This is a genomic window from Mesorhizobium sp. LNHC232B00, from assembly GCF_000502435.1.
Taxonomy (GTDB): domain Bacteria; phylum Pseudomonadota; class Alphaproteobacteria; order Rhizobiales; family Rhizobiaceae; genus Mesorhizobium; species Mesorhizobium opportunistum.
In genome coordinates this window covers 1-56,461 of record NZ_AYWP01000021.1, presented here as the reverse complement: position 1 = coordinate 56,461, position 56,461 = coordinate 1, and the positions used below count along the sequence as shown (strand labels likewise).

The 56,461-nt window shown below is 63.6% G+C and carries 52 protein-coding genes and 3 pseudogenes (1 of these 55 cut by a window edge); 29 read left to right on the top strand and 26 right to left on the bottom strand.

All coding sequences use genetic code 11. The annotated features are described in order from the left end of the window. Positions 1-1,101 carry the 3' portion of a pyridoxal phosphate-dependent aminotransferase gene (locus X743_RS146505; RefSeq protein WP_023767603.1) on the top strand. The gene continues 102 nt to the left of window position 1, outside the view, so only the last 1,101 of its 1,203 coding nucleotides appear in the window; the start codon falls outside the window, past its left edge; its stop codon occupies positions 1,099-1,101. Between the two features lie 68 nt (positions 1,102-1,169). On the opposite strand, the gene X743_RS146510 is transcribed toward X743_RS146505, so the two are convergent. Beyond that, positions 1,170-1,565 carry a cupin domain-containing protein gene (locus tag X743_RS146510; protein WP_023767602.1) on the bottom strand — a complete coding sequence of 132 codons (396 nt, stop codon included), beginning with the start codon at positions 1,563-1,565 and terminating at the stop codon, positions 1,170-1,172. Positions 1,566-1,823: 258 nt separating this feature from the next. On the opposite strand from X743_RS146510, the gene X743_RS146515 reads away from it, so the two are divergent. From X743_RS146515 to X743_RS08920, 3 genes and pseudogenes are all read left to right on the top strand, one after another. Continuing rightward, on the top strand, positions 1,824-3,353 hold the full coding sequence (locus X743_RS146515; protein WP_023767601.1) for an EAL domain-containing protein: 1,530 nt from the start codon (positions 1,824-1,826) through the stop codon (positions 3,351-3,353). Between the two features lie 192 nt (positions 3,354-3,545). Next, positions 3,546-5,597 carry an elongation factor G gene (locus X743_RS146520; RefSeq protein ID WP_031258128.1) on the top strand — a complete coding sequence of 684 codons (2,052 nt, stop codon included), beginning with the start codon at positions 3,546-3,548 and terminating at the stop codon, positions 5,595-5,597. Between the two features lie 723 nt (positions 5,598-6,320). Next, positions 6,321-6,832: pseudogene (locus X743_RS08920) on the top strand (isoprenylcysteine carboxylmethyltransferase family protein). 260 nt (positions 6,833-7,092) lie between these two features. Here X743_RS08920 and X743_RS146525 read toward each other — a convergent pair. Beyond that, complete coding sequence (locus tag X743_RS146525; RefSeq protein WP_013893578.1) at positions 7,093-7,989, bottom strand: LysR family transcriptional regulator; 897 nt, start codon at positions 7,987-7,989, stop codon at positions 7,093-7,095. 91 nt (positions 7,990-8,080) lie between these two features. Next, a complete protein-coding gene (trxB, locus tag X743_RS146530) occupies positions 8,081-9,055 on the bottom strand; it encodes a thioredoxin-disulfide reductase (RefSeq protein WP_023767598.1) in 975 nt (324 codons plus the stop codon). 265 nt (positions 9,056-9,320) lie between these two features. Between trxB and X743_RS146535 the strand changes: the two genes are divergently transcribed. After that, positions 9,321-9,800, top strand: coding sequence for an Lrp/AsnC family transcriptional regulator (locus tag X743_RS146535; RefSeq protein ID WP_023767597.1), 480 nt, complete (start codon positions 9,321-9,323; stop codon positions 9,798-9,800). A 160-nt stretch (positions 9,801-9,960) separates the two neighbouring features. After that, positions 9,961-10,755 carry a glycosyltransferase family 2 protein gene (locus X743_RS146540; RefSeq protein ID WP_023767596.1) on the top strand — a complete coding sequence of 265 codons (795 nt, stop codon included), beginning with the start codon at positions 9,961-9,963 and terminating at the stop codon, positions 10,753-10,755. Here X743_RS146540 and gmhB read toward each other — a convergent pair. The 4 genes from gmhB to X743_RS146560 all read right to left on the bottom strand — a co-directional run bounded on the left by gmhB (position 10,746) and on the right by X743_RS146560 (position 14,379). Then, positions 10,746-11,417 carry a D-glycero-beta-D-manno-heptose 1,7-bisphosphate 7-phosphatase gene (gene gmhB, locus X743_RS146545; protein ID WP_023767595.1) on the bottom strand — a complete coding sequence of 224 codons (672 nt, stop codon included), beginning with the start codon at positions 11,415-11,417 and terminating at the stop codon, positions 10,746-10,748. The genes X743_RS146540 and gmhB overlap by 10 nt on opposite strands. Further along, positions 11,410-11,982 (bottom strand): SIS domain-containing protein, encoded by a 573-nt coding sequence (locus X743_RS146550; protein ID WP_023767594.1) that lies wholly within the window; start codon positions 11,980-11,982, stop codon positions 11,410-11,412. The genes gmhB and X743_RS146550 overlap by 8 nt, the downstream gene beginning before the upstream one ends. Positions 11,983-11,989: 7 nt before the next feature. Continuing rightward, entirely contained in the window at positions 11,990-13,498 is a 1,509-nt protein-coding gene (gene rfaE1 / locus X743_RS146555; protein WP_023767593.1) for a D-glycero-beta-D-manno-heptose-7-phosphate kinase, read from the bottom strand. A gap of 140 nt (positions 13,499-13,638) precedes the next feature. Beyond that, on the bottom strand, positions 13,639-14,379 hold the full coding sequence (locus X743_RS146560; RefSeq protein WP_023767592.1) for a LysE family translocator: 741 nt from the start codon (positions 14,377-14,379) through the stop codon (positions 13,639-13,641). A gap of 169 nt (positions 14,380-14,548) precedes the next feature. Here X743_RS146560 and rfaD point away from each other — a divergent pair, with 169 nt between their 5' ends. The 3 genes from rfaD to waaC are packed head-to-tail and all read left to right on the top strand — an operon-like array spanning position 14,549 to position 17,459. Further along, positions 14,549-15,499 (top strand): ADP-glyceromanno-heptose 6-epimerase, encoded by a 951-nt coding sequence (rfaD, locus tag X743_RS146565; RefSeq protein WP_023767591.1) that lies wholly within the window; start codon positions 14,549-14,551, stop codon positions 15,497-15,499. Beyond that, on the top strand, positions 15,472-16,479 hold the full coding sequence (gene waaF / locus X743_RS146570; protein WP_031258125.1) for a lipopolysaccharide heptosyltransferase II: 1,008 nt from the start codon (positions 15,472-15,474) through the stop codon (positions 16,477-16,479). Before rfaD ends, waaF begins: the two co-directional genes overlap by 28 nt. Beyond that, positions 16,476-17,459 (top strand): lipopolysaccharide heptosyltransferase I, encoded by a 984-nt coding sequence (waaC, locus tag X743_RS146575; RefSeq protein WP_023767589.1) that lies wholly within the window; start codon positions 16,476-16,478, stop codon positions 17,457-17,459. Before waaF ends, waaC begins: the two co-directional genes overlap by 4 nt. A gap of 251 nt (positions 17,460-17,710) precedes the next feature. On the opposite strand, the gene greA is transcribed toward waaC, so the two are convergent. Both greA and X743_RS146585 read right to left on the bottom strand, forming a co-directional pair. After that, entirely contained in the window at positions 17,711-18,184 is a 474-nt protein-coding gene (greA, locus tag X743_RS146580) for a transcription elongation factor GreA (protein ID WP_023767588.1), read from the bottom strand. A 296-nt stretch (positions 18,185-18,480) separates the two neighbouring features. After that, positions 18,481-19,014, bottom strand: a complete 534-nt coding sequence (locus X743_RS146585; protein ID WP_031258124.1) for a tetratricopeptide repeat protein — start codon at positions 19,012-19,014, stop codon at positions 18,481-18,483. Between the two features lie 142 nt (positions 19,015-19,156). Here X743_RS146585 and X743_RS146590 point away from each other — a divergent pair, with 142 nt between their 5' ends. The 3 genes from X743_RS146590 (at position 19,157) to X743_RS146600 (ending at position 21,774) form a co-directional block, all read left to right on the top strand. Further along, complete coding sequence (locus X743_RS146590) at positions 19,157-19,582, top strand: DUF3775 domain-containing protein (protein WP_023767586.1); 426 nt, start codon at positions 19,157-19,159, stop codon at positions 19,580-19,582. A gap of 198 nt (positions 19,583-19,780) precedes the next feature. Continuing rightward, positions 19,781-20,851, top strand: a complete 1,071-nt coding sequence (locus X743_RS146595; RefSeq protein ID WP_023767584.1) for an extensin family protein — start codon at positions 19,781-19,783, stop codon at positions 20,849-20,851. 116 nt (positions 20,852-20,967) lie between these two features. Next, on the top strand, positions 20,968-21,774 hold the full coding sequence (locus tag X743_RS146600) for an extensin family protein (protein ID WP_023767583.1): 807 nt from the start codon (positions 20,968-20,970) through the stop codon (positions 21,772-21,774). A gap of 107 nt (positions 21,775-21,881) precedes the next feature. Here the strand turns inward: X743_RS146600 and X743_RS146605 are convergent, their stop codons facing one another. Continuing rightward, complete coding sequence (locus X743_RS146605) at positions 21,882-22,592, bottom strand: gamma-glutamylcyclotransferase (RefSeq protein ID WP_023767582.1); 711 nt, start codon at positions 22,590-22,592, stop codon at positions 21,882-21,884. A gap of 111 nt (positions 22,593-22,703) precedes the next feature. On the opposite strand from X743_RS146605, the gene X743_RS146610 reads away from it, so the two are divergent. Further along, positions 22,704-23,411, top strand: coding sequence for an LssY C-terminal domain-containing protein (locus tag X743_RS146610; RefSeq protein ID WP_023767581.1), 708 nt, complete (start codon positions 22,704-22,706; stop codon positions 23,409-23,411). 160 nt (positions 23,412-23,571) lie between these two features. After that, positions 23,572-24,882 carry a hemolysin family protein gene (locus X743_RS146615; protein ID WP_023767580.1) on the top strand — a complete coding sequence of 437 codons (1,311 nt, stop codon included), beginning with the start codon at positions 23,572-23,574 and terminating at the stop codon, positions 24,880-24,882. Positions 24,883-24,955: 73 nt separating this feature from the next. On the opposite strand, the gene X743_RS146620 is transcribed toward X743_RS146615, so the two are convergent. The 4 genes from X743_RS146620 to X743_RS146635 form a co-directional block, all read right to left on the bottom strand. Beyond that, on the bottom strand, positions 24,956-26,275 hold the full coding sequence (locus X743_RS146620) for an HlyD family type I secretion periplasmic adaptor subunit (RefSeq protein ID WP_031258123.1): 1,320 nt from the start codon (positions 26,273-26,275) through the stop codon (positions 24,956-24,958). A gap of 3 nt (positions 26,276-26,278) precedes the next feature. Beyond that, entirely contained in the window at positions 26,279-28,033 is a 1,755-nt protein-coding gene (locus X743_RS146625) for a type I secretion system permease/ATPase (protein ID WP_023767578.1), read from the bottom strand. A gap of 35 nt (positions 28,034-28,068) precedes the next feature. Next, positions 28,069-29,544: a family 16 glycosylhydrolase gene (locus X743_RS146630; RefSeq protein ID WP_023767577.1), complete on the bottom strand. Its 1,476-nt coding sequence runs from the start codon at positions 29,542-29,544 to the stop codon at positions 28,069-28,071. Between the two features lie 421 nt (positions 29,545-29,965). Beyond that, a complete protein-coding gene (locus tag X743_RS146635) occupies positions 29,966-30,892 on the bottom strand; it encodes a DMT family transporter (protein WP_031258121.1) in 927 nt (308 codons plus the stop codon). Between the two features lie 196 nt (positions 30,893-31,088). Here X743_RS146635 and X743_RS146640 point away from each other — a divergent pair, with 196 nt between their 5' ends. Both X743_RS146640 and X743_RS146645 read left to right on the top strand, forming a co-directional pair. Then, positions 31,089-31,496, top strand: a complete 408-nt coding sequence (locus tag X743_RS146640) for a helix-turn-helix domain-containing protein (protein WP_031258120.1) — start codon at positions 31,089-31,091, stop codon at positions 31,494-31,496. A 79-nt stretch (positions 31,497-31,575) separates the two neighbouring features. Beyond that, positions 31,576-32,385 (top strand): MBL fold metallo-hydrolase, encoded by an 810-nt coding sequence (locus tag X743_RS146645; RefSeq protein WP_023767574.1) that lies wholly within the window; start codon positions 31,576-31,578, stop codon positions 32,383-32,385. Positions 32,386-32,442: 57 nt separating this feature from the next. Here X743_RS146645 and X743_RS146650 read toward each other — a convergent pair whose 3' ends face one another. Beyond that, positions 32,443-33,048: an NADPH-dependent FMN reductase gene (locus X743_RS146650; protein WP_023767573.1), complete on the bottom strand. Its 606-nt coding sequence runs from the start codon at positions 33,046-33,048 to the stop codon at positions 32,443-32,445. A 90-nt stretch (positions 33,049-33,138) separates the two neighbouring features. Between X743_RS146650 and X743_RS146655 the strand changes: the two genes are divergently transcribed. After that, the gene (locus X743_RS146655) at positions 33,139-33,507 is read left to right on the top strand and encodes a helix-turn-helix domain-containing protein (RefSeq protein ID WP_023767572.1); all 369 of its coding nucleotides are present in this window, start codon (positions 33,139-33,141) and stop codon (positions 33,505-33,507) included. A gap of 169 nt (positions 33,508-33,676) precedes the next feature. Here the strand turns inward: X743_RS146655 and X743_RS146660 are convergent, their stop codons facing one another. The 3 genes from X743_RS146660 to X743_RS146675 all read right to left on the bottom strand — a co-directional run bounded on the left by X743_RS146660 (position 33,677) and on the right by X743_RS146675 (position 35,758). Continuing rightward, entirely contained in the window at positions 33,677-33,880 is a 204-nt protein-coding gene (locus X743_RS146660) for a hypothetical protein (RefSeq protein WP_031258119.1), read from the bottom strand. Positions 33,881-33,994: 114 nt separating this feature from the next. Continuing rightward, complete coding sequence (locus tag X743_RS146665) at positions 33,995-34,390, bottom strand: acyl-CoA thioesterase (RefSeq protein ID WP_013893544.1); 396 nt, start codon at positions 34,388-34,390, stop codon at positions 33,995-33,997. A 426-nt stretch (positions 34,391-34,816) separates the two neighbouring features. After that, positions 34,817-35,758 carry a phosphoribosylaminoimidazolesuccinocarboxamide synthase gene (locus X743_RS146675; RefSeq protein ID WP_023767569.1) on the bottom strand — a complete coding sequence of 314 codons (942 nt, stop codon included), beginning with the start codon at positions 35,756-35,758 and terminating at the stop codon, positions 34,817-34,819. A gap of 205 nt (positions 35,759-35,963) precedes the next feature. On the opposite strand from X743_RS146675, the gene X743_RS146680 reads away from it, so the two are divergent. From X743_RS146680 to X743_RS146690, 3 genes are read left to right on the top strand one after another with little or no spacing between them, the layout of a single operon-like run. Continuing rightward, positions 35,964-37,580 carry a GMC family oxidoreductase N-terminal domain-containing protein gene (locus tag X743_RS146680; RefSeq protein ID WP_023767568.1) on the top strand — a complete coding sequence of 539 codons (1,617 nt, stop codon included), beginning with the start codon at positions 35,964-35,966 and terminating at the stop codon, positions 37,578-37,580. Further along, positions 37,577-38,791: a mandelate racemase/muconate lactonizing enzyme family protein gene (locus X743_RS146685; RefSeq protein ID WP_023767567.1), complete on the top strand. Its 1,215-nt coding sequence runs from the start codon at positions 37,577-37,579 to the stop codon at positions 38,789-38,791. The genes X743_RS146680 and X743_RS146685 overlap by 4 nt, the downstream gene beginning before the upstream one ends. Next, a complete protein-coding gene (locus tag X743_RS146690; RefSeq protein ID WP_023767566.1) occupies positions 38,788-39,705 on the top strand; it encodes an NAD(P)-dependent oxidoreductase in 918 nt (305 codons plus the stop codon). Before X743_RS146685 ends, X743_RS146690 begins: the two co-directional genes overlap by 4 nt. Before the next feature lie 93 nt (positions 39,706-39,798). Here X743_RS146690 and X743_RS146695 read toward each other — a convergent pair whose 3' ends face one another. Next, complete coding sequence (locus tag X743_RS146695; RefSeq protein WP_031258118.1) at positions 39,799-40,737, bottom strand: diacylglycerol kinase family protein; 939 nt, start codon at positions 40,735-40,737, stop codon at positions 39,799-39,801. 443 nt (positions 40,738-41,180) lie between these two features. Here X743_RS146695 and X743_RS1000000172295 point away from each other — a divergent pair, with 443 nt between their 5' ends. The 4 genes from X743_RS1000000172295 (at position 41,181) to X743_RS146710 (ending at position 43,878) form a co-directional block, all read left to right on the top strand. Then, complete coding sequence (locus X743_RS1000000172295) at positions 41,181-41,333, top strand: hypothetical protein (RefSeq protein ID WP_156934485.1); 153 nt, start codon at positions 41,181-41,183, stop codon at positions 41,331-41,333. Between the two features lie 228 nt (positions 41,334-41,561). Continuing rightward, on the top strand, positions 41,562-41,996 hold the full coding sequence (locus X743_RS146700) for a hypothetical protein (protein ID WP_023767563.1): 435 nt from the start codon (positions 41,562-41,564) through the stop codon (positions 41,994-41,996). A 6-nt stretch (positions 41,997-42,002) separates the two neighbouring features. After that, positions 42,003-43,133 carry a hypothetical protein gene (locus X743_RS146705; protein ID WP_023767562.1) on the top strand — a complete coding sequence of 377 codons (1,131 nt, stop codon included), beginning with the start codon at positions 42,003-42,005 and terminating at the stop codon, positions 43,131-43,133. Positions 43,134-43,356: 223 nt separating this feature from the next. Then, positions 43,357-43,878: a hypothetical protein gene (locus tag X743_RS146710; RefSeq protein WP_023767561.1), complete on the top strand. Its 522-nt coding sequence runs from the start codon at positions 43,357-43,359 to the stop codon at positions 43,876-43,878. A gap of 51 nt (positions 43,879-43,929) precedes the next feature. Here the strand turns inward: X743_RS146710 and X743_RS146715 are convergent, their stop codons facing one another. Beyond that, entirely contained in the window at positions 43,930-45,552 is a 1,623-nt protein-coding gene (locus X743_RS146715; RefSeq protein ID WP_023767560.1) for an FAD-binding oxidoreductase, read from the bottom strand. Between the two features lie 134 nt (positions 45,553-45,686). Beyond that, positions 45,687-45,929: a DUF1344 domain-containing protein gene (locus X743_RS146720; protein WP_023767559.1), complete on the bottom strand. Its 243-nt coding sequence runs from the start codon at positions 45,927-45,929 to the stop codon at positions 45,687-45,689. Positions 45,930-46,362: 433 nt separating this feature from the next. On the opposite strand from X743_RS146720, the gene X743_RS146725 reads away from it, so the two are divergent. Further along, positions 46,363-46,857, top strand: a complete 495-nt coding sequence (locus X743_RS146725; protein WP_023767557.1) for a DUF2314 domain-containing protein — start codon at positions 46,363-46,365, stop codon at positions 46,855-46,857. Between the two features lie 13 nt (positions 46,858-46,870). Here the strand turns inward: X743_RS146725 and X743_RS0136655 are convergent, their stop codons facing one another. Then, complete coding sequence (locus X743_RS0136655; protein ID WP_031258139.1) at positions 46,871-47,839, bottom strand: DUF3137 domain-containing protein; 969 nt, start codon at positions 47,837-47,839, stop codon at positions 46,871-46,873. A gap of 213 nt (positions 47,840-48,052) precedes the next feature. Further along, positions 48,053-49,078, bottom strand: a pseudogene (locus X743_RS0136650) (CapA family protein); the annotation flags it as partial. A gap of 106 nt (positions 49,079-49,184) precedes the next feature. On the opposite strand from X743_RS0136650, the gene X743_RS146730 reads away from it, so the two are divergent. Continuing rightward, a complete protein-coding gene (locus tag X743_RS146730) occupies positions 49,185-50,444 on the top strand; it encodes a hypothetical protein (protein WP_031258116.1) in 1,260 nt (419 codons plus the stop codon). 33 nt (positions 50,445-50,477) lie between these two features. Here X743_RS146730 and X743_RS146735 read toward each other — a convergent pair whose 3' ends face one another. The 3 genes from X743_RS146735 to X743_RS146745 all read right to left on the bottom strand — a co-directional run bounded on the left by X743_RS146735 (position 50,478) and on the right by X743_RS146745 (position 52,766). Next, the gene (locus X743_RS146735) at positions 50,478-50,840 is read right to left on the bottom strand and encodes a hypothetical protein (RefSeq protein ID WP_023767554.1); all 363 of its coding nucleotides are present in this window, start codon (positions 50,838-50,840) and stop codon (positions 50,478-50,480) included. Position 50,841: 1 nt separating this feature from the next. Beyond that, the gene (locus X743_RS146740; protein ID WP_156934484.1) at positions 50,842-51,339 is read right to left on the bottom strand and encodes a hypothetical protein; all 498 of its coding nucleotides are present in this window, start codon (positions 51,337-51,339) and stop codon (positions 50,842-50,844) included. A gap of 212 nt (positions 51,340-51,551) precedes the next feature. After that, positions 51,552-52,766 carry a TauD/TfdA family dioxygenase gene (locus X743_RS146745; protein WP_023767552.1) on the bottom strand — a complete coding sequence of 405 codons (1,215 nt, stop codon included), beginning with the start codon at positions 52,764-52,766 and terminating at the stop codon, positions 51,552-51,554. A 101-nt stretch (positions 52,767-52,867) separates the two neighbouring features. Between X743_RS146745 and X743_RS146750 the strand changes: the two genes are divergently transcribed. From X743_RS146750 to X743_RS01000000169300, 3 genes and pseudogenes are all read left to right on the top strand, one after another. Then, on the top strand, positions 52,868-53,809 hold the full coding sequence (locus X743_RS146750; protein ID WP_023767551.1) for a LysR substrate-binding domain-containing protein: 942 nt from the start codon (positions 52,868-52,870) through the stop codon (positions 53,807-53,809). Between the two features lie 589 nt (positions 53,810-54,398). Then, positions 54,399-56,000: a DUF2778 domain-containing protein gene (locus X743_RS146755; RefSeq protein WP_032923317.1), complete on the top strand. Its 1,602-nt coding sequence runs from the start codon at positions 54,399-54,401 to the stop codon at positions 55,998-56,000. A 128-nt stretch (positions 56,001-56,128) separates the two neighbouring features. Further along, positions 56,129-56,461: pseudogene (locus tag X743_RS01000000169300) on the top strand (excinuclease ABC subunit B); the annotation flags it as partial.

The window sequence follows — 56,461 nt, the reverse complement described above, 5'->3', positions numbered from 1 at the left end:
GGCCTCGGCGCAGGCGAACCGGATTTCGACACGCCCGACAACATCAAGAATGCGGCGATCGAGGCGATCCGTCGCGGCGAGACCAAGTATCCGCCGGTTTCGGGCATCGTGCCGCTGCGCGAGGCGATCGCGAAAAAGTTCAAGCGGGAGAACAATCTCGACTACAAGCCCGAGCAGACCATCGTCGGCACCGGCGGCAAGCAGATCCTGTTCAACGCGTTCATGGCGACGCTGAACCCCGGCGACGAAGTCATCATCCCGCGCCCCTACTGGGTCAGCTACCCGGAAATGGTGGCGATCTGCGGCGGCACGTCGGTGTTTGCCGACACCTCAATCGAAAACGGCTTCAAGCTGACCCCGCAGGTGCTGGACAAAGCGATCACGCCGAAGACCAAGTGGCTGCTGATGAACTCGCCGTCGAACCCGTCGGGCGCGGCCTATACCGAAGCTGAACTGCGCGCGCTGGCCGACGTGCTGCTCGAGCATCCGCATGTCTGGACGCTGACCGACGACATGTACGAGCACCTGACCTATGGCGACTTCGTCTTCAAGACCCTCGCCGAGGTCGAGCCGAAGCTCTATGAGCGCACGCTGACCATGAACGGCGTATCGAAAGCCTATGCCATGACCGGTTGGCGCATCGGCTACGCGGCCGGTCCGGTCCAGCTGATCAAGGCTATGGACATGATCCAGGGCCAGCAGACATCGGGCGCCTGCACCATCGCGCAATGGGCCTCGGTCGAGGCGCTCAACGGCCCGCAGGACTTCATCGCCAAGAACAAGGCGATCTTCCAGGGCAGGCGCGACCTTGTCGTCTCGATGCTCAACCAGGCGCGCGGCATTTCTTGCCCGTCGCCGGAAGGCGCTTTCTACGTCTATCCGTCCTGCGCCCAGCTGATCGGCAAGAAGACCAAGGCCGGTAAGGTGATCGACACCGACGAAGCCTTCTGCTCGGAACTGCTCGAGGCCGAGGGCGTGGCGGTGGTGTTCGGCTCGGCCTTCGGCCTCGGCCCGAACTTCCGCATCTCCTACGCCACCTCGGATGCCCTTCTGGAGGAAGCCTGCACGCGCATCCAGCGCTTCACCGCATCGCTGACCTGATCGGACGCATCATCGCCGCCAACGGAAACCCGGCTCCACGCCGGGTTTTTTATGAGCCCGGCTCGGCCTCAGCCGCCATACTGCTCTACGGTCACCGCTTCCAGCCAGTCGGCGTGGACGCCATCGAGCGCTTCCTGCATGGCGATATGCGTCATTGCCGATTTCGGCGCCGCGCCATGCCAGTGCTTCTCGCCGGGCGCGAACGAGATGACGTCGCCTGCCCTGAACTCCTGGACCGGCCCGCCCCAAGTCTGGGCAAGGCCGGCACCCGAGGTGACGTAGAGCGTCTGGCCGAGCGGATGTGTGTGCCAGTATGTGCGAGCACCCGGCTCGAAACTGACCAGTGTCGCCCTCAGCCGCGCCGGTTCCTCCTTCTCGATGATCGGCGTCTGCAGAACGCGGCCCGTGAAGTATTTTTCCGGTGCGATGATGGTGGGTACGCTGCCGCAAGCAATGATCTTCATTGTCTAATCCCAAGACCGGTCAGGACCGGTGGTGAAGCGACCAACGGCAAACGCCGTCTCTCATTCGAGGCGGCTGCATTCTCGACCGATATCTTCCGAGGCGCAACAGGCCGTTTGCCGCGCCGCCGCAATATCCGGTTCTCTCTCCTTAACCATGACCGTTTCCGACATCGCATCGCGGGACGAAAAGACGGTGAATTCAATGTCTTCTTAACGGCTGCCCTCTAGCCCTGAGCCTGCATTTCAGGGGGCGGTGAGATGAGCATACTGGCTACGATCAAGGACCAAAGCGGCCGCATCTACCGCGGCATCCAGTCATTGCTTTTGATCAGCATCGGCGCCGCGTTGCTTGGCACCGTCGAGATGTCGGAAAACCTCCCCTCCAGCGGCGCTTTCGTGGTCTCGATCCTCGCCACCGGGCTGGCCTTGATGGCGCTGATGTACATGCGCAGCAGCGTCGTTCATAGCCTGAGATCCGCAGCCGCCGCCGAGGCGGAAAAGCATCATTTCCTGACCAGGGACGCGATGACCGGGGCGATGACCCGCCGCTATTTCCTCGAAGCGCTGGGTAACAGCCTGGGCACCATGCGCGACCGGCGCGATGCGGCCTTGCTGCTGATCGACCTCGACCATTTCAAACAGCTCAACGACACGTTCGGGCATCAGTTCGGCGACCGCACCCTGGCGCATCTGGTGAAGACGGCCGAGCGCATTTTCGCCGGCTGCATGGTCGGTCGGCTCGGCGGCGATGAATTCGGTGTCATCATTCCGCATGGCGATCTCGCCGCCATCAACAAGCATGCCAGGCAATTGCTGGATGCCATGCGGGCCGGCAAGTCACACGAAGGCAAGACCATTCCGCTTTCCATTTCGGTCGGCGTGGCGCTGGCGCCCGCCCATGCCTCGAACACGACGGAATTGATGCTGGTTGCCGACCTCGCGCTCTACGAAAGCAAGGCGGCGGGCCGTGGCCGCGTCACCGTGTTCGACGAGGAGATGCTGTCCGACAAGCGCTATCGGCGCCTGGTCGAAAGGGAACTGCGCGCGGCCGTCTATCTCGGCGAGCTCGAACTGCATTACCAGCCGATCGTCAATCCGGATGGCTCCACCCATGCGTTCGAGGGGCTGATCCGCTGGCGCCATCCGGTTCGCGGCCTGATCCCGCCGGTCGAGTTCATCGCCATCGCCGAGCGCTCGACCCTGATCGACATGCTCGGCGAATGGGTGTTCAAGCGCGCTTGCGCCGACATCGGCCATTTCGCCGGCCGCCGCATCTCGATCAACGTCTCCGGCGAGCAACTCAACCGCGACGAGATCGTCACCATGTGCGACCGCGTGCTGAAGGAAACCGGCCGCTCGGCGGCGCAATTCATTATCGAGATCACCGAAACCGTGGCTACCGCCGCCACGCCGGAAGTCCTGCGGCGTCTCGAAGCGTTGCGCGGCCTCGGCTTCCATATCGCGCTCGACGATTTCGGCACCGGCCATTGCGGCTTCAACTATCTGAAGACGTTGCCGATCGACACCATCAAGATTGATCGCTCCTATATCCGCAGCCTTGCCCATGACCAGGTGGCGCAGATCTTCGTTTCGGCGCTGGCGCAGATTGCGCGCATCCAGGACGTCACCATCGTGGCCGAGGGCGTCGAGACGCAGGAAGAGTTCGCACTGGCCAGGGCGGCCGGCTGCAACCGCTTCCAGGGTTATTTCTTCGGCAGGCCGGCGCCACGCGACAAGGCTCTACCGTCACGCCTGGCAAATATCGAGCCGCTGGCGCTGAGCGCCTGACGCAGCGGCGGATTCCTATTTTTCTTGCCCTGCCGGCAAACAAGTGGGACGATGCTTTCGGGCAGGTGGTGAAACCAAAAGAACCCCGCCCGCGACGGTCGAACAGGCCGGCCGCCGCTCAGGACCGATTGACCACGCCTGAACCATGCATGCCAGTCGGTCCTACGGGAAACGCCTGAGTGGAGGTCAGTCATGGGTACTCGCGCCGGAGGACGACGCACGGGACCGAAATGCATTGCCATAGTCGGTCCCTTCGCAAGCGGTAAGACGACACTTCTCGAAGCCATATTGGCCCGTACGGGCGCCATTCCCCGACAAAATCCCGTTTCTTCCGGCAACACCGTTTCCGACCATTCGCCGGAGGCGCGTGCCCACGCCATGAGCGTCGAGGCGACGATCGCCACCACCGAATTCATGGGCGAGCAGATCACCTTTATCGACTGCCCCGGCTCGATCGAATTCTCCTTCGAGGCCGAACCGGTGTTGGCCGCCTGCGACCTCGCCGTGGTCGTGGCCGAGGCCGATGAAAAGAAGATCCCCGCCCTGCAATTGATCATGCGCAAGCTCGACGATCTCGGCGTGCCGCGCCTCCTGTTCCTCAACAAGGTCGACAAGGCGATATCGGGCGTGCGCGACACGCTGAAGATGTTGCAGCCGGCCAGTTCGGTACCGCTCCTGCTGCGCCAGATTCCACTGCGCAAGGACGGCGTCGTCATCGGCTCGATCGACCTGGCGCTGGAGCGCGCCTACATCTACCGCGAATATGCCGAGAGCGAGGTGGCCGAGATACCAGGCGACGACAAGGCGCGCGAATTGGAAGCGCGCTTCTCCATGCTGGAGACGCTCGCCGACCATGACGACCAGTTGATGGAACAGCTGCTCGAGGAGATCGAGCCGCCGAAGGATGCGATCTTCGACGACCTCTCGGCCGATCTGCGCGACGGCGCGGTGACGCCGGTGCTGATCGGCACCGCCGAGAAGGGCAATGGCGTGCTGCGCCTGCTGAAGACGATCCGCCACGATGCGCCCGACATCGAGGCGACCCGCAAGCGGCTCGGCGCACCGGATGGCAACGCCATCGTGGCCCAGGTGATGAAGACCATTCACACGCCGCACGGCGGCAAGCTGTCGGTGTCGCGCATCCTGTCAGGCCAGGTTGCCGACGGCTCCGAACTCTGGCTGCCCGGCGGCGGCACCGCCAAGGTCTCCGGTATCTACCGGATGCTCGGCAAGGACCAGTTCAAGCTCACCGCCGCCAGGGCCGGCGACACGGTCGCGCTCGGCAAGCTGGACGAGGTCAAGACCGGCCAGACGCTGACCTCGGCCAAGGGCGGCATCAAACAGCTGTTCGATGTCGAACCGCCGCAACCGGTCTTCGCCTTCGCGCTGCGCCCCAAGGAGCGCAAGGACGAGGTGAAGATGTCGGCGGCCATCCAGCGCCTGGCCGAGGAGGATCCCTCGCTCAACCTGCGCCACAACCAGGACTCGGCCGAGACCGTGCTGTCGGGCCATGGCGAGATGCATCTGCGCGTCGTGCGCGAGCGGCTCGAGGGCAAGAACCAGATTCCGGTGGAAGGCCACGCGCCGGCGGTGCCCTATCGCGAGACCATCCGCAAATCGGTGCAGCAGCGCGGCCGCCACAAGAAGCAGTCGGGCGGCCACGGCCAGTTCGGCGATGTAGTGATCGAGATCAAGCCGCTGCCGCGCGGCTCCGGCTTCCAGTTCACCGACACCATCACCGGCGGCGTGGTGCCGAAGACCTACATCCAATCGGTGGAGACCGGTGTGCGCGACTACCTGAAGTCCGGCCCGCTCGGCTTCCCCGTGGTCGATGTCGCCGTCAACCTCTCGGACGGCTCCTACCATGCGGTCGATTCCTCCGACATGGCCTTCCAGATGGCGGCGAAGCTGGCAATGAAGGAAGGCATGGCCGCCTGCTCGCCGGTGCTTCTGGAACCGGTGATGAAGGTCGAGATCGTCACGCCGTCCGACGCGACGTCGAAGATCATCGCGCTGATCCCGCAACGCCGCGGCCAGATCCTCGGTTATGACGCGCGGCCCGACTGGCCGGGATGGGATGTCGTCGAGGCGACCATGCCGCAGGCCGAGATCGGCGACCTGATCATCGAGTTGCGCTCGGCAACCGCGGGCGTTGCCAGCTATCGCGCCGTCTTCGACCACATGGCCGACCTCACCGGCCGCCTCGCGGACGAGGCGATGAATGCCAACGGCAAGGCCGCGTGATTTCCATCCTGATATAACGCCCCCTCGAAATTCGAGGGGGCGGAAATAAAAACGACGCCCGGGGAGCCGGACGCCGTTTTGTTCTGCGGACCGTTTTCTTGGGAGGAGAAACGGCAGGTCCGCCGCATGAGCAGTCGCCGAGCTTCGGCAAAAAGGTTCGGACGCGGTAGCCGCCTGAGCCCGGGTCGTTCGAGTGATGCCCCCATCTCCCGTCGGAACCACACCGCGTCCTATGATCTACATAGCAGATGGAGGATGCCCTTGTCATGTTACCAGAGGTTACATGACACTGTTACGCGGCAATTCAGGTGAAATTCTCAGCCGCCCTGGGGGGCATGCGGGCAACAAAAAAGCCGGATCAATGAAGATCCGGCTGAGTTTGATGGAAGTGCCTGTTAAGGCTAACCTCCAGAGGGGAACACTCGAGGGCGCTAATGGGAGGAGAACGCGCCCAGGAGATGATCTATATATGTGCTCATCATGCCCAAGAAACAAGCATCTATTTTGCAACACACGCATGCAAAAAGACGCAGGCTGTGGTCTAACCCGCTCCCGACGCCAATAGGACCAGTGGAATCGTCGAATTGCAGCGCGCGATCGGGCCATTGTCACACCGGAATCGCGAATAGCGATCGGTTTTCGCCGCGAAATGCCAAAACCGCGCAATGACGTGGAAGTGAGCAGCAGGCGTTCATTTCTAAGGCAATCGGAAGGAGCCAGCCAATGCGTACGTTCACGGCGATTGCCGGCAGCGCTATTTTCCTGATTGCGGCACCTGGCGTGGTCGCCGGTCTGATCCCGTGGCTGCTCAGCGATCGCTGGGGCCTGCCTTGGTCAGCGATGCCGGGCTTTGTGCTTGCCGGCTGGGTCCTGATCCTCGCCGCGGCCGCCGTGCTGCTGCATGCCTTCGGGCGCTTTGCGCTGGAGGGGCTGGGGACACCAGCACCGATCGCGCCGACCGAAAAGCTGGTGATCGGCGGCATCTACCGTCACGTCCGCAACCCGATGTATGTCGCGGTGCTGTCAATCATCCTCGGCCAGGCGCTGCTGTTCTCGAGCTGGACGCTTGTCGCCTCGCCTATGCCGCCGTCGGCGCGGTCGCCATGGGAGCCTTCGTCAGGCTCTACGAGGAGCCGACGCTCAGCCGTCGTTATGGCGAAGAATACGAGACCTACCGCCGCAATGTGCCCGGCTGGGTGCCGCGCCTGACGCCCTGGCGGGGATCCCGGCCATAAGCGAGCGCGGACATGCCCGAGTGTGAGGAAATCGCTCCGGTGGGCCCGCACCACTGGCGGGGCGATGCGGGCCCGGCCAAGGCTTGGTAGCCTCGACCGGCAGCGAGGGGTCGCCGCCGTAACTGAAACCAGCGGTGAAATATCAGGTTCCGCTAATGTTAAAAAAAGCCGCCACCGGCAGCCTGTTTCACTGGAAGAGAGCAACGCCCGGTTTCCTTGGCCGAAGCACCATTTGCTGACCGGCGTCAGCGACATGGCTCTCAGAACGACCAGCTGCGGGCCTTGGCGATGATGAAATCCCGGAACACATGCAGCTTGGCCTGGTTCTTCATCGCGTCGGGATAGGCGAAATAGGTGTCGAAGGACGGCACCTCGGTCTCCGGCAGCAATTGCACCAGGCCCGAATCCTTGGAGATCACATAGTCCGGCAGCATGGCGATGCCAGCACCGCCCTGCACGGCCCGCTTGATCGACAGGATGTCGTTGATCTGCAGCGAGGGTACACGCTGGCCGCCCTCGAAATCGCCGACCGTCTCCAGCCAGTTCAGCTCCGACAGATGCGAAGGCACCGGCAGGCCGAAGGTGACGATGCGATGGGTCCGGAGCTCCGCGACCGAGGCCGGCTTGCCATGCTTGGCGACATAGGAAGGCGCGGCGTAGAGGTGGAAATGCACGGTGAACAGGCGGCGCTGGATCAGGTCCGGCTGCTGCGGCTGGCGCAGCCGGATGGCGCAATCGGCCTGGCGCATGGTGAGGTCGAGCTCCTCGTTGGCGAGGATCAGCTGCAGGCTGATTTCGGGATAGAGCTCGATGAATTCCTGCACCCGCTCGGTCAGCCAGCCGGCGCCGAGACCAACGGTCGTCGTCACCCTGAGCACGCCGGAGGGTCGGTCCTTGGTCTCGGTCAGCCGCGACTTGATGGTCTCGAGCTTCATCAGCACGTCATGCGCCGTGCGGAACAGCATTTCGCCTTGCTCGGTCAGCACCAGGCCGCGTGCATGGCGGTTGAACAGCGGCACGCCGACATCATGCTCGAGCGCGCTGACCTGCCGCGAGATCGCCGATTGCGACAGATGCAATGTCTCGGCCGCGTGCGTAAACGACCCCGCTTCCGCCGCTGCGTGAAACACGCGTAGCTTGTCCCAGTCCAACGCCATGATACCCCTCGTTCTGTTTGGCGTCTGAATGAAAAATCAGGCTTTTGCACGGCGTTTCCAAGCCGCTTTTTTAACAGTTTTACAGCGACCCCTATTCCGCTGCTTCGCGATGCACCTCGATACCGGCCAGATACTTTTCCGCCTCGAGCGCCGCCATGCAACCGAGGCCCGCCGCCGTCACCGCCTGGCGATAGACATCGTCGGTCACGTCGCCGGCCGCGAACACGCCGGGCACGTCGGTGCGGGTCGAATCCGGCGCGGTCCACAGATAACCGTTCGGCTTCTGCTTCAGCTTGCCGGCGAACAGTTCGACCGCCGGTGCGTGGCCGATCGCCACGAACACGCCATCGACCTTGAGGTGCGTTTCGGCACCGGTCACCGCATGCTTGAGCTTCAGCCCTTCGACCGACGGCGGCAGCGGCGTCTTGCCCGGGCGGCCGGTGATCTCGTCGACGATCGTGTCCCAGATGACGCGGACATTGTCCTTCTTCAGCAGCCGCTCGCGCAGGATGCGTTCGGCGCGGAAGTCGCTGCGCCTGTGGATGACCGTCACGCTCTTGGCGAGGTTCGACAGATAGAGCGCCTCCTCCACCGCCGAATTGCCGCCGCCGACCACGGCGACATCCTTGCCGCGATAGAAGAAGCCGTCGCAGGTGGCGCAGGCCGAGACGCCGAAGCCCATGAAATCCTGCTCGCTCGGAATGCCCAGCCACTTGGCTTGCGCACCGGTGGCGATGATCAGCGCGTCGGCCGTGTAGGTCGTGCCGGAATCGCCCTTGGCGCGGAACGGCCGCACGTTGAGGTCGACCTCGGTGATGATGTCGTTGATGATGTCGGTGCCGACATGCTCTGCCTGCTTGAGCATCTGTTCCATCAGCCACGGCCCCTGGATGGGGTCGGCAAAGCCGGGATAGTTCTCGACATCGGTGGTGATCATCAGCTGGCCGCCCTGCTGCAGGCCGGCGACAAGCATCGGCTTCAGCATGGCGCGTGCGGCATAGACCGCCGCCGTATAGCCGGCCGGGCCGGAACCGATGATGAGAACGGGCGCATGCTTGGTGGTCATTTGAAGCCTCTGCGGGGCAGACAATGGAGTGTTGCCTTGGAAAAAGACGTGGAATGTCGCGCTTAATGTAAGGGTTGCCAACCACGCCAGCAAGGCGAACGGGCCGTCGTCCCCGGAAAGCTTCGGCCTATGTGGATATTCGCGCGATGACCGCTTTTCGTTGCCGTTCCAAAATCGCGTTGATGAGGGCTGGCGTCGACACAAAAGTCGTTTAATTACAAAATCGCGAAAGATTCTTGCGCCACTCTGATCATCGAGACCTCCAATGCCGCTCAAGGCCGACCTCGACGCCATCGACTGGAAGATCCTGCGCGAATTGCAGGGCGACGGCCGCATGACCAACGTCGAACTGTCGAACCGGGTCGGCATTTCGGCGCCGCCCTGCCTGCGCCGGGTCAAGCGGCTGGAGGAAGCCGGCATCATCCGAGGCTACCGCGCTCTGCTCAACGCCCCGGCGCTCGGCCTCGACGTGGTCGCCTTCTGCCTGGTCGGGCTGCATCACCAGGCCGATGCCGAACTGCGCATCTTTGCCGAGCGCACGCGCGGCTGGCCGATCGTGCGCGACGCCTGGATGGTCTCGGGCGAATCCGACTTCCTGCTGCATTGCGTGGCAAGCGACCTCGGCGCCTTCCAGACTTTCGTCATCGAGGATCTGACCTCGACGCCGAATGTCGACACGGTGCGCACCGCCCTCACCATCCGCCGGGTCAAGGATGAGGGCTTGGTCTCGTTCGAGCGCCCCTGAGGCCGGGCGAAGGCCTGTCCGCCGGCAAATTCCTTGCCTTCGCCACACCGGCGCCCCGTTGGTATCAGACAGACGCTGATGTACAAGGCTGGACGGCCTGCCGGAACAGATTGCGTAGGCAACGTGAATTCCGGGGACGGCCCGCCATGGGAAGGGGACCATGACTCGATTTGCAAGCCCGGTCTCGGCGCTTATCATCTGCGTGAACGAGGCCGATATGATCGGCCCGTGCCTGGAAAGCATCGACTTCTGCGCCGAGATCATCGTCGTCGATTCCGGTTCGACCGATGGCACCGTCGAATGCGTGGAAGGCTATATCGCCAAAGGTTACCCGATAACGCTGTTGCACAACGACTGGCCGGGCTTTCCCCGTCAGCGGCAATTCGCGCTCGACCATGCCAACCAGCCTTGGTGTCTTTCGATCGACCCGGACGAACGCGTCGACGACCGGCTGCGACAGTCGATCGTGGCCGCTACGCAGGCTGCCGACACCAAGATCGGCGGCTGGTTCATCCGCCGCCGCGATTGGCTGAAGGGCTACGGTTATGCGCATCGCTGGGTGCTGCACAACAGGCTGCTGCGGCTCTTCCGGCGCGAGGGCGCCACCATGGACCTCACCGCGCGCGTGCATGAATCCTTCCGTGTGCCCGGCGAAACCGGCACCATCGAAAACGGCGTGCTGCTGCATCGCCGCGAGATCTCGGTCGAGGAAGATCTTGCCCGGGCCAACAGCTACTCCGGCCTCAAGGCCAAGACGCTGGTCGAGAAGGGCAAGAAGCCCGGCCTGGTGCGGCTGGTGCTGTCGCCGTTCGGCAACTTCCTGAAATTCTATCTCGCCAAGCGCTACTTCCTGTGCGGCCGGCACGGCTTCGTCTACTCGATGTCGGTGATGATCTATTCCTTCGCCACCGAGGCCAAGCTCTACGAAGCCTCTGAGCGCAACGATCAGGCGTGAGCCGTAAGGCCCGGATCAGGATCCGTGTCCCGGCCGAGCGCTTCAATGGCGGCGAGCAGACCGCCGAGGTCATCGGCGTCATGCAAGCGCCTGATGGCGAAGCCGGGCAAAGCCGCCGCCTCGCCGTCCACCAGCCATCCCTGCGCCAGGCCGGCGCGCCGTCCGGCCTGCATGTCGCCCAGTCTGTCGCCGACGATCAGGGAGCGCTGGAGATCGAGATCGAGGCGTTTGCCCGCCTCGACCAGCATGCCCGGATTGGGCTTGCGCATCGGATGATCCGATACGGCGAGCGGCCCGACGCCCGCCTCGTGGTAGGCGCAGGCAAGCACCATGTCGACGAACACGCCCCGCTCGCCCAACAGGTCGAGCACACGGCCGTTCACCGCCGCAAAGACGCTCCAGTCGAAATAGCCGCGCGCGATGCCCGACTGGTTGGTGACCACGACGACCGGGATCCCGTAACGGTTGGCGGCCACGATCGCCGGCACGATATCGTCGCGCAGCACGATCTCGGCCGGATCGCTGGGGTAATCGGTATCGACGTTGATGGTGCCGTCGCGGTCCAGGAACAGCGCCGGCGGGCGTCCCGGGAAAACCCGGTCGCCGATCCGCTCGACCCACAGGCCCGGTTCGGTCAGCGGATACGCTATCGCGTCAGCCATTGTGCAGGCGTGCTTCCACCACCTCGCACAGATGGTGGTAGAGGCACAGGTGTCCCTGCTGGATGATCGGCGTCGAGGTCGAGGGCACGTTGAGCAGGATGTCGCACAGCGGCTTCAACTTGCCGCCGGTGTCGCCGGTCAGGCCGATCACCGTCATGCCCATCATCCGCGCCTGTTCTGCGGCGGCGAGGATGCTCGGCGAATTGCCGCTGGTCGAGATCGCGAGCAGCACGCCGCCCGCCGCGCCATGCGCCTCGACCTGGCGCGAAAACACCGTGTCGAAACCGTAGTCGTTGCCCCAGGCGGTCAGCACCGCGGCGTTGGCCGGCAACGCGATGACATTGTAGGCCTTGCGCTCCTTGAGGAAGCGGCCGACCAATTCGCCGGCGATGTGGATGGCATCGCTGGCCGAGCCGCCATTGCCGGCGATCAGGAAGGCCTTGCCTGCTGAAAGCGCAGTCACCACGGCGCTCGCCGCGCGCTCCATCTCGCCGGTCAGGTCGCGCTCGACCATCGCCGTGATCGCGGCCGCCGAGCGGACCAGGTAATCGTTCAGTTCAGACATGGAACCCTCAGTTCGTGGTGGCGCCCGCACGCAACTTACCGATCGTGCCGGTGGTGCTCTTGCCGGCGACGAGATCGACCAGCACCACGCGTCCGCCGGCCTTCTGCACCACATCGGCGCCGACCACGGTGTCGATCGTATAATCCGCGCCCTTGACCAGGATGTCGGGCAGAAGCGCCTCGATCAGCGCCAGCGGCGTGTCCTCCTCGAAGACCACGACGGCATCGACCGAGGCAAGGGCCGCGAGCACGCAGGCGCGGTCATGCTGATCGTTGACCGGGCGGCCCGGCCCTTTCAGCCGCCGCACCGAGGCGTCGCTGTTGAGGCCGAGCACCAGCCGGTCGCACTGGCTGCGCGCCGCGTGCAGCAGGCTGACATGGCCGGCATGCAGTATGTCGAAGCAGCCATTGGTGAAGCCGACGCTCAGTCCCTCCGCCTTCCAGGCCGCGACCATGCGCGACGCCGATGCGGCATCGAGGATAGCGTCCTTGTGGGCGGTCGGTCCATGCGAGCGGAACAGCGCGCCGGTCAGTTCCTCCACCGTCAGCCGCGCGGTGCCGCGCTTGCCCACCACGACGCCGCCGGCGGCATTGGCGATCGAGGCCGCCGCGACCGGATCGGCACCGGCGGCCAGCGCCAGCGCGAAGGTCGCGATCACGGTATCGCCGGCGCCCGAGACGTCGAACACTTCGCGCGCCTGGGTGGCGATGTGGCGCGCCTCGTCGGGGCCGACCACGCTCATGCCCTTTTCGCTGCGGGTGGCGACGACGAAGTCGAAGCCATGCGCGGAAATCAGTTCACGTGCGGCCGCGACGATCTCGTCATCGGCGAACACCGCATGGCCGACGGCCTCGCCAAGCTCCTTGCGGTTAGGGGTGATGGCGGTCGCGCCGGCATAGCGGGCATAGTCGCGGCCCTTCGGGTCGACCAGCACCAGCTTTCCCGCCTCACGGCAGATGGCGATCAGTTCTCCGGCGACGCCGTCGAGCAGGATGCCCTTGCCGTAGTCGGACAGGATAACGATATCGGCCTGCTTGAGTGCATCCCGGAAATGACCGACCAGACCAGCCCGCTCGTCGTCGTCGAGCGACTTGATCTCTTCCTCGTCGAAACGCAGCACCTGCTGGTTGAGTGCGCTGAAGCGGCTCTTCGACGAGGTCATGCGGCCGCGCTGCTGCGAAAGCCCCACCGTTTCGGCGCCACGCTCGCCGAGCATCCGCACCAGGCTGTCGCCGGCCGCATCGGTGCCGATCACCGAAACCGGGATGGCGCGCGCGCCGAGCGAGACGATGTTGGCCACGACATTGCCGGCGCCGCCCATGGCCAAGGCCTCGCCGCGCCCATGCAGCACCGGGATCGGCGCCTCCGGCGAAATCCGCTCGATGACGCCGTTGACGAAGCGGTCGAGGATGAGGTCGCCGACCACCAGAACGGTCACGCCGCCGAAACGTGCGATCGCGCGGTGCAAGAGTTCGGGAGAAGAGGGTTCGGGAGAAAACGGATTGTGCTTGATCATGTCACTGGCAATGTGTGGGAAAGCCTGATCTCTGTCGTGCTGAAAATTGTCAATTTACGGGCCGGATCGTCATGGCGAAGCCGATATACCGCAAATCCATGCAGCGCAACGGCAGGACATGACCGGCACGGTCGGGGCGCTCAGCTCTTCTGCAAGGCAACGTGAACGCCAAGCCCGACCAGCACGGCCCCGCCTGCGCGCTGCATCAGCCGCTGCGCACGGCTCGAACGCCGCAGTCGGCCGATGACGAGACCGGCCAGGAAGACGCAGACGATGTCGGCCGAGGAGAACATCAGGTTGACGATGGTGCCGAGTACGACGAATTGCAGCCAGACCGGGAACGCCGCCGAGGCATCGATGAACTGCGGCAGGAAGGCCATGAAGAAGATCGCGGTCTTCGGGTTGAGCACCTCGACGGTGATGCTTTCGAAAAAGGCACGCCGCGCCGATTTCCGCTCGATGACGGGCAGCGTCGTGTCACCGTCCCCGCGCTTGCGGAACAGCGAAATGCCGAGCCAGATCAGATAGAGCGCGCCGACAAGCTTGACCGCCATGTAGAGCGGCGGCACGGCGTGGAACAGCACCGACAGGCCGGCCGCGGCGGCAAAGACATGCACATAGCCGCCGAGATGGATGCCGANGTCGAAGCTGAAGTTGCCGTAGGTGCCGGCGAGCGCGGCGTGGAACAGCACCGACAGGCCGGCCGCGGCGGCAAAGACATGCACATAGCCGCCGAGATGGATGCCGAGTGCCGCCGTCAGCCCAGACCAGCGCCCGCGCGCCATCGTCTGCGCCGCGGCATAAAGCATGGCCGGACCAGGGATGTAGGCGAAGATCGCCGTGGTGGCGAAAAACGCAATGAGCAGTTCCGTCGACGGCATTTTTTGTCCCTTCGTGATTCAGTCCGGCAGGCAAACCAACAGAAGCGGCAGTTTTGCGACCCACCGTGACGTCAACCCGCCTCGCCTGCCGTCACCCTGCACCTGCTTTGTCGACAGCCCGGCTGGCCTCCCTTATAAGGACCGGAATCGCAAGCAACCAGAGGCCTTCATGATCATCGTCACGGGCGGCGCCGGCATGATCGGCTCCAACATCGTCGCCGCGCTCAATGCCGAGGGCCATGACGACATCCTTGTCGTCGACGACCTCACCGACGGCCACAAGATCTCCAACCTCGCCGATCTTGGCATTGCCGACTATCTCGACAAGGACGATTTCCTGCCCCGCATCGAGGCCGGCTCGCTCGGCCGTATCGAGGCCGTCTTTCACCAGGGCGCCTGCTCGACCACCACAGAGTGGAACGGCAAGTTCATGATGGAGGTGAATTTTGCTTATTCGAAGCGGCTGCTGCATGCCTGCCAGGCGTTGCGCGTGCCCTTCCTCTACGCCTCTTCCGCGTCCGTATATGGCGGCGGCGCCGAGTTCCGCGAGGATCCGGCGCTCGAACGGCCGCTCAACGTCTACGCCTATTCCAAGAAACTCTTCGACGACTATGTCAGGCGCACCGTCTTTGACAGTGACCACTCGCAGGTCGCGGGCCTGCGCTACTTCAATGTCTACGGACCGCGCGAGGCGCACAAGGGCGCCATGGCCTCGGTCGCATTCCATCTCTTCAACCAGGTCGAGCAAGGCCAGAATCCGAAACTCTTCGGTGCCTATGGCGGTTTCGGCCCTGGCGAACAGAGCCGCGACTTCATCCATGTAGGCGACGTCGCCGACGTCAATCTGTGGCTGTGGAAGCGCGGCGCGAGCGGCATCTTCAACTGCGGCACCGGCCGCGCCCAACCCTTCCGCGCCATTGCCGAAACGGTGATCGATACACTGGGCAAAGGCGAGATCGAGTTCATCGAATTTCCCGACCATCTCAAGGGCAGCTACCAGAGCTTCACGCAAGCTGATATGTCCCGTTTGCGCGCGGCCGGTTACAATGGCCAGTTCCGGAGCGTCGAAACTGGCGTCAGAGACTATGTCGAATGGCTGAAAGCCCAACGATCCTCGTGATCGGCCCACGCTGGGTGGGCGATATGGTGATGGCGCAGTGCCTGTTCTCGGCGCTGAAGGAGCTGCACCCCAACGCCGCGATCGACGTGCTGGCGCCGGCCTGGGCCGCCCCGCTGGTCAAGCGCATGCCCGAAATCCGCCAGCAGATCGACTTTCCGCTGAAGCCCGGCGCGCTCGAATTCACCCATCGCCGCCGCTTCGGCCGCCTGCTGCGCGGCCGCTACGACATGGCCTATATCCTGCCGGGCAGCTGGAAATCGGCGCTGATCCCCTTCTTTGCTCGCATTCCACGCCGGTTCGGCCATCTCAGGGAAATGCGCTATGGCCTTTTGACCGACGTCGTGCCGCTGCCCGAGGCCGTGAAACGGCGCACCGCGCAGGCCTATTTCGGCCTCGCCCAGGGTGGCACCTTCCGCGCCCCTCACCTGACCGTCGACGGTGGCAACCAGGCCGCCCTGCTCGATCGTTTCGGGCTCGCGCCACAGCAATTCGTGGCCCTGATGCCCGGCGCCGAGTTCGGACCGGCCAAGCGCTGGCCGAGCGAAAGCTATGCCGGCCTGGCCCGCGACTTGATGGGCAAGGGTCTCAAGGTCGCCCTGTTCGGCTCGAAGAACGACCGCGACGTGACGGCGGAGATCGCAAGCCTCGCCCCCGGCGTCGTCGACCTCGCCGGCCAGACGCGGCTGGAAGACGCCATCGACCTGATCGCGTCGGCAAGGCTGGCGGTGTCCAACGACAGCGGGCTGATGCATGTCGCGGCGGGGGTGGGCACGCCGATCGTCGCCGTCTATGGCTCGACCTCGCCGCAAAATACGCCTCCGCTGGCGGAGCGCCGCGAACTGGTCTGGCTCGGCCTGTCCTGCTCGCCTTGCCACCAGAAGATCTGCCCCCTCGGCCACCTCAACTGCCTGAAGACGTTGGAAGTCGGGCAGGTCGCGGCAGCGGCGCAACGCCTGCTGGAAGTTCCGGCGGCGGCATGAAGGTGCTGATCGTCAAGACATCGTCGATGGGCGATGTCATTCACACCTTCCCGGCTGTCGAGGACGCCAGCCTCGCCAGGCCGGACGTGTCCTTCGACTGGTGCGTCGAAGAGGCGTTCGCCGGCATCGTGGCGCTGCACCCGGCGATCGGCAGAATCCACACGGTCGCCATCCGGCGCTGGCGCAAGGCGCTGCTCGATGGCGCCACCTGGCGCGAGGCGGCCGCGCTGCGCCGCACCTTGCGCGAATGCCGCTACGACCTCGTCATCGATGCGCAGGGCCTGTTGAAGTCGGCCTTGGTGGCACGGCAGGCGGGAGCACCGATTGCCGGCTTCAACCGGTCGAGCTCGCGCGAACCCTCGGCAACGCTGTTCTATGACGTCACCTACGGCGTGCCGCGCAACCTGCATGCGATAGAGCGGACGCGCCGGCTGTTCGGGCAGGCGCTCGGCTATCAGCCCGATCTGTCGACACTCAACTCCGGCATCGTTCCACCGCCGGTCACTCCAGCCAACATCGGCGCAAACACCGCCTTCCTGCTGCACGGCACCAGCCGTGAGGACAAGAAATGGCCGCCCGGAGACTGGATCGGGACGGCCCGCCTGCTCGTCGAGCGAGGTATGGCACCGGTCACCACCTGGTCGAACGAGCGTGAGAAAGCCGTGGCCGAAGCGATCGCCAGGGCGGTGCCCTCCACGGTCGTGTTACCGAAATCGCCGCTGGCCGACATCGCCGCCATCCTCGGCCGCTCGACGCTGGTCATCGGCGCCGACACGGGGTTGACCCACCTTGCCAGCGCCTTTGGCCTGCCGACAGTCGCGGTGTTTTTGGCCACCGAGCCAGGGTTGACCGGCCCGCGCGGGCCATATGCGTCAACGCTATTGGCGCCGCCAGGTGGGCGTTTGACGCCGGCCGAGGTGGTGGCAGAGGCGGAGAGGCTGCTGGCGCGTAGAGGCGCTGCTCTGGCTGGTAAGAATTGATTTTTTCAAATCAATTCAATTGAAAAGGCCAGCGCCGCCCCTCATCCGCCTGCCGGCATCTTCTCCCCGTATAGTGACGGGGAGAAGGGGCTGGCCGCAACGCTGGCGCCTATTTCTACAACCCCGAAAATTAGCGAAATCATACGTGACAGCGTCTTTCTCCCCGTCACTATACGGGGAGAAATGCCCGGCAGGGCAATGAGGGGCAGCGCTAGCCTCAGCTTGAATAGATCGGCGGCGCGCCCAATCCCCTAGATGAACTGCACCTGGACGATCTCATAGCCCCTTGCACCGCCGGGGGCATTGACCTCGATGGCGTCGCCGACTTCCTTGCCGATCAGCGCGCGCGCGATCGGCGAGGAGATTGAGATGCGGCCGGACTTCACGTCGGCTTCCTGGTCACCGACGATCTGATAAGTCTTCTTTTCCTCGGTGTCCTCGTCGACCAGCACGACGGTAGCGCCGAACTTGACCTTTTCGCCGCTGAGCTTGGTGACGTCGATCACCTCGGCCCGCGCGATATAATCCTCGAGCTCGTTGACGCGGCCCTCATTGAGGCTCTGTGCCTCCTTTGCGGCATGATATTCGGCATTTTCGGACAGGTCGCCATGCGAGCGCGCTTCGGAGATCGCCTCGATGATGCGCGGCCGCTCTTCCTGCTGGCGCCAGCGCAGTTCTTCCTTCAATGACGCGAACCCCTCGCCTGTCATCGGGACCTTGTTCATCATGCCTCACCTTTCCTGCCGCCACCCCCGCGTTTCGGGGGAAGCCTTGTCGTTGGGTACAAAAAGAAAACGGTCCGGCAGCCTCGGGCTAACGGAACCGTCTCACCGCAATTTGCCCTAATATAGCAATGTCAGCGGGTTTTTCACGCCCAAAAAATGGGTTTTTCAAAAATCGTCGCGGCTTTCATCCAACCGAGGCGGCCGAGGCAATTCCAGGAACTGTGCTAACGAGACAGGGTGAACAAAAAAGCGGCCGCGATGGTTCGCGGCCGCTTCGAGGATTGCCTGGAGCGTGGTCAGCTCCGCATGAAATGGTCGATCTGCTCGGCCAGCATGCCGTATTCGCGCGAGCCCTTGCCGGTGCGCTTCTCGATCTCCGCCAGCTGCTGCTGAGCGCCGGCCAGGTCGCCGATCTGCAGATGTGCCTCGCCGAGATATTCGCGCACCAGCGTGTAGTTCGGGTCGATGCGCAGCGCTTCCTCGTAATAGCCGAGGCCGACGGTGACGCGTCCGGAATGGCGGTGCGAATAGCCGAGATAGTTGAGGATGCGCGGATCCTGCTTGTTGGCGGCAAGGGTGAGCACCGCGATCGCCTCGTCATAGCGCCCGGCCATCGCGAGGTCGTGTCCGGCCTCGTAAATGCTGTCATCGTCGAGCATGCCTTCCTGGGGTGCGACGCACTTTTTCTTCTTCTTGTCCCAGACCTCGCCTTTCTTGCACTGGGTAGTGGTCTCGGTGCCACCGCCACTGCCCGCCGCGAATACCGGGACGGCGAAGAACTGCAGCGCGACAAGGGCAGTCGCCGCCTGGATCAGCATTCTTTTATGCATCGAAGCCTCCTTGAGGGGTGAGAATACAACACTAACGCCAAGCGCTCCGCGTTTCATCCCGGAAAAGCATGCGTGGAGAACATGAGGTGACGGATGCAGCAAATCCGCTATCATCCGGGCAAACGACTGACGGAGACGGCCCGTGCAGCGGCGGCTTGAAAAGGACTGGGACCTTACGATCGGCCCCGACACCGTGCGCCTGTTCATCCTCAAGGCCAAGGCGCTGAGCGCGGCCGTCAACGAGGATTATGCCGACGGCGCCGAGCACGAGATCGAGTTCGACGGCGGCACCCACGACAATCATCATCATGATGGCCTCGCCGAGGAAAGTTCGGAAAACCTGACCGAACAGGAATTTCGCGAGCTGATCAACGACCTCAATGTCGACGAGGCGGCCGAACTGATCGCGCTGGCCTGGGTCGGCCGCGGCGACTATGACGCAGCGGAATGGTCCGATGCCGTGACGGCGGCGCGCGAACACGCCAACAAGCGCACGGCGAAATACCTGCTCGGCATGCCTCTGCTCGCCGACTGGCTGGAAGAAGGCCTCGAAGCAATTGGCGCGTAACGGCGCGGTTACCGATTGTGATCGGGGGAAAGCGCCTTCCAGGCAACTTCGGCATGCCGGCGCCGTTTCGAAGCGATGGCAACGCTGAGCTTTTCCCTGTTTCGCAGACTGGCGTTGCCGTTGATGGCCGCCGCCTTGCTGGTGACCCCGGCCGAAGCCAAACATCGTCACAGGCATCACGGACGACCGGCACCACGGGTGGAACAGCCGCTGACACCGCGTGCCGACCAGCCGCTGGCACCCCGGGCAATGCAGCGCCTGAAATCACGGGGCAAGCGGCACATCACCCCGGACCACGTCACCCCAGACCATATCACTCCGGACAAGGCACAACAGGAAACGCAGGACCGGCAGACCTCGCCTGCCGATGTTCCGGTGCCTCAACCGCGTCCCGCGGACGCGCCGAAGACCGATGCCGCAACGAGGAAGGAACAAAAGGCGGACGTGCCAAAGGCCTCCGGAGCGGCGGATCGGTTCAATGAAGAAAAATCCTATCGGGAAAAGCAGGCGCACCCCGGACCGCCAGCCTCAGAGCCATCCGCCGATATGGAAAACGAGCCGGCGCCGCCGGCCGAGGTCCCGGTCCCGACACAAAGGCCCGACACCGCCGAACCAGGGGCTCAGCCGCCTGATGTCGCGCCGAGGCCGCCTGAAAAACCAGCGGATGCCGGCGACGAGAAGATGCTCCCCGACCCGCGCTCTGCCGATCTGCCCGACGCGAAAATGCCGGCGGAGGAAGTCGCTTGCCGCGAGCGGTTGAAGGCGCTCGGCGTCGAATTCGAGGAGCACAAAGCGGAAAGCAATCCCGAAATCGGCTGCTCGATCCCCTATCCCCTGATGCTGAAGAGCCTGGGCAAGTCGATTGCGATTGCCCCCGGCACCGAGCTCAACTGCCCGATGGCCGAGGCGGCCGCCCGGTTTGCCGCGGACGTCGTCCAGCCGGCTGCGAAGGCCGAATTCGGCGCCGACTTGAAATCGATCAGCCAGGCGTCGGCCTTTGTCTGCCGTCCCCGCAACGGCACAAGGAAACTCTCGGAGCACGCTTTCGGCAATGCGATCGACATCGCCAGCTTCACCTTGTCGGACGGCAAGAAGATCGAGGTCGGGCCGGCGCCGCCGGAAAAGGATGCAAAATTCCTCGACACCGTGCGCAAGGCCGCCTGCGGTCCGTTCAAGACCGTGCTCGGACCCGGCGCCGATGCCGACCACGCCTTGCATTTCCATCTCGATCTCGAACCGCGCCGCCATGGCGGCACGTTCTGCCAGTAAACGCGGCTGTTGCAGGATCGCCGCCGCAATTCGGCCGCAGACATGAACGCGGTCGCTGAGTTTTCCTTTACCCTTGATCGTTAAAATGCCGGATATCCAGAAGTGGGATCCTGCAAATGGCCGGCAAATTTCGCGCCGTGTTTTTCGCCACCGCGCGCCGATCGAAACCCGTGATGCTGCTGGCCGCCGGCCTCACCCTTGCGGCCGTTTCGGCCTGCAACACCGGCAGTGTGCTGTCGCTGCAGCCGGCCGTCGATGTCGGCTCGCAGACGGCGGCCGTACCGCAATACACAGGCATGCAGACGCTTGTCCCTTCCAATCCCTACATGACGCAGGCCGCCTATCCGCGCATGGACGAGCCGATGTCGCCGGTCGAGCAAGTCCCGGCCAGCGAGATCGACTGCCGCCAGCAGCTGAAGCGCCTCGATGTCGCCTACACCGACCTTGCACCGATCCATGAAGGCCAGTGCGGCATCGATTACCCGGTCAAGGTCACGGCCATCGGCAGCATCCAGATGAAGCCCGCCGCGACGCTGACCTGCGACATGGCCGCCACCTTCGCCGCCTGGACGAAGAACGAACTCGTTCCTTCCGCGCGCTGGCGCTACTTCTCCGGCGTCAGGACCATCCACCAGGGCTCCAGCTATTCCTGCCGCAACATCGCCGGCGAAGGCGTGCTGTCCGAGCACGGCAAGGGCAACGCGCTCGATGTCATGAGCATCGAGCTCAACAATGGCGACGACATCGACGTGCGAAAGCCCGGCTTGTTCGCCTTCCGCACCCGCGGCTTCCTCAACAATGTGCGCGCCGACGGCTGCCAGTATTTCACCACCGTGCTCGGCCCCGGCTACAATTACGACCACCGCAACCATTTCCATTTCGACATCAAGAACCGCAGGAACGGTTATCGCGCCTGCCGCTAATGCATGTCCCAGAAGTGACCTCGGTTTCGGGGTGCGACATGCGTAAAAACAAAGACTTAAAGCGCGTCGCATGAATCCGTTTCAGCGGAACGCGCTTTAGGAAAAGGTCAAGCGTCACCGGTGGATGCGATAATTTGCCGTGCCACCAGATCCTGGATGCGCCAGAGATTCCTGTCGCGAATACCGTTTTCCTCCAGCTTGCTGACAGTCCGGAACAGATACTGCGCCGACGAGCCCCAGTGTCCGGCGGCTCGCGCCAGCGTGTCCGCGACTTGCTCCAACGGCAACCGTCCGGCATAGGCCTTGCCATCCGGCGCGGCGACGAAAGCCAGAGCGCGCAGCGGACCCTCCTTGGTCTTGACCTTGATCCAGCAAGGCACGTTGGTTGGCGGATTGGCATCGATCTCGCGGCGCATAAGCTGGCCGAGTTGCCCGAAATGATCTTCCGCGGGCAGTCGATAGACAATGCCGTTGCAGCTGCCGCCGCGATCGAGTGCCAACATCAGGGCCGGCAATTGGCGCGTTCCGCGCCAGCGGGTTAACTTCAGGCAGAACGAGCGGTGCCATCCAGGCGCTGTCGCCGGGCGCTGCTCGACAGGAACGAATTCGGGATTCCAGATCAACGAACCATAGGCAAAGACCCACAGCGTTTCGGGTCGATATTCGGCAAGCAGTCGCTCGACCAACCCATCGAACTCCGCATCGGTGTGCTCGGTTGTTCCAGGCTCAGGGCCGGGATCCGGTTCGATACGCTCGACCCTGACGACAAGATCGGCGGTCAACGCCATCGATCTCCGGCGCGTCGGCTTCCGCTTCATTCCAGCCCCCTGAAAAATGATGGCTGACGATAGACCGGCTGCTCATCTGTGGCCATTGATTTCCAAAAGACCGTCAGGCAACAGATACCCCCCACGGATCGAGCCTCCTTCATGAGCCAACGAAGCCTCCAGCGACGCATTGCGATCTGGGTAGCGGCCCTGCTGGCTACCTGGCTGGCACTCGCCTATGTCGCCGCACCGGAATTCTGGACATTTCGGGATCGCGGTTTTCGCAACCAGCGCTTCGAAATGGTGACGCACACGCCGCAAGGCATTCCCGGCGACCCGATCAATATCGGCCTTGTCGGTACCGAGAAGGAGGTCGTCCACGCCTTCGCCCTCGCCGGCTGGGACACCGCTGATGCGATCACCCTGAGGACCGCCATCGATATCGGCGAAAGTGTCCTGTTTTGCCGCCCCTATCCCGATGCGCCGATGAGCCGCCTGCTGTTCGAAGGCCGCGTCCAGGATCTCGCTTTCGAAAAACCAGTCGGAGACAGCGCCGACCGGCGCCACCATGTCCGCTTCTGGCAGACGGATACGGTCGGCGACGGTGGCCGTCCGCTTTGGCTGGGCTCCGCGAGCTTCGATCGCGGCGTGGGGCTCAGCCACGACACCGGCGCCATCACACACCATATCGGCCCCGACATCGACGCCGAGCGCGATTTTCTCATCGGCGACCTGCGCGCCGCCGGCGAGTTGATCTCGACCAGCGACCTGGCAGGCATCGGCGCCACCAAAACCGGCCGCAATGGCGGCGGCGACCCCTATTTCACCGACGGCAAGGCGCTCGTCGGCGTGCTGAAGCAGCTGCAGTGAAATCATGCGCACGGAGACCGGTCGGCCTGGGATCGGATTGAAAATCGCGGCGTGTCTTCGATGTCGCTGCGGGACCGCTGCCCAAGAGCCGTGACCGTCATCTTCCAAAAATCATGAAGGACTATTTTCGAGCGGCCCGCCGCAATGCTATTGAGCCCTCATGCTATACGTTGAAATTGCTATCGTGGTCGTCCTCATCTGCGTGAACGGCCTTTTGTCGATGTCCGAACTCGCCATCGTTTCATCCCGCCCCGCCCGGCTGAAGACGATGATCGACCGTGAGGTCAAAGGCGCCGGTCGCGCCCTGGCGCTCGGCTCCAATCCCGGCAAGTTCCTGTCTTCGGTGCAGATCGGCATCACGTTGGTCGGCGTGCTGTCGGGCGCGTTTTCCGGCGCCACGCTGGGCGAACGGCTGGCGCAGTTCCTGGCCTCGACCGGCATGAGGGAGAACGTCGCCGATCCGCTCGGCGTCGGCATCGTCGTTGCCATCATCACCTATTTCTCGCTGATCGTCGGCGAACTGGTGCCCAAGCAGATCGCATTGCGCGATCCCGAGCGGGTTGCCGCCAGGGCGGCGCCGGCGATGACCATCCTTGCCACCGTCTCGGCGCCTCTGGTCTTCCTGCTCGACATTTCCGGCCGCGCCATCCTGTGGCTGCTCGGCCAGCGTGGCGAGAGCGAGGAGAAGGTCACCGACGAGGAGATCAAGATGCTGGTCGCCGAGGCCGAGCACCACGGCACCATCGAATCCGACGAGCGGCGCATGATCGCTGGCGTCATGCGGCTTGGCGACCGCGCCGTGCGCGCGGTGATGACGCCGCGCACCGAGGTCGACTGGATCAATCTGCAATCCGATGAGGCAGCCATCCGCAAGCTGCTGGTCGAGACCCAGCATTCGCGCCTGCCGGCGGGCGACGGCGGCGTCGATGTCATGGTCGGCGTCGTCCAGACGCGTGACGTGCTCGCCGCGATCCTGGCCGGCCGCACGCTCGACCCGCGCAAGCACGTGCGCGCCGCGCCCATCGTCTACGATCAGGCCGATGCGCTTGACGTGCTACAGAAGCTGAAGGAATCCGACGTGCCGATGGCGCTGGTGCATGACGAATACGGCCATTTCGAAGGCATCGTCACCCCTGCCGATATCCTGGAAGCCATCACCGGCGTGTTCCGCGCGGACCTCGATGCCGGTGACGAGGAGAACGCCGTCAAGCGCGAGGACGGCTCATGGCTGCTCGCCGGCTATATGCAGGCCGACGAGATGGCCGAGGTTCTCGGCATCGACCTGCCCGAAAACCGCGACTACGAGACCGTCGCCGGCTATGTCCTGTCGCACATGCACCATTTGCCGGCGACCGGCGAATGCGTCGATGCTCAGGGATGGCGCTTCGAAGTGGTCGACCTCGACGGCCGCCGCATCGACAAGCTGATCGCCACCCGCCTGCCCGGCGGCCACCGCGAAGCGGTGCGCTAACAGTTCGATGTCGGCTTTCGGCCTGGCGGGACATTGAAGACGGCCGGGCCGGTCGATTGCACTGTCCCGATGTCTACCGCTCCGCGAAGGCGCGAGCAAAGGAATCGAGCATCGGTCGCGCCAGATACTCCAGGAATGTCCGGTCGCCCGTGTTGATGAACGCCTCGACCTGCGTCCCTGGATAAAGCTGCTCGGGCTTGACGCCGGACGGCAATGCGGCGGCAATCTTCAGCCTGGCGCGGAAATAGGGCTCGTGCGTAGCCTGATCGATGAGCCGGTCCGCGGAAATTTGTGTCACGGTGGCTGAAACCTCCGGGGTAAGCCGCGTGTTCAAGGCGGACAATCGCAGCTTCGCCGGCTGGCCGACACGGACCTGATCGATGTCGTTCGGCCGCAGCCTTGCATCGACGATCAGGCCCGGTGCCGTGGGCAGAATCTCCATGATCTTTTCGCCGGGGCCAATCACGCTGCCCTTTGAATTATAGGTTGACGACACCACGATGCCCGCCGCCGGTGCCTTGATCGTCGTTCGCCGCAGCACCGCCTCGGCCGCCCTGATCTGTTCCTTGATGTCGGCAAGGTTGGAGCGAACGTCGTCCAGCTTCGTCAGCGCCTCCTCGACGCGTTGCGTGGCGAGGTGCTCGGTCTGTTCCTGGGCCTCGACGATCTGGGTGTTGGCCGTCGCAAGGTAGGCCTCCAGCGCCCCGGCTTGCCCGACAAGGTCGGCTTCACTGCGCAAAAGCTGGGAGTATTCGCTACGATTGGTGAGGCCTCTGTCCAGCAGGCCGGTCTTGATGCCGAGTTCCTTCTTCACCACGTCGGCCTGTTGCTGAATGGCCTGTTTCTGGGCCTGCAATCCCACGACCGACTGGCGATGCATGGCGACCCGTTGGACAAGGATCGATTGTTCGGATCGAAACCGGGCGAGCCTGGCGTCGAATTCCTTCTGCTGTTCTTCAACCAGCGTCTCGAAATCGCGCTGGAACAGTGCTGGCGCCGTTTCGGTGATTGGCGCCAGCCGGTCCAATCCGTCGCGTTCCGCCTCCAGCCGCGCCGCGCTCGCCCTGAGCGCGATCGACTGTCGCGTCAACCGGTTGAGCTCGGCCCGCGCGGCTGTTGGATCCAGCACGATCAGATCCTGGGCCTGTTGCACGCGATCGCCTTCATGGACCAGCAATTCCTGGATGATGCCGCCCTCGGGATGCTGGATCAGGATGTTTCCGCCTGTCGCCGAGATCGTTCCTTGCGTGATCACCGCTCCAGACAACGGCGCCGTGACGGCCCAATAGCCAAAGCAACCCACCAATAGCGCTATTGCCGCGTATCCGGCGGATGCCACACGCCTTATGTCGGTGCGCGGACTGCCTTCCCGGGCGAGGCTCTGCACCGCCATGGTCTATGATCCAAAGCGGGTGTTATGCATGCGGACCGTCGTGGCGAACGAGCCCGTCACCACGGGATTCTGCCGGGGAATGCCCTTGCCGGCGCCCGTGCTGGCCCCAGACTGCCGCAACACCTCGCCGCTGGGGCCGAAGGCTTCGATCACGCCGCCGCGCAAAAGCATCACGCGGTCGCAGGACGCGGCGATCGAAGGGCGGTGCGTGATCACGATTGTCGTGACGCCGGCCGCTTTCACGGCGGCAAGCACCGCTTCGAGCGCGGCTTCGCCCGCGCCGTCGAGATGGGCGCTGGGCTCGTCCAACACGAGGATCTTGGGCTTGCCGTAAAAGGCGCGCGCAAGCCCGATCCGCTGGCGCTCGCCACCCGACAGCGTCCTGTCCGACGGGCCTATCAATGTCTGGTAGCCGTCCCGCTGCGCCAGGATCAGTTCATGCGCCTCGGCCCGCCTTGCTGCCTCGATGATCGAGGCGTCATCCGCATCGGGGTCGAAGCGGGCGACGTTTTGCGCGATCGACCCTGGAAAGAGCTCCACCTCCTGGGCCAGGTAGCCGAGATGCTTTCCGAGCAGGCTTTCGTCCCAGGTCCTGAGGTCGGCGCCGTCGATCCTGACCGCGCCGCCGGTCGGCTGGACAGCGCCCACAAGCAACCGCGCCAGCGTCGATTTGCCTGCGCCGCTCGGGCCGACGATGGCCAGCGCTTCGCCGGCGCCGATCTGGAAGTTCAGGCGCTTGAGGATGGGTTCGGTGCCAGGCTGGGCATTCGGCGCCATGAAGAAGACGTCCTGCACGGAAATCGCGCCGGTCGGATCGGGCAGGACCAGCTTGCGCGCTTCAGCCGGACGCGCCGCAAGCGCCGCCTCCAGCCGTTTCCACGCTCGCCGGGCATCGGCGATCTGCCGCCAGGCGCCGATCAACTGGTCGAGCGGCTGCAGCGCCCGCGACGACACCAGCGAGGACGCGAAGATCATGCCTGCCGTCATCTGCCCCTTGAGCACCAGCCAGGCGCCGGTGCCGAGGATCGCCAGCTGCAGTATCATGCGCAGCGCCCGCGAGGCGCCGCTGAAGATTGCATTGGCGCTCGAGGAACGGTCATGGAAGGTGAGTGCAGCCGCGACGTACCCTCCCCAGACCCGCGCGGCGTTCTCCACCATGCCCATGGCGCGCAGCGTCTCGGCATTGCGGGCAAAAGCCTGTTCCGCCTGGCTGGCCAAAGCCGAACGCTCGGCCGAGAAAGCATCGTTCCTGCCGATGGCAACCTGATTGGCCACGACCAGGAAAAGCAGAAGCGCCGCGCCGGCGACCGTCACCCAGAACAGCACCGGATGGATGAGATAGAGCAGTGCGAAGAAGACAGGAGCAAAGGGCAGGTCGAACACCACCGCCACGCCGCGCGACCTGATGAAGGCGCAGACCGAGGCAAGGTCGCGCAGCGGCGACAGCCCGCCGGCATATCTTGCGCCAAGAGAAACCGCGAATGTGCGGGCGCCCAGCTTCCGGTCGACGGTCGCCGCGACGCGCTGCGTGTAAACGGCGCGGATCGCATCCAGAAGCCCGAGGAAGCCAAGCGCAAGAACCGCGATGGCCGAAAGATAGACAAGCGTCTCGACGCTCGAGGACGGCAGCACGCGATCATAGACCTGCAGCAGGTAGAGCGGGATCACCAACAGCAGGACGTTGATCAACAAAGAGAAGACGCCGACATCGGCGATGGCGCGCATGAAAACCGGACGCAGGCCGGACGGTCCAGTCATTTCGGCATTCCCCACGGCTGCATGATCCCGAGACCTCAGGCGTGGCCTCCAAACTCGGAACCGCCATGCAGTGTGCTGCTGGCGATGCTGTGCGTGGCGGTGCTGCTGTTCAGGGCGTTTACCGGCGCATTGTCCAGCGTATAGGCGCGGATGTAGTCGATCTTCATCTCGGCCGGCGTGGCCAGGTGATCCGGAGGGGTGCCGGCAAAGCCACCGACCGCGAGATCGGCCAGCATATACATTGGCTTGTTCATGTCCGACGGCGTCGCGGCTTCGGCGACCTGCACACCGTCATAGGTCCAGACGAGCTTGTCCGGCGTCCACAGCAGGCCATAGGTGTGGAAGCCGGCGGTATCCGAGACACTCACCGTCGAGGAGACCTTGACGTGCGTACCGGTTTCATTCGTGTGCGCCGTCATGATCAACGAGTTCGGGGCTTGGCCGGCAGTCTCCACGACATCGAGTTCCGGCGGCCACGAACCGTCTTCCGGCAGCAGCCAGAAGGCCGGCCAGGCGCCGGCGTGCTCGGGCAGGTCGGCCCGCATTTCGAAATAGCCATAGGTCTGCGAGAAGGAATCGTGGGTCGTCAGAATGCCGGAGGTGTATTCGTAATTGTTGATCAGCGGCTTGATGTCCGCCGGCGCCTGCGCCGCGGTGATGGTGAGCACGCCGTTGTTCACGCTGAACGGGTGGACGGAACTCGTCGGGGCGTAATTGGCGTCGATGTACCACTGCAGTTCGCCATTGCTGGTCAAGGTGCTGCCGTTGGGCGCTCCCCAGGAGAAGTTGGTGTCCCAGGTGCCGCCCTGGCTATTGTGAAGGTTCAGCGTGTTGAAATCGTCGCTGAAGGACAGGCTCATTCCGGACTTGTCGATCGGCAATTCGAACTGGCTGGGCTGCAGCTTGTCGATGGTCGTGTCCTTGAACTCGAGGATCTCGCCGGATCCGAGGTTCAACAGCACGTTCGATCCCGCCTGGATCATGTTTGAGTGGATGGCGTCGAACGACGTGAAGCCGTAGCCGTTAAGGCGGACAGTGTCGGTGGCGGCGAAATTCGCGATCAGGTCGCTGCCATTGCCTTTGGAGACGATGAAAGTGTCGTAGCCGCCGCCGCCGTCGATCAGCACATCGTTTCCCGCGCCGCCGTCCAGCGTCTGGTGTCCGGCCGTGGCGGTGATGATGTTGTCCAGCCCATTCCCGAAAGCATAGTTATTGGCATGTGTGACGATGAGGTTCTCGACATTGTCGGGGAGCTTGTAGCTCATCCATGTGCTGATCGTGTCGATCCCGGCCCCAACGCCCTCGGCCACCTTGTTGCCCGCCGCATAGAGGTAATAGATGTCGTCGCCCGTACCGCCGTGCATGGTGACGTTGACACCGGATGCTCCGTAGATGGAGTCGTTTCCGGAGCTGCCGTACAAGTCCGGTCCGGACCCTGCCGCCGAGAACCAGTGGTTGGAAGCGCCGCTGTAGGGAAGAGGAACGCCCAAAGCGTTGACGAAAAAGCTCATCGGACAAATTCTCCTCGTGATGCCAGGCCTGCTTGAACCGCTCGACACGGGTTCGAGACGGGTGCATCCGGACCAACGTTGCCACGCACGATATCGTTCCGGGAACTTGCCACATAGATCAACATTACATCGACTGTTCAGTGAGATTTTCTGGACTAAAAGCACAACGATCCGGGAAATGGTCTACGGACAGTAATTTGAACGGCGAAATATTTATTAAAAATTTCGCAACACGCGCCGATCTGCCTGCGACCATTCTTGATTGGTCAAACGGAAGCGCCCCTGCGTTCTGATGGGGCGTGGAATCGCCGCTCTGGAAATAATGCGTCAACGCGCCGGGCTGGCGCCGCGGGACAGGCTGATCGCCACCCGACTGCTCGGCGACCACCGCAGCAGCGCCCTAAGCGTGTCGCGGGGACCCTCAAACCGCGGCTTCGATCGGCTCGGCAAGTCTGGGATTGGAGCGTGAGGCGATCAGGCAGCTGGACACGATAAGGCCGGCTCCCGTCAGCGTGGTCCAGGTCGCCGCCTCGTTGAAGAAGAACCAGCCGATCGCGACCGCCCAGATGAAGGCCGAATATTCCGTCGGGATCAGATATTGCGCTTCGGCGCGCGCGTAGGCCCAGCTCATCAGGAACTGGCCGGCGAGCGACAGCGCCGTCACCCCGGCCAGCGGAAGCCAGAGATTGCCCGGCAGGGCGACGGCGAGCCAGGGCGCGGCAAGGCCAAGCGTGATCGCGACGCAAAGGTTTTGGAACAGCATGATCTCGATCGGCTTGGCCACCTGGGCCTGCCGTCGCGCAAGGATCAGATTGTAGGCGTAGAACACCGTCGATGCGAGCACCGCCGCCGTGCCGAGCAGCGCATCCTTGGGATAGCTCGCCTGCCCGAACTGCCCGGCCATGATGATTATGACGCCGGCGATGCCTGCCAGCGAGGCCCAGATCGCCTGGCGCTGTATGCGTTCGCCCAAAAGCAGCGCCGCCAGCAGGAGCGCAAACAGGGGCGCGACGAAGCTGAGCCCGATCGCTTCGGCGAGCGGCAGCCTGGCAAGCCCCCAGAAGAAGGACAACAAGACGATGCCGACGACCACGGCGCGCAGCGCATGCAGCCTCAGCACGGAAAGCGTGGGCCACGAGCGCGTCCCTGCCGACCAGGCCGCGCCGGCGACCACCGTCGCCAGCATGCTGCGCCACAGCACCGTGTTGTAGACGCCCACGGCGATGACCAGGACCTTCATCGCCGCATCCATCGCCGACAGAAGGAAGATACCGAGCGCGCAGACGAGCACCGGGATCATGGGGGAAACGGCGCCTGCCAGGCCGGATGACTTCACTGGGTTGCTCATGTGATGGATCGCAACCTGACATATCAGGGCAAAACGGCGGGGCCAGATGGCAGCGTCGTCCATATGGCGGTCCAACCCTTTCAGGCAGCGTCGAGGCGCGGGCGCCCCAGGCTGCACTGGCATCGGCTGCGGTTTGCCACTATCTGCGGGGCCGCGACTACACACTCTTTTGTCCCCTGCTGACCAGGAGGTGACCATGGCCAGCCCAGCCAGGAAAATGCCAATCAAGAGACTGCCGATGCTGCCGGCGGAGCGGGCGCTCAAGGTGATCGCCGGGCGCTGGAAGGCGGTCATCCTCTATCACCTGTTCGATGGGCCACGACGACTCACCGCGCTGAAGGCAATGATGCCCGGCATCACCCAGAAAGTGTTGATCCAGCAGCTGCGCGAAATGGAGGAGCACGGCCTCGTCAGCCGCGAGATCTTCGCCGAGGTCCCCGCACGCGTCGAATATTCGGCGACCAGCCTCGGCCTCAGCCTCGAACCCATCCTGCTGGCGCTCTGCCAATGGGGCCAGCATCACGCCGACGAGCTGAACGAAACGCACCGCCTCGCCGACTGCATCATCCGGCCACGGCAGGCGCGGCACGCATACATGGCATAGATCGAATCGACAGGGCGGGTTGCCGACATTGGCTGCCCAAAGCAGACTGACTGACGTCTTCAGAACGGATCGGCAAAAAATGCACCGCATGGCTTCGGGCGAACTTCATTCGACCTACACTCTGGGTGACCTCCGCATCACCGCCCTGCGCGATGGCTATGTCGACATGCCGATTAGACGGCTCCGGCAAAACAGCGACAAACCATTTGACGACGAATTGCCGGAACAGGTCACGCTGCTCGGTGGTCAACTCAGGCTTTCCGTCAATGCCTTCGCGATCGACGATGGAAATGAGATAACTTTGATCGATACCGGCGCCTCGAACGCCTGGCACCCGACCATGGGCCGGCTTCCCCAGGCGATGGACGAGGCCGGCATCGATGTCAGCAGAATTCGCGTCGTCTGCTTCACCCACACGCATCTCGACCACATCCATGGCCTTGTGCTTGCCGACGGCCGGGATGCTTTCCCACACCTGGCGCGCCTGCTCGTTCCGAGGCAGGAACTCGGCCTGTTTCGCGCCGAAGCGAAGCTCGAACGGTTTCATGGCATGGCGCAACCATTCGAAGCCGGGGACCGTCTCAGGACACATATGGACGTTATCGGCGCTCATGGCCATGAAGTGGGTCACAGCTGCTTTCGCGTTTCGAGCGGCGGCGAGTGCATTTTGATCTGGGGCGATACCGTTCACGTCCCATCGCTTCAGTTCGATCGGCCTGAGGTGACGTGGGAGTTCGACGACGATCAGGACCAGGCGCGCGAGAGCCGGTTGCGGCTGCTGGCCCTTGCGGCGGACGATCATTGTTTCGTTGCCGGCGCGCATCTGGACTGGCCCGGCATTGGCCGTGTCATCCGATCTGGCGGCAGCTTTCGATTTGAGCCGCAATAATTGAAAGGGCGGCGCAAGCGCCGCCCCGTATCCCTGGGAGGATAATTCGTCCGGCGATCAGGCCGCCTTGATTTCCTCGTCGACCACGTCGGCATCGCGAGCCTTCTTCAGCGCCTTGGCCCACCAGGCCACATCATTGACCAGAGCGGTGGCCGCCTGGTTCAGGTGCTCAAGCTCATCGAGCTTCTTCTCGCCCTGGCGAACGGCGAGGAAATCGGCCCAGACGATGTGGACGGCGGACTTGACCGGCGCCATCTGCAATTCGACGGCATGCATGCGCAGCTGCTCGACAGCGCGGGCGCCGCCGACGCCACCGTAGCCGACGAAGCCAGCCGGCTTCTTGTTCCATTCGTTGGCGGCGTAGTCGATGGCGTTCTTCAGCACGGCCGTAGGGCCGTGATTGTATTCGGCGGCGGTGAAGATGAAGCCGTCATATTCGGCGACCTTCTTCTGCCAGCGCTGCGCCACCTCGTTGGTCGACGGCACCCAGGCGGAGGACGCGACCTCGTCGAAGAAGGGCAGCGGGAAGTCACGCAGGTCGACGATTTCGACATCGATATCGGCATGCGACTTGGCGATCTTGGCGATCCATTGGGTGGGCACATCGGCGAAGCGCGCGGCGCGCGTCGAACCGATGATGATGGCGATTTTCGGCTTTGACATGGGGGCTCTCCATTCCACTAAAAGCTGGTATCGTTTAGATACCGGCGCTATATGAGATACTGACAACTCAGCGCGCAAGGAGGCACCTTTTTGTTACTGAGGAACCCGCTCAACACCGAAGACTGCCGCGCCGTCTCGGAAATCCTGCAACGCGTCGGCGACAAATGGACGGTGCTCGTGGTCGGCAAGCTTGGCGGCGGACCGCTGCGTTTCAACGAGTTGCGCGCTGCCGTCGGCGGCATTTCGCAGAAGATGCTGACCACCACCTTGCGCGGCCTGGAACGCGACGGCTTCGTCACCCGCACCGTATTCCCGACCATTCCGCCACGCGTCGACTACGAACTGACCGAACTCGGTCACGAACTGTTGATCCCGGTCAGCGCGCTTGGCGAATGGGCACGCAGGAACACGCAGCGCGTCAGGGTCGCGCGCGAAAAGTTCGACGGCGTGCATGGCTGAGACCCTTGCATGGCAAGGAGTGCGGAGTTTCGTCGTAAGCGCCATCACCTGACGACAAGCGGACTGGCGGTTCTTTAAACCAGGTCTCGCGACTTTGGATTTATGGGGCCTAAGACCACCCAAGCTGGCGCCGCTTTGGCGACGACGATCGCAATGGCAAAGTGACCATTCAGGATCTTGGCGCCTTGCCACCGCAATGCGTTGGCCCACAGATCGCGCACGTCGTGGCCGGCCCTCCGCCGCCGATATTGCCATGCAGGCAGGCGATGCGCGGAGGGGCTTGCTTGACTTCGGCATAGGCCGTTGCGCCGAGCAGGCAGGTCAGCGCGAGAAGGGCTGCCGCGAGCCAGCCGTTCAGCATGTGTTGACGCATTGTCTCTCCTCCAACGCTGGCACAATCGGGCGTAAAGGCAACCATTGGATGTCGCGCGGGGCACCGCCCGCACGAGCGATGTTACAATTGCCCGAGTGGGGAAACAGGCTTTCGTCAGCTCTCGGCAGGAACGGCCTTCGGCTTGCCCTCGCCATCCAGCGCCACCATGACGAAATCGGCGTGCGTCACCTTCTCCATCAGATCGGAGAGATAGCGTTGTGCCCAGGCCTCGACCTTGAGCGTCATCGAGGTGCGGCCGACGCGTTCGACATGGGTGTAGATGCACAGCGTGTCGCCGATCTTCATCGGCTTGGCGAAGGACATCTCCTTGACCGCCGCCGTCACCACGCGGCCCCGGGCGCGCTCGGCGGCGCGGATGCCGCAGGCAAGGTCCATCTGCGCCATCACCCAGCCGCCGAAAATATCGCCGGCGGCATTGGCGTCCGAGGGCATGGCCAGAGTGCGCAGCGTCAGGTCTCCGATCGGCCGTCCGTCCGCGTACTGCACCATGGGCAGAATCCTTGTGAGGTGATGGCCATCGATCCGTATCGCCGCTGCAGGACCAGGTCAACGCGCCGCGGCTACTGTTTCCTGGCCTCGATGGACCATAGGCTAACCCTGGCATTCGCACAGTTGTGCCTGATTTTCAGCGGCTTCGGGTTTTGGGGCGGGCTTCCCCCACCCCATCTCGGCTTCGCCGAGCCATCTCTCCCCCCTCCGGAGCGAGAGGAAGGGGCCATGCCGGCCAAGCTCGCGCTCTTCCTCTACCCCGTCGATCGGGGGAGAGGTGTCGAGCGAAGCTCGACGGAGTGGGGGTCGACTGCGCTGCGTAAGACCATTCGCCAGCTGAGAGGCGCCTCTTNGTGTCGAGCGAAGCTCGACGGAGTGGGGGTCGACTGCGCTGCGTAAGACCATTCGCCAGCTGAGAGGCGCCTCTTAAAAATAACCTGCAAGGTTAGCTCTGATGCGGTCCAGCACCGTGTCCCCGGACACATCGGGCACGAATTCCTTGCCGGTGATCGCCTCGTAGGCCTGCGCATAGACCTTGGAGGCCTGTTCGACGATCTCGTCCGGTATTTTGGGAATAGGATCCTTGTAGGGGTCGCAGCGCGCCGCCACCCATGAGCGGATGAAATCCTTGTCGAAACTCTCCGGCCGCGTGCCGTTGGCGAGCGCCTGTTCGTAGCTTCCGGCGATCCAGTACCGGCTGCTGTCGGGGGTATGGATTTCGTCGGCCAGGATGATCGTCCCGTTCTTGTCTGTGCCGAATTCGTATTTCGTATCGGCGAGGATGAGGCCACGTTCGGCGGCGCGTGCCTGGCCGCGGGCAAACAGCTTCAAGGCGTAGTTTGAAACCGTATCCCACTGCGCCTCGTTGAGAAGCCCCTGGTCGAGGATTTCCGCCCTGGACAGCGGCTCGTCATGGCCGCCGTCCGCCGCCTTGCTCGTCGGCGTGATGACCGGCTCGGCCAGCTTCTCATTGTCGCGCAGGCCGTCCGGCAAGCGCATGCCGTACATGTCGCGTTCGCCGCGCTTGTAGCGGGTCAGGATCGAGGTGCTGGTGGTACCCGCCAGATAACCGCGCACGACGATCTCGACTGGAAGGATGTCGAGCCTTGTGCCGACGACGACGTTGGGATCGGGATATTCCAGAACATGGTTCGGGCAGATATCGGCGGTTTCCTCGAACCAGTACCGCGCCGTCTGCGTCAGGATCTCTCCCTTGAACGGGATCGAGGTCAGGATGATGTCGAAGGCGCTGAGACGGTCGGTGGCGATGATGATGCGCCGCCCGTCGGCCAAATCGTAATTTTCGCGGACCTTGCCCTTGTAGTGACCAGGCAATTCGGGAATGAAGGCATCCGACAGGGTCCGCATATGATTTCCTGCCTTCCGCAGAGTGATCGATGCCAATCGCATAAGCTGTCGACCCATGCCTATCAAGCGCGATTGTCGGGATTCCCCACGACGCCACCTGGCATCACGGTCGCTTTTTTCACAACGCATGCCGGAAGGCACTGCGACGCGGCGAACCCGCCGCGTCTAGGCTGCGGCCAGTTTTCCGGAGCCACCCGTTTCAATCATGCAGACCTATGACTTCATCATCGTCGGCTCCGGCTCGGCCGGCTCGGTGCTTGCCGACAAACTGTCGGCTTCGGGCCGCTTCTCGGTGCTGGTGCTCGAAGCGGGCGGCACCGACCGCCGCTTCTACGTGCAGATGCCGCTCGGCTACGGCAAGACTTTCTTCGATCCGGCGGTCAACTGGAACTACAAGGCAGAGCCGGATCCCGGCCTCGCCGGCAATGCCGACCACTGGCCGCGCGGCAAGCTGCTTGGCGGCTCGAGCTCGATCAACGCCATGGTCTGGATCCGGGGTGCGCGCGAGGATTTCGACGATTGGCGTGCCGCCGGCAATCCCGGCTGGGGCTATGACGACCTGCTGCCGGCCTTCAAGGCGCTCGAGGACAACGAGGCCGGCGCCGACACATGGCGTGGCGCCGGCGGGCCGCTGCATATCACCGACTGTTCAAACACCGTCCACCCGCTGACCAAGCGCTATCTCGCGGCCGGCAAGCAAGCCGGTCTGCCGCTCAATCCCGATTTCAACGGCGCTGCCCAGGAAGGCGTCGGCATCTACCAGATATCGACCAGGAACGGCCGCCGCATGTCGGCGGCGCGCGCTTTCCTGCGCCCGGCGATGAAACGCGCAAACGTCCGCGTCGAAATGAATGCACTGGCGACTCGGGTGCTGTTCGAAGGCAGGCGCGCGGTCGGCATCGAGTATCTGCAGAACGGCGAGACGAAGACGGCGCGCGCCGGCCGCGAGCTCATCCTGTCAAGCGGTTCGATCAACTCGCCCCAATTGCTGCAGCTGTCCGGCGTCGGCCCGTCGGCGCTGCTTGGTGGTCTTGGCATCCCGGTCGTCCACGCCAGCGAGAATGTCGGCGCCAATCTGCAGGACCATGTCGGCATCAACTACACGTTCAAGGGCAAGCTGCCGACGCTCAACCAGATCCTGCGCCCCTGGTGGGGCAAGCTCCTGGTCGGCATGCAATATATCCTGACGCGGTCGGGCCCGCTGTCGCTGTCGATGAACCATGCCGGCGGTTTCTTCCGCACCGACCCGGCGTTCTCGCGCCCCAACATGCAGCTTTATTTCCAGGCCTTCTCGACCGTCATCCCGAAGAGCGGCGAGCGTCCGATCCTGACGCCCGATCCCTGGCCGGGCTTCTCCATCGGCCTGTCCAACTGCCGCCCGTCGAGCCGCGGCGAGATCATGATCCGATCGAGCAACCCGCTGGATTATCCAAAGATCGTCGCCAACGCCTATTCGACCAACGCCGACGTCGACGAAATGCTGGCTGCGGTGAAGTTCGTGCGCAAGATCGCCGCGATGCCGGCCATGGCCGAGGCCATCGCCGAGGAGGTTCTGCCAGGCCCGTCGATCCAGTCGGACGCCGACCTGATCACGGATTTCAGAAAACGTTCCGGCACCGTCTATCACCCGGTTTCGACCTGCCGCATGGGGCCCGATCCCGCGCGCGCCGTCGTCGATCCGCGCCTGAGGGTGCACGGCATCGAAGGCTTGCGCGTCATCGACGCCTCGATCTTTCCCGACAACATCACCGGCAACACCAATGCAGCCTCCATCGTGACCGGATGGAAGGGCGCAGAACTGGTTCTGGAGGACCACAAATGAAGATCACCGACGTCAAGACCTGGGTTGTCGGCAATCCGCCGCCCGGCATCGGCGGCAAGTACTTCATCTTCGTCAAGCTCACGACCGATGGCGGCGTGGTCGGTTATGGCGAGGCCTACAACGCCACCTTCTCCGCCCATGTCACGGCCAGGATGGTCGAAGACATGGCCGAACGCTATCTCGTTGGCCGCGATCCGCATGATATCGAGAATTTCTTTCGCCGCGCCTATTCCTCCGGCTTCACCCAGCGCCCCGACGTGTCCGGCATGGGCTGCTTCTCGGCGCTCGAAATGGCCTGCTGGGACATTGTCGGCAAGGAAGCCAACAAACCGATCTACAAACTGCTCGGCGGCCAGGTGCACGAGACGCTGCGCTCCTACACCTATCTCTATCCGCACACCGGCAGCGTCCATTCCGAGGACGCGCCGGACGGCAAGAACGTCTACAACGACCCCGACCTGGCCGCGGCCTGCGCGCTCGAATATGTCGAGCAGGGTTTTAATGCGGTCAAGCTCGATCCGGCCGGGCCCTACACCGCCTTCGACGGCCACCAGCCGCGCCTCATCGACATCGATGTCTCCACCCGCATGATCAAGGCGATCCGCGAGGCGGTCGGCAACCGCGCCGACATCTTGTTCGGCACGCATGGCCAGTTCACCGCCTCCGGTGCGCTGCGCATGGCGCGCGCCATCGAACCCTATGATCCCCTATGGTTCGAGGAGCCGGTGCCGCCCGACATGCCCGAGGTGATGGCGCAGGTAGCCCGCGCGACCTCGATCCCGATCGCCACCGGCGAGCGGCTGACGACCAAGTTCGAGTTCGCCCGCGTCATCGAAAACCGCGCCGCGACCATCCTGCAGCCGGACCTTGGCCGCTCCGGCGGCATTCTCGAAACCAAGAAGATCGCCGCCATGGCCGAGGCCTATCACATCCAGATCGCGCCGCATTGCTATTGCGGCCCGATCGTCGGCGCCGCCAACATCCAGCTGGCGGTGACGCTGCCCAACTTCCTGATCCTGGAATCGCTGAAGCAGTGGGACGGTTTTCACGCCACGCTGCTCAAGAAGAAGATCGAGTGGCAGGACGGCAATGTCATCCCCTCGAAGGAGCCCGGCCTCGGCGTCGAGCTCGACGAGGCGGTCTGCGAGGCGCACCCCTACACCGGCAAGGACCTGCATCTGCAGATGATGCAGACGCCGCTGATGCCGTGAGCGAACGCTACGCCTTCATCGGCCTCGGTCATCTCGGTGGCAATCTTGCCGCCAGCCTGATCCGCAACGGTTTTGCCGTGACCGTCTTCGACCGTGACCCTACTGCCGTCGAGCGCCTGACAGCGCTCGGTGCCACCGCCGCCAGCAGCCCTGCCGAAGCGGCGGCGCAGGCCGGCAACGCCATAACCTGCCTGCCCTCGCCCAAGGTCAGCGAAGCAGTGTTGGCCGGGCCTGGTGGGTTATTGGAAGGTCTGCCCAGGGGTGGCACCTGGATCGAGATGTCGACGAACGGCCGCGACGAGATTCTGCGCCTTGCCGCCCTCGCTTCGGCCAAGGGCGTCGAGACACTGGAGTGCCCGGTCACCGGCGGCGTTCATCTGGCGGCCGCCGGCAAGATCACCGCGCTGGTCGGTGGCGACGCCGCACTCTATGAGCGCCATCGACCGGCGATCGAGGCGATGTGCGCGAAGTCGTTCCTGATGGGACCGATCGGCTCGGCGGCGGTGATCAAGGTGATCACCAACATGCTGGCCTTCATCCATCTCGTCGCCGCTGGCGAGGCGCTGATGCTGGCCAAACAAGGTGGCCTCGACCTCGCGCAGAGCTACCATGCCATCGTTGCATCCTCCGGCAACAGCTTCGTCCATGAGACCGAAAGCCAGCTCATCCTGAACGGCTCCTACGACATCGGCTTCACCATGGACCTGGCGCTGAAGGATCTCGGCTTCGCGCTGGGCATGGGCAAGGATTTCGGCGTCCCGCTCGACCTCGCCACGCGCGTCAACGCACTTTTTCAGCAGGGCAAGGCCGCCTATGGCGGCGGGGCCTGGTCGACCCAGATCGTCAAATTGCTCGAGGATGCCGTCGGCACCGACCTGCGCGCGCCCGGTTTTCCGGCCAGACTGGAGCTTTGACCCGGAGGCCAAAACCAAAGCAATTTCATGAGCTTCAATTGATCGCCGGATTCGGTCTCGAAAGGAGTTGAATCAAACCCGCAGCGCCTTGATTCAATATCTGAGCGTCAGCGCGCCCGGCAGGATCTCGAAAGTCGCCGGTATGCGCCCGGGCGACTCGCCGTCTATGTCGACCAGCGCGTTGTTTTCTGTCCCATCGCCGAGCGGTTCGACAACCACTTTCTTGCCGCGCAGGATGGTGATGGCCGGATGGTTGCGGTGCCTGCCGCCATAGAGCAGGCGGATGTCCCAGATCAGCTTCAGCTTGCCCGCCGCGCGCAAGATGACGATGTCGAACTCGCCATCGGTCAGTTCGGCATCCGGCGCGATCATCATGCCGCCGCCGAAAAATTTGCCGTTGGCCACCGCCACCAGCGCCATGCGCGCCTCGACCGGCGCGGCGTCGTCGACGGTGATCCTGACATCCTGGAAGCGGTAGCGGACGAACTCGACCACGGTGCGCCACAGGAACAGCGCCTTGGCCGACATCTTGCCCTTGCGCTTGTCGGCATTGACGGCGCGATCGGTGGCGCCAGACAGGCCTAGACTGGCGATGTTGATGAAATGGCGGCTGGCCAGTGCGCCATGGTCGTCGACGTAGCCGATACGCCCTGCATCGACCTTGCGCCCCTTCGCTTCGGCGATCCGCTTCAGCGCCGCATCCACTTGCTTCGGCAGGCCGAGCCCGCGCGCGAAATCGATGCCGGTGCCGCATGGCAGCAGACCAAGCTCGGTTGCGCGGCCGCCTTCTTCGGCCGCCTGCAGCAGGCCATCAGCCACCTCGCTCGCCGTACCGTCGCCACCGGCTGCGATCACCAGGTCGAAACCGCTGGCGGCAAGGTCGATTGCCAGGCGTTCGGCGTCGCCCTCGGCCTGCGTCTCACGCAGTTCGAAATCGCCGAAGTGCTTCTTCAGCGAGGCGGCGACTTGAGGCCAATGCCGTTTCAGCCGGCCGCCGCCGGCAATCGGATTGAGCACCACCCCGACTTTCAAATACTCGCCCTCCCCCGTCGCCGGGCCTGTGCGCCCGATCCTTTGCCGGCCCCTATGCTTTGCCGGCATTGAAGCCCGCGCCCGCCGGCAGAGCAAGGGGGCGGTCGGCCATGGGCGTCGAAAAGCGCGGGGCAGGCTGTCTAAAGTGTTCGAGTTTGAAACTCCTGGGCTTCTGGCATCGATCCCCGATAATCCCGCTATCCACAGGGCCATGGCCATTCCCCAAGGTCCTTACCCGGCGTAAGTTTAACCCATCTCAGGCGGCTACCGATCATCAAGCCGAAAGGCGAAAGTGAAAGGCGGATTTCCTGAGGCCCGTACGGCCCGGACCGAGAACAGGCTTGCCTGTACGAGGGACGGAAGCCGAGACCTACGGGGCCGCGGAAAGCGTGCCAACGCCGACGGCGGACCGATGCTGCCATGAAGGACGGCAAAAACCTTCGATGGCGCGCAGGGCAAAGCTCGCAAGGGCCAAGACCGGCGTGGTCTGGAACGGACACTGCCTTCGGGTGGTGGCTGGCAGGACCGTCAAAATCAAGGCCGGCATGGCGCGACGACTTTACGGAAGTTGCTGCCGCGACCGTGTCCTGATCTGACAGGGAGGCGCTGGGAGAAATCCCGGCGCCGACTGTCGTTTTTGGCCCCCTCGATATCCTTTGCCAGCGATCTTGCCGGCGCCGCTTCACCGCGCGCTGAAATCGGTTAGTATCGAGCAGATAGAGTCTGTTCGATACGCGCTCGGAGACTGTTTCGAAAGTTGCTCTGGCGCCATCAGATGGCCGCCGGAGTGACTTTCCAAGCAGTCTCTTGAAGGGGGATACTTCATGACGCTCGTCCAAAAGCTTGCCTTTGCCTATGCTTTCCTGTTCTTCGGCGTCGTCGCCATCGGCTACATACCGGCCTTCAATGACGCCAACGGCAATCTGTTCGGGCTGTTCTCGCTGCAATGGTACGACGACCTGCTGCACGCCTTCTCCGGCGTCTGGGCGCTGGCCGTCGCCTTCATCTCGCACCGCCAGGCGGTGTTCTATTTCAAGCTGTTCGGCTCGGTCTATCTGTTCGACGGCGTGCTCGGGCTGATCACCGGCTCCGGCTGCCTTGATGCCGGCATCTTCATCAACGGTTTCCGCTCCCTCAACGACATCGAATTTCCCGCCCGCTTCTTCGCAAACCTGCCGCACCTCGTCATAGGCGGCTTCGCCGTCTATGTCGGCTTCTGGCTGTCGAAGCGCATTTACGACCACTTCGCCACGGCCTGACCGGCCATGTTTCTGTTCCGCTGGCTGAAGCGCATCATCAAGACGATCCTTTGGCTGATCGTCATCATCATCCTGATCCCGATCGTCGGGCTGGCCTATGGCTTCCTGACGACGCCGTCGCTCGACAAGACGCCATTGCCCGGCATTGCCGATGGTGCGCCGCCCAAGGCGCTGGCCGACAAGGTCCGCACTGAGATCCCCGGCTACCAGCGGCCGGAGGAATCGACCTTCCTCACCTACCCGGAATGGGCGATCGTCTATGCCGCGCGCGAATATGCCGGCTTCGTCGCCAAGGACCAGCCGAGCGGCTTCCCCTACTGGTCTTATGTCGGCCGCTTCTGGCAGGACTACGCCATGGTGATCCGCGCCGGTTCTGCCTACAAGTTCAACTATGCCAACCATCAGATGCTGGTCATCATCGGCACCAGCCACTCGATCGAGCACATTTTGCAATGGGCCTATGAGAACACGGTCGGCCGCATCACCGAGGCGACGACGGCCAAGCGCACCGCGGCCGACATCTACCAGGCCAAGGTGGCGGCCGAGTACGCCGCTTTCCTCGACCAGGTGCCGTGGTACCAGTTCCCCTATGCGCAGAAGCGCGCCGGCCTGTTTGCCGTGCAGCCGGCACCGGGCGACAGTTCTATCCGCACCAGCGAACGCAAGCTCGCCTTCGGTCTCGCCGACACCATCAAGCAGGGCTATGCCGACCTGATCGCCAAGGCGCTTGCCGCGACCTCCGACCCGGCCCTGCTCGACATCCACGTCTGGGCCAAGGGGCCGGTCGGCGAAGCGACACGCAATGAGCCAGACACCTTGCTGGAACGCGACTATGGCATTGACGGCACCGTCTTCGTCACCAAGCGCTATCAGGTGTTCACCGACATGATCCCGCGCCTGATCGACAAGGGGGTCTCCTTCGTCGAGATCGGCGGCAATGACGAGATCATGGTCACCATGCTGTCGACGGATGCGATCGCCGTTCCCGAAGGCATGCGCATCCTGTTCAGCTACCCGCTGCCGGCCGATCCCTCGATGCGCCGCACCGGCATGGTCGTCGCCGTGCGCAAGCTGCACCTTGTGCTGCCGTCGCTGATCAAGGCCGGCGCGAAACTCGAACACGTCTACGATTACTGACAGGGGGACGGCGGCCGGGGCGACAGGGAACCGCGTCTCTGTTGCAGAATCGACACCCGGTTGATCTTTCGGACACCACGCCACGCTCAATCCACAATCGCGGCCAAATCCCGCCTTGTTCGCGCGCGATGAAACGCTTCCATGTCGCCCAAAGCGGAAAACGGTTTGGGACCGTGACATGGCACCTGAATCGGTTGCCGGGGCATCTCGAAGGGACAAGACCGTGATCAAGACCGCCCTTGTCGCCATGACCATCGTCGGCTGCGACTGCGACGCCAAGCTGTGCGAATATATCGGTGAGACGCCGGCCAAGTGGTCGACCATCGCGGAGTGCGAATCCGCGATGAAGAGCCAGATCCTGCACGAGCGCAATTTCAACTATCCGCTCGTCTCCGGCATCTGCCGCACGAAGGGATCGTCGTCCTCCTCGCAACTGGCGGCCATTGCATCCCGTCCGGAACTGAAGCCCGCCAGCAGGATCGTCAAAACCCAAAACCCGCTGCCGCCGGAACTCAGCCATCGGCCGAGCGTTCCGGTCGGCTCGCCGACGACGGCCCTGGAAGCAGCAGCCGCCCGGCCTGTCGCCTATGAGCAGGTGGTCGATGGTGGCACCGGCGTGCTCTACCGCACCAAGAACGGCTACGCCGTGGTCAAGACCGATCTCGGACGCGCCGCATCGGCGACCGCGGACGCGGCCAAACGCTCGGTGAACTGGCTGACCGGCCTGATGCCGACGGGGCTGTAGGCTCGAACGTCGCGCTCTACGGCGCCTTCCTCACAAGAAGTTCTACCTGGCCTACGCCACCCCGCTCAGCGCCTTGATGGCGCGGTAGAAGGTCGAGGAAAACAGCTCCGTCGGGTCATAGCGCCGCTTTGCCGCCAGGAAGGCCGGCAGTTCGGGATAGGAGGCCAGCAATTCCCTTGCCGTGTAGTGCAGCTGGTAGGGCAGGAAGAAACGCCCGCCATGCCGGATCGTCACGTCGATCAGCGCCCGCGTCAGCGCCCGCATTTTAGCGTTGCCGTCGGCATCGGTCGGCTGGTTGATGTAGAGCACCAGCGAATAGGCCGGCTCCGGTGCATAGGTCAGCGCCAAATCCTCCTTGTGGACGATGCGCACCGACGCGTTGAGCACAGGCAGGTCCTGGTTGCGCAGGATCTCGCGGGCCTCGGCGATGAATGGATTATACGCCGCGCGTGGAATAAAATATTCGTGCAGGATGTCGGTCTCATCCACCAAATCGTTGAAGAGATAGGGCACCGAATCGTGCATCGGGTTGTTGCGGGTGACGAGGCAGGCCTCGCCCTGCGCCATCGCAGCCGTGCGCGCCACCGTGCAGCTCTCGAATTTCGGCTCCAGCGTCTTTTCGGTGAACCATTTCAGCTCCTGGAACAGGCTGCCCTGCTTGGCCAGGTTCATGATCACCCGCTTCAGCCCGACACCCTCCGGCTCTCCGATCTCGGGCTGGCCGGCCGGCGGCTGCTCGGCCACCTTGTCGTAGCGATAGACAATCATGTCCTCGAGGAAATTGCCCGGCGCCGTCGACAGATGGCCGTAAAACAGGCCGATCCCCCTGTTCGGCTCCAGCACCTCGGCAAAGAATTTCGGAAAGTCGTCGGATTTGATGATTTCCCGTGAGGTGCGGTAGACGGCATTGTCGACGATATCGAGCGTCGCTTCCAGCACCACGCCGAACAGGCCGTAGCCGCCGACGACATGGCGGAACAGCTCGGTGTTCTCGCTCGGAGAGCAGGTGATCACCGACCCGTCGGCCAGCATCACCCGCATCGAGCGGATCGAACCGGCAACCGAACCCGCCTGATGGTCCATGCCATGCGCGTTGACGGACAGCGAGCCGCCGACGGAGAAGATGTCGGTCGACTGCATCGACTTCACCGCGAAGCGCGGATGCAGCATGTTTTGGATGTCGTGCCAGCGCGCGCCCGGCTGCACCGTCATGGTCCGGGCCGCCGCGTCGACGGTGACCTTGTTGAACTTTCTGAGGTCGAGCACCAGCGCGTTGTCGTCGAAGGCGTGGCCGCCCATCGAATGACGGATGGCGGCCAGCGAGACTTTCAGCCCGTTGTCGCGAGCGAAGGCCAACGCCCTGGCGATATGGTCCTCCTCGCCGACCTCGACCACGCCATAGACCGGCGTCCTCGACAGGCCGCTGGCATCATTGATGTCGCCGCCTTCGGCCGACCAGGGCAGCGCAGGATCGAAGGCCGGCGCGTTCTCGAGCGGCTTCAGCGGCAGGGCAATGCCGTCGACCTCTGCGATGCGGCCGGCATTCTTCGGTCCGGAAGGCCCGCGCGCCAGCCGCGCCATGGTGGTTCCGCCCCACAACACTGCGCCGCCGGCCACCGCCGCACCCAACAGCAGCCGCCGCGACAGGCGAAACCTTTTTTGGTGCTCGGCCATGAATATCCCCCGTTGGCCAAGGGATAGCGCGGCCTTTTGGCAAAAACCATAGCGGCTGTGCCGGAACGGCGTTCCGGCACCTTCTCCCCGAAATAATGACGGGGAGAAGGCAAGTGCTTGAACGTCGGCGGCTTTTACGAAGCCTTCTTGATCGACGTCACCATGCCGGTCTTGTCGTCGACCGTCACCGCCACCTTGGCGCCAACCTTCAGCTTCCCGACCGCCGCGTCCGGCGACAGCTGGTAGATCTTGCCGTCGTCGAGCGTGATCGACTTGGTCGTCGCGTCGACCGACTGGATGGTGCCCTGAACGGTCGCGGCATAGGCCGTGCCGAGGAAGGCGAGCAGGGCGGCGGTGGTTGCGAGGGTCTTCTTCATCGGTAAGCACTCCATGCTGTTTCAGTTCTCGCCCGGTGTCGCCTTGGGAAACGACGGCACCGAACGGCCTGAAACTGAGCGGAAAGCATGCCAGCCGCAAATCACGTTGGGTGAATTTTCGCAAAGCAATTCATAGGCTTAATTCCGACACATTGCCTGCGGCTGAGGTGACCTCTTGCCGCTTTGGCGCTTCCCGGCAAGCGCGCTCCGTCCACGAAAAGAGTCACTTGGCCGATTGCGGCGAGCGATGTCCGAACACCATGCTGCCGCCGCAATCCTCGTTGGGCCGCTTCACGAAACCACCCGCTGGCTTTCCAGCCATACAAGTTTTGTTTCACCGATCGGCACGAAACCTCTACCTTAGCTCGCGCTATGGTTGCAAATTCGAAATGAGTGCACGAGAATATCGGCAGCCAGAGGGGGGCGTGATTCCATGAAGTTTGTATTCCGGACCATAATATCGCTGCTGCTGGCGCTTGGGCCCGGGTCCGCCTCTGCGCAGGACGCGGACTCGGATGGCGACAAGACGATCATGTTTACCGAGGACGACCCCGAGATGGCAGCAGCGACCGCGAAGGCGCTCGCCAGCCTGGACGAATTCCTGGCGTTGTCCGAGGCTCCTCCGTCCGACACGGAGAGGTTCAAATTGAAGGTCAAGGTGCGCGACGGCAACGTCACCGAGCACTTCTGGGTCATCCCGTTCCGGCGCACCGAAACCGGCTTTGTCGGCATATTGGCGAACCAGCCGGAACAAGTGCGCAATGTCGTCCTCGGCCAGAACATAGAATTCACCCGGGGCGATATTTCCGATTGGGGTTATACCCGCGATGGGCGGCAGGTCGGCGCCTTCACCGTCTGCGTGATGTTCAAGAAAATGTCGAAGGAAGAGGTGGACACCATGCGCGACAGATACGGTTTCGATTGCTGACGGCCAAGCTCGGCTAATCCGCCGCGTTCTTCGCGCCGATCTTGCGCACCAGCGCTGCCGTGGCCAACATGGCGCCCATATCCGATATCATCGGCGCGACGTGCCTGTTGTAGTCGAGCGGAACCGAAATATCCGGCAGCTCGAAGAAGTTCTTCGCCTGCGGCAACAGCAGGAAACCGTCGCCGCCATTGAGCGCGACGCGGGCCGGATCGTCGGGCCAGGTTTCGCCCAGCCATTTCAGTGCCTGCGCCAGCCGACCGGTCACCAGCGGCCGCGCCGCCTCGACATTGTCGGTGCGGAACTCGTAAGCCGCGTCGAGCAGGGGCTCACCCGACGACAGCTCCTGCATCCTGGCCGTCAACATGCCGCGGAAAAAGCCGATGACCGCGTTGGTGCGCCGCGTCGCCACCAGAATTCCAGGGAACGGCTCGATGGCCTCGAAGGCAACGATGACGCCCTTGAAGGCCGTCGATGAGCCCTTGCCCGTCCCTTCCCGCAATTCCGCTTCGTAGAGCTCGAACGGAAACTCGTCGTAGCGGCCGGAAATGACATCGTCGAACGCTTGCCGGTTGAACGGCCCGACCGCCTCGCGCGGCAGCCGGTCGAAGGAGTTTGGCCTGCCGCCGTGCTGGTAGCGCACATCGCGGATGAAGCCGAAGATAATGGGCAGCAGCGTCTGGCGGAACGATTGCTGCAGCCGGGCGGCCGGCTTCATGGCCTGGAAGTAGAGCAGGCTCGAAGCCGCGAATCCGACGGCATAGAGGAACACATGCGGCGGCGAGAACCATTGCTCGTTTGGGTCGGCGACCTTGTTGAACAGCCAGGTGAGCACGACGACGGCGACCACGACCAGGCCGACAAACACCGGCACACGCCAGCGCACCTGCCGCGCCACCGAGGCCCGCGCCGCCTCATAGCTCTCGATGTCTTTCCGGATGGCGGCGGTAGCCGTCTCACCAGGCATGAAATCCGCTGTTTCCATCGCCAACCCCCGCAAGCTATGCTGGCATGATAGCTGGTTTTGTTGGAGCGACGCCAGACGGATGGCACTTCTCCTTCTCCCCTTGTGGGAGAAGGTGGATCGGCGGGTCAGCGCCGAGACGGATGAGGGGTGTTCCAGCGGAATGAGACGCTGGTGTTCCCTGGAACACCCCTCATCCGGCCGCTTCGCGGCCACCTTCTCCCGCAAGGGAGAAGGGAAAACCGCACTCAACCGCCGTTCGACCCTTTCCCTCAATGTTCTCTCCAAACCTTCCACCGGCACCAGCCGCTCGTGGTCCCTGCTCCGCAGCCTCACAAAGGGATGCAGCCTATACGAGACAACCATCCCACGCGTCCCGACATCGGCACTGATATCGACGACGAAAATCCCGCCAATGCGCCCCGGCCATGGCTGGTGGGCAAGGGCGGTGCCGAGGAAATCGCCAAGCCCGTAAGCGACGACCGTCTTCCCGACCCGCTCCACCGGCTGCACGACATGCGCGTGGTGGCCTGCGATCAGGCCGACGCCCTGTCCGGCCAGCCGCCTGGCAAGCGCTCGCGTTTCGGCGCGTGGAAAGTGCCGGAACTCCCAGTCCCAATGCGGCACGGCGCAGAGGAGATCGCAACCGTCACGCGGCCAGCCTGCCGGGTCGCTGCCCATCGAGACGCGGCCGGCGAACAGATCTTCATCCGCATTGCGCCACAGCGTGAAGGCGGCAAGGCCGACGGTCAGCGGTCCGGCTTGGACAGGCTGCACCGGGCCATTGGCCGCCAGTCCGATGGTGCGGATACCGAGCCGCTTCAGCGCCGCCACCGTATCGTCGAAGCCGGAGACGCCCTGGTCGAGTACATGATTGTTGGCCAGCGACAGCACCAGTTTTTCGCGGGCGATACCGACCGAAGACAGCGCCTCGGCCAGCAATCGCTCGCTCATCGCATGATGCGTGCCGAGCTTGGTGCCCAGAACGGCGCTGGGCCTGTCCACGACAGGGCTTTCGCAATTGCCGATCACCAGATCGGCAGCACCTAGCAGCGCCTTGATGGCCGGATCGCAGTCCGGCGCGCTGCGATTGGCCACTGCCGAGATATCGCCGATGAAGGCCAGCCGCACAGTCCGCTTCGGTGGCGGGTCCACCAACGTCGCAGCCGCAGGCGCAAACCCGCCGGCATCGCCGCCGAGCGACGGCTTCAGGAAACGCGGCAGCCAGGACAGCTTGTAGGAGAGCGGATAGTTCGACACGCAAAGCCCAATCGTTTGCCCTGTGTAGACCGTCCGCCGGACAGGTTGAAGCGCGGAGGCCGACATTCGTGTATGGTCGCCCGCAACACCGCGTGGGAGGGAAAGAATGACACGAATAGCAAGCCTGCTGGCATCCGGCTTCATGATGGTTCTTCCCTTATCCTTTGCCAGCTTGTCTTCTGCCAGCGCCACCATGCCCGAAGCGGCAACCGCGCTGTTCGAGGCCAAGACCGTCGCCGCGCGCGACGGCGCGCTGTCGACGCTGGAGGCCGCCGCGCCGAAAGACCCGGCATCGGCCTATGCCGCCGGCGCCGGCGAATTCTTCACGGCGTTGGAGCTTCTGGCCAGCGGCCTGCACCGCCATGGCTTCGAGAGCCCGCAATCCTTCATGCTGCCGCTGATGCAGCTGCCGGTGCCGGACAATCCCAATCCCGAGCCGCTGACCTACGAACAATTCCGCGCCATCCTGGTCGCCTTCCGCGACCGTCTGGCAAAATCCGCCGCGACACTGGGCTCGGTCCCCGCCGAGGCTGACATCGGCATGGTCATCGACCTTACCCATGCCGGCATCGACCTCAACGAGGACGGCACGATCGCGCCTGATGAAAGCATGGCCGCGCTGTCGCACGGCAGCATCCAGCAGGGCGACGCCGCACCCGCGCTGACCTTCCGCTTCGACCGCGCCGACGGTTACTGGCTCCAGGGCTATGCCGAATTCCTGATGGCGCAGGCCGATTTCTGGCTGGCGCATGATTTCAAGGGCACCTTCGACGGCTCCTTCCACATGCTGTTCCCGCGCGCCAAGCTGCCGCTGCAGGACATTCTCGTGCCGCCGCCGAGCGAGATGGGCTCAAGCATCTTCTCCTCGGAATGGCGCATCGCCGATTTCATCTCGATGGTGCACATGATCAACTGGCCAGTGGTCGAGCCGGAGCGCCGCAAGGCGGCGCGCCAGGAGCTGCTCGAAATGATCCGCCTGTCGCGCGAGGACTGGAAGGCGATCCGCGCCGAGAAAGACAATGATCGCGAATGGCTGCCCGGCCCGCAGCAGGAGGGCGAGAACCCGCTGACCGGTCTCGAAGTCGGCGAGGAGCAGGTGCAGGCGTGGCTCGCCACCTTGACCATGGCCGAGGATCTGCTCGAAGGCCGGGCGCTGCTGCCGCATTTCCGCATCACCGGCAAGGGCATCAACATGAAGCGCTTCTTCGACGAGCCGAGGCCCTTCGACCTCGTGCTGTCGATCACCGGCCCGGGCATCGCGCCCTATCTTGAAAGCGGCAAGATCCTGACCAGCAAGGATTTCGACCAGATCCAGCGTCAGTTCGGCGGCGGTGGATTTTTGACGTTCGCCCTATGGTTCAATTGACGGTCAAATATATCTTCAGTAGTTGATATATATTTAACTATCAATATTTGGAGAAACAATATTAGAATTGAACTCTACAGCGGCCGCAAGCTCCTCATCTGAAAATTCCGTGCTAAGACCGCCTTCTATTGACGTAATATAGTCGAGTAACTCAATAACCTTAGATTCCTCAAGGGCAGAGGCGGGCATACCTTCGTGCTTCTCAATGACTGCTATTATTTCAAGAGCAATGCGTCGGACGTGGGGGCTAGGAGCGCTATGATGCTCATCTTCAAATATATCCTTCCCGTATTCTTTAAAATACTTCGCCTGTTTAATATAACGAATCACATAGTACATAGAAGATCTTGCATCGGCTACGTCAACGGCATCGATCAGATTCTTGATATCTATCATATTACCCGATCCTGATTACATCAAAAGCCGACTGAGGAAGGTCAGCTACTATATACTCCAGAGACAGAGGGTTGGCTCTACTATTAACATCTATCCTTTTATAATACGGAACGGCCTCAAGCCTTGATATAACACAAAGCAACGGCTTGAATTGATGATCGAGAGCAATCTTGGAGATCGCATGTATCTCCTTCATTTCGTCGCTTGTTATTCTTCCTAATCTCGCCATATTCTCGGCGCCTTTTCTGATGCCCAATCTGTTCAATTTGATTTTTGTGCCATGCCGGTCTGCTCCGTCTATTTCCTTGAGAAAAGTGTTATATATCTCTAAAGGAGAGGAACTGGGCGGGACGGTGAAGTGGGGCGACTTGAAGTCTGACCCGAAATATGGGGTGCACCAAAGATAATGCAGCCCCTTATAATATCTCATATTTATATTGTACGCAACAGAAGTCATTGTTGAGTATAGTATTGGATTAGATATCTTATCTAGAGACAAATTACCTCCCCCATCGATTTTTCGGCCAGATCACGAATCTTTTCCAAAGATCGATAGAGCTAATGCCTATTTTCAGACGAGAACGCAATTATCACCAGCCAAGCCCCGAAAAGAAATTGCGAATTAATTGTAGAATAAAAGAGCGCTCATTTCTAGGCTTACGCCGAGCGCTTGAGAGTGGGCGTGCGAGTAGGCCCTTTTGGCGATACTCGTCAGAAAATCGCGCCCTGATAGAGTACCTGTTCCGCCTCCTCCGGCGCGAACCGTCTGGCCAGCGACCGAAACGCGCTGTGCACGCCGTCGCGGTCGATATTGCAGCTTCTGAGGTGCCGCACGGCCAGCGTCGGATCGAAGGCGCTGCGGCCATGCAGGACGCGCTGGTTGTCGAAGACCAGCACTTCGCCCGGCTGCAACTGGTGCTGGAACTGGTTCTGCGGATCGCAAATCAGCCGTGTCAGCTCGGCCAATGCCTCGATCAGGCCGTCGATGCGGTCTTCAGCCGCCCATTGCGGCGCCAGGCAGCGGTCATTGTAGCGGATGCCGGTAACCGCGCCTGCCGCATCGAGGCTGATGACATGCGACTCGGCGCTGAAGAACACCTCGCCGGCGTGCTCGCGGTGGAAGGTGACGCCGTGGCGCGTCAACAGCTCGAACAGGTCGGGCGTCCTGTTCCGCATCAGTTCGGCGACATGAAAGCCGTCGACCATCAGCGACGTACCGCCCGCGCCCGCACCGGTGCGGATGGCGTGGAAGAAAATGAAGCCGGGCGGCGCGTAGCGGAACGGCTCGTCCGTATGCGGGATCTGCGCCCGCGCCGTCTCGCCCGCCACCCGCGCATCCGGCCGCGAGATGAGATCGAACACCTTGCCGTAGCTGGTCTCGCGGATCGGCCCATAACGCTCGGCGACCCGCGCCGTTGCTTCCGTTTCGGCCGGAACCCGGGTCAGCATGGCGATACCGTGGTCCCTCAGCGCCCGCAGCGACTGGAACAGCGCTTCGTCGTCCGCCACCACCGCGTCGAAGGCGAAGCGGCCGAGCCGGGCAGTGAGATCGCTGTTCCACAGTTGCGGCTGGAAGCGGACCGGGCCTGAACCGCCGGCATGACTGGCGAGGAAAGCCGCGTCGTAGCGCGAGACATGCCCATCCTGCCAGATCGCGGTGACCTGCCCCGGCGTCGAGACATCGAAACTCCCGGCACGGACGGCCTCGCCGACATCGGCCGGCGTCAGCCACCTCTTGCCCGAGGCGGTGTCGCCGCATTGCTCGCATGCGCATGCAAGCCGCAGCCAGCGCGTCGAGAGTTTTGCCGCGCGGCCATCCGCCAGCTCGATGGCGATCCACCCGCCTTCGGCTCGCATGGCCCGGACCGGCATCGCTTGAGAGCCGGCAGATCCCGGCTGGCTTGCATGCTTTGGCGTGTCGAGCATCTGGTGTCCCCTGTGCTTTGAATTTCTTCGACCAGCCTAGGCAAGGAAAAACCGCTCTTCAAATGAGTTTCCTTCTCAAGCTTTTGAGGTAAACTCAAAACATGACAACGTTGCGGGACTTGCCGCTCTCCGGACTGCGCGCGCTGCTGGCCGCCGCCAGGGCCGGCAGCCTGACGCGCGCGGCCGAGGAACTGGGCGTGACGCCCGGCGCCATAGGTCACCAGATCCGGCAATTGGAGGAGCGGCTCGGCATCAAGCTGGTCCACCGCGAGGGCAACGGCATTGCCCTGACCCGCGCCGCCGAGGCCGCATTGCCCGACATCGATCGCGGCTTCGACGCGCTCGCCTCCGGCATGCGGCGGCTGCGCTTCGAACGGCGGGCCGAGATCTTCACCATCGCGGCCGATCCGTCCTTCGCCTCGCTCTGGCTGGCACCCCGGCTCAACAAGGTGCGGGCAGCGCTGGGCAGGCTGGATGTCCGCATCGTCACCTCCGTCGCGCACGATGCCATGCAGGAGGAAGGCGTCGACCTCGCCATCAGCTATCGCCGGGGTGCCGCCCCCGACCTCGCATCGCTCGACCTGTTCACCGAGCGGGTGATCCCGGCCTGCGCGCCCACCTTGGTACGCGGCCATATCAGGCCTGACGCGGCCGAGGTGCTGGACAGGATGCCGCTGCTGCACATCGACCCGACGATGGGCGACGACGTCTATCCCTCCTGGCGCGACTGGTTCGCGGCGGCCGGCCGCCAGCCGAAAGCCATCGACCAGGGCCCGCGCTTCGGGTTGACGATCGTCGCGGCACAAGCGGCGATCGCCAGCATGGGCGCGCTGCTGGCGAGCGAACTGGTTTTGCGGCGCCATCTCGAGCCCGGCCATCTCCTCGAGATCGCCCGTGACGTGCCGGCGCTGACCATCAAGCGCCGTCTCGTCTGGCCACGGCACGGTCCGAAGGCGCGCCGTGCCGCAACCGTTGCTGCCGAACTGGCTGAGATCGCCGACATCGGTATCGATGGCGCCCTGCCCGCGGTAAGCCTGCCTTAACGCGGAACCCCGTGCCGCAATGGATTGCCGACGAAGGGCCCGCGTGACGAACGTATCGTGGGCAGCATCCGAGGCGAGGAAGGCAATGGTGCCTGCTTCGAGCCGCAGCGGCGGATCCGACTTGGCGTTGCACCGGCTCCCAAAACGAGTCGATGGCCATCGCGAGACAGCCGTCCGGGCCAAGAATTTGTGGCAGGCGGGCAACAGTTTTTGACGGTGCCCAAGGCCTTCCCGACGCCACGCAACGAGCGCCCGCCATCGTGGCATGACCGGCCGAACAGCCACCCGCACAAATTAGCGAGGGCTGTTTTGCTTGACTTGCCGGACAAAAACGGGCAGCAAAACAGGATTGGAAGGGCTGCAATACCGCGTGCATGGTCGTGGACAAGCCTTTTTCGGCACAAAGTCCACGTCTCTCTGTTGGTTTTGAGAGGGATTGGTTAACCAACTTTGTCCATATTTTGAAGCAATCGGCAACTAACGACAGGCGCGGAAAACGCGTCGGGGACCACCTGGGATCACTCACAGAATGGTCGTCGCGGCTATCACAGCCGCGGACGTGGGAGCCGATTGGAGCAAGATTGGTGGCATGGCGTTCTTGAGTAGAAACATTGTCGGGGACACGCGTTGGGAGGGCGAGAATGCCTGCGACGCTCCACGTTCCTCATCCTTCACCCCTGAACGGATCGTCCGCTGGGTCGCCGTGCCCGGCGTCAGCGCTGCCGTGGGCCTTTGGCTGATCGGCACCATGGCCGGCCTCAGTTCGGTCGGCGCCTCGCTGTCGGCGACGTCGGGCGGCCTGCCGCAGACGCTGTCCATGCCGGGCTCGCTGGCGCTGGCCGATCCGCTGAAACAACATTTCCTGACATCCTCGGCGCCGTTCGTGCTGGCCAATGCCCATGGCGGCGCACAAGCCCTGCACGATCATGCCGTGCAATGCGGCGCCAGCTGTTTCAAGCTGGCCAGGGTGAGCCCCCACGCGGAGAAATCCGCACGCCTCGTGGCATCGGCAAAGCCGGCGGTCTTGAAGTCGAAGGCGCAGGAGCGCTTCGAACGCATGGAAGCATCGCTGTCGCCGACCAAGCTCGCGGCTGCCTTTGCCGGCGCCGGCAAGCCTGTCGCCACGGCCGACGCCCGCCCAGTGATTTCCAGCATCGGGGCCCAGATTACCCAGGCGTCGCTGGTGCCGTCCGTCCAGGTCGTGGCCAGCCTGTCGGACGACATTCCACCGCCCGCGGCGGAACGCTTCGCCCGAGCCGGCACCGGCTCGGTTGTCGTGCAGACCGCGCCGGCGCCGACGGGTTTTGCCCAGCCGGAGACGCCTGACAACGCGCAGCTGGCGCTCGCCCTCGTCCAGTCGATGCCGGTCGAGGACGAAGCCTTCGCCTCGCCGCTGCCGATGACCGGCGCCTCGGCCGATGTCGCGGTCGCGCCTGTCGAGACCCAAAAGGCGCAGCCCGGCGACGCCGCCTCGCTGCCGGACGCGCTCACCGACGACGTGCCTCTGCCGACCCGCCGGCCGCAATATGACGCGCCGCAGCAGCCCAAGGTGGTGGAACAGGACAAGGCCGTGGAGCAGGACAAGCCGGCTCCACAGCCCAAGATCGCGCAGCAGAAGCCGGCTCCCCAGGCAAAGCCGGCCCAACAGGCCAGGCAAGGCCGCCAAGGCGGCGACGTGCTGGCCTATGCCAAGCCGGACACGCCTTCGGGCGGCCTTGGCCAGGCGTTCAGAAACCTGTTCAATGGGCCGAGCGCCGGAAGCGGTGCCGGACACGGCGTTGCCGTCTATGACATCAGCGCCGGCATGGTTTACATGCCGGACGGCGAGAGACTAGAAGCGCATTCGGGCGTCGGCGCCATGACGGACCAGCCGCGCTATGTCAACCAGAAGAACCGTGGACCGACGCCGCCCAACACCTACAATCTGTCGCTGCGCGAGTCGCGCTTCCACGGTGTCGAGGCGTTGCGCCTCACCCCCGTCGATGGCCGCAACAAATACAATCGCGACGGCTTCCTGGCCCATAGCTACCTGCTTCGCGGCCGCTACGGACAGTCCAGCGGCTGCGTTGCCTTCAAGGACTATGCGCGCTTCCTCGCCGCCTACAAGAAGGGCAAGATCAAGCGCCTGGTCGTCGTGCCGCGCCTGAACGGATCGGCGACGCGGGTAGCATCCAACGGAAGCGGCGCCTGATCGGGATCGGACAGGCACGGGCCGTGGCTTTCTCCTCCTGACAGCCTTCTGTCAGGAGCCGCGTCTGGCGGCGTGCCCCGCCCCATCCCACTCTTTCCATTTTGGCCAAGACCTCCCATATTCGGGACATGGCCAGATCCCCCGACAAGAAAACGCCGCCGACGGCGAATGACGACCGCGCCGCGCCCAAGCGGCGCAGCCCGCTGACCGATTTCCTCGACGCCTCCGAACCTCTGCACAAAGGCGGCTTCGCCGAGATGCCGCAACCCGAGCTGTCGGGCACGCCGCTGACCGGTTCGATCGCCGACTGGGCCGAGCAGATCGAGCAGGAGGCGGAGAAGGAAGGGCGCCAGACCGGCAAGGGCGACGGCGGCAAATCGCCGAAACCGTCGAAGAAGATACCCGAGCGCTCCGCCGCCCCGGGCCGCACGGCGCGCGGCACCTCGATGGGCGGCGCGGCC

Excerpts from the sequence above, each read along its gene's own strand:
- X743_RS146675 (WP_023767569.1), bottom strand. The coding sequence starts at position 35,758 with ATGCGGACCCTGTCGGATGCCTTCATTCCCGAATTGCCTGGTCACTAC.
- X743_RS146645 (WP_023767574.1), top strand. The coding sequence starts at position 31,576 with ATGCACCGCATGGCTTCGGGCGAACTTCATTCGACCTACACTCTGGGT.
- X743_RS146540 (WP_023767596.1), top strand. The coding sequence starts at position 9,961 with ATGACTCGATTTGCAAGCCCGGTCTCGGCGCTTATCATCTGCGTGAAC.
- X743_RS146600 (WP_023767583.1), top strand. The coding sequence starts at position 20,968 with ATGGCCGGCAAATTTCGCGCCGTGTTTTTCGCCACCGCGCGCCGATCG.
- greA (WP_023767588.1), bottom strand. The coding sequence starts at position 18,184 with ATGAACAAGGTCCCGATGACAGGCGAGGGGTTCGCGTCATTGAAGGAA.
- X743_RS146635 (WP_031258121.1), bottom strand. The coding sequence starts at position 30,892 with ATGAGCAACCCAGTGAAGTCATCCGGCCTGGCAGGCGCCGTTTCCCCC.
- X743_RS146700 (WP_023767563.1), top strand. The coding sequence starts at position 41,562 with ATGACGCTCGTCCAAAAGCTTGCCTTTGCCTATGCTTTCCTGTTCTTC.
- gmhB (WP_023767595.1), bottom strand. The coding sequence starts at position 11,417 with ATGGCTGACGCGATAGCGTATCCGCTGACCGAACCGGGCCTGTGGGTC.
- X743_RS146660 (WP_031258119.1), bottom strand. The coding sequence starts at position 33,880 with ATGCGTCAACACATGCTGAACGGCTGGCTCGCGGCAGCCCTTCTCGCG.
- X743_RS146625 (WP_023767578.1), bottom strand. The coding sequence starts at position 28,033 with ATGACTGGACCGTCCGGCCTGCGTCCGGTTTTCATGCGCGCCATCGCC.
- X743_RS146605 (WP_023767582.1), bottom strand. The coding sequence starts at position 22,592 with ATGAAGCGGAAGCCGACGCGCCGGAGATCGATGGCGTTGACCGCCGAT.
- X743_RS146725 (WP_023767557.1), top strand. The coding sequence starts at position 46,363 with ATGAAGTTTGTATTCCGGACCATAATATCGCTGCTGCTGGCGCTTGGG.
- X743_RS146640 (WP_031258120.1), top strand. The coding sequence starts at position 31,089 with ATGGCCAGCCCAGCCAGGAAAATGCCAATCAAGAGACTGCCGATGCTG.
- X743_RS146510 (WP_023767602.1), bottom strand. The coding sequence starts at position 1,565 with ATGAAGATCATTGCTTGCGGCAGCGTACCCACCATCATCGCACCGGAA.
- X743_RS146535 (WP_023767597.1), top strand. The coding sequence starts at position 9,321 with ATGCCGCTCAAGGCCGACCTCGACGCCATCGACTGGAAGATCCTGCGC.
- X743_RS146550 (WP_023767594.1), bottom strand. The coding sequence starts at position 11,982 with ATGTCTGAACTGAACGATTACCTGGTCCGCTCGGCGGCCGCGATCACG.
- X743_RS146745 (WP_023767552.1), bottom strand. The coding sequence starts at position 52,766 with ATGCTCGACACGCCAAAGCATGCAAGCCAGCCGGGATCTGCCGGCTCT.
- X743_RS146615 (WP_023767580.1), top strand. The coding sequence starts at position 23,572 with ATGCTATACGTTGAAATTGCTATCGTGGTCGTCCTCATCTGCGTGAAC.
- X743_RS146685 (WP_023767567.1), top strand. The coding sequence starts at position 37,577 with ATGAAGATCACCGACGTCAAGACCTGGGTTGTCGGCAATCCGCCGCCC.
- rfaD (WP_023767591.1), top strand. The coding sequence starts at position 14,549 with ATGATCATCGTCACGGGCGGCGCCGGCATGATCGGCTCCAACATCGTC.
- X743_RS146715 (WP_023767560.1), bottom strand. The coding sequence starts at position 45,552 with ATGGCCGAGCACCAAAAAAGGTTTCGCCTGTCGCGGCGGCTGCTGTTG.
- X743_RS146735 (WP_023767554.1), bottom strand. The coding sequence starts at position 50,840 with ATGATAGATATCAAGAATCTGATCGATGCCGTTGACGTAGCCGATGCA.
- waaF (WP_031258125.1), top strand. The coding sequence starts at position 15,472 with ATGGCTGAAAGCCCAACGATCCTCGTGATCGGCCCACGCTGGGTGGGC.
- waaC (WP_023767589.1), top strand. The coding sequence starts at position 16,476 with ATGAAGGTGCTGATCGTCAAGACATCGTCGATGGGCGATGTCATTCAC.
- X743_RS146650 (WP_023767573.1), bottom strand. The coding sequence starts at position 33,048 with ATGTCAAAGCCGAAAATCGCCATCATCATCGGTTCGACGCGCGCCGCG.
- X743_RS146630 (WP_023767577.1), bottom strand. The coding sequence starts at position 29,544 with ATGAGCTTTTTCGTCAACGCTTTGGGCGTTCCTCTTCCCTACAGCGGC.
- X743_RS146755 (WP_032923317.1), top strand. The coding sequence starts at position 54,399 with ATGGCGTTCTTGAGTAGAAACATTGTCGGGGACACGCGTTGGGAGGGC.
- X743_RS1000000172295 (WP_156934485.1), top strand. The coding sequence starts at position 41,181 with ATGGCGCGCAGGGCAAAGCTCGCAAGGGCCAAGACCGGCGTGGTCTGG.
- X743_RS146515 (WP_023767601.1), top strand. The coding sequence starts at position 1,824 with ATGAGCATACTGGCTACGATCAAGGACCAAAGCGGCCGCATCTACCGC.
- X743_RS146585 (WP_031258124.1), bottom strand. The coding sequence starts at position 19,014 with ATGCATAAAAGAATGCTGATCCAGGCGGCGACTGCCCTTGTCGCGCTG.
- X743_RS146705 (WP_023767562.1), top strand. The coding sequence starts at position 42,003 with ATGTTTCTGTTCCGCTGGCTGAAGCGCATCATCAAGACGATCCTTTGG.
- X743_RS146730 (WP_031258116.1), top strand. The coding sequence starts at position 49,185 with ATGACACGAATAGCAAGCCTGCTGGCATCCGGCTTCATGATGGTTCTT.
- X743_RS0136655 (WP_031258139.1), bottom strand. The coding sequence starts at position 47,839 with ATGGAAACAGCGGATTTCATGCCTGGTGAGACGGCTACCGCCGCCATC.
- X743_RS146610 (WP_023767581.1), top strand. The coding sequence starts at position 22,704 with ATGAGCCAACGAAGCCTCCAGCGACGCATTGCGATCTGGGTAGCGGCC.
- X743_RS146720 (WP_023767559.1), bottom strand. The coding sequence starts at position 45,929 with ATGAAGAAGACCCTCGCAACCACCGCCGCCCTGCTCGCCTTCCTCGGC.
- X743_RS146620 (WP_031258123.1), bottom strand. The coding sequence starts at position 26,275 with ATGGCGGTGCAGAGCCTCGCCCGGGAAGGCAGTCCGCGCACCGACATA.
- trxB (WP_023767598.1), bottom strand. The coding sequence starts at position 9,055 with ATGACCACCAAGCATGCGCCCGTTCTCATCATCGGTTCCGGCCCGGCC.
- X743_RS146525 (WP_013893578.1), bottom strand. The coding sequence starts at position 7,989 with ATGGCGTTGGACTGGGACAAGCTACGCGTGTTTCACGCAGCGGCGGAA.
- X743_RS146750 (WP_023767551.1), top strand. The coding sequence starts at position 52,868 with ATGACAACGTTGCGGGACTTGCCGCTCTCCGGACTGCGCGCGCTGCTG.
- rfaE1 (WP_023767593.1), bottom strand. The coding sequence starts at position 13,498 with ATGATCAAGCACAATCCGTTTTCTCCCGAACCCTCTTCTCCCGAACTC.
- X743_RS146520 (WP_031258128.1), top strand. The coding sequence starts at position 3,546 with ATGGGTACTCGCGCCGGAGGACGACGCACGGGACCGAAATGCATTGCC.
- X743_RS146680 (WP_023767568.1), top strand. The coding sequence starts at position 35,964 with ATGCAGACCTATGACTTCATCATCGTCGGCTCCGGCTCGGCCGGCTCG.
- X743_RS146665 (WP_013893544.1), bottom strand. The coding sequence starts at position 34,390 with ATGGTGCAGTACGCGGACGGACGGCCGATCGGAGACCTGACGCTGCGC.